We start from the raw sequence: 52,523 nt of genomic DNA on the forward strand, positions 1-52,523 counted from the left end.
CAAGTGGCTCTGGGGAACATGATCTTCCAGGCTGAAGCTGTAAAACAGCGCCTCCTGCATCACCGTCCAATCACCCATCATCAGCCTGTCTCCTAACAACAAAGCCAGTGAATCAGAACCGCGCCATCACTGCAAAGACCGGGTCCTCAACACAACCCACCTATCCCGGCCCTTCGGCGAGGGTTGAATCTGTCCACGCCGGCCTAGCGCCGCTTCCCCTTCCTCTCGATCAGCACCGCCTGTTGCCAGCGGCTCGGCGCCTTGTCGGTGCGGTGGATGCAGCCGGCCCAGCAGCAGGGCCGCTTCTTGCCCTCCTGCAATTCCTCGACAGTGCGCGCAATGCGCCGCGCGCGGGTCGCGGCCTGCTTGGCATCCTCGACCCAGCAGATGAACTCGTTGCGGCCAAGCGGCGTCAGCCCCTGCCACAGCGCGAAGATGCCGGCGTCGGCCCGGATCGCCGCCTGCATGTCATCGGCCGCCTCATGCACCATGCCCTGAAGGAAATCGTCCGTCACCCAGCCTCTCCGATCATTGCGATGCGCAGGCTAGGCGGAAAAGGCCGGCTCCGCCAGCGCCAGACCATGCGCCCGGATCGCGCCGGGCCAGCCTTCCGCCGCCGCCTCGAACGCCGCCCTGTCCCTGGCATAAAGCGCGCGGATCGCCGCTTCATAGCCGGCCCGGTCGCCCGCCATCGCGGTCAGGAAATGATATGCCGCGTCCATCGCCGCGCGGGGCGATGGCTTGTCCGCGCTCGCCTTCACCGCATCCTCGACCAGCTGGCGCAACGTGGCGGAGGCGCCGCGCGGCTGCGCCGCCAGCCAGTCCCAATGGCGCGGCAGCAGGGTGATCTCGCGCGCCTGCACCCCCATCTTGGGTCGCCCCCGCCCCCGCGGCACCGCATCGACCTGCAGGTCGATATCCACCTGCCGCCCGGTGCGATCGTCGAACAGCAGGATATTCTGCGCGTCGTCCCCCATGGCCCGCAGCGCCGCGCGCACCTCATCCTCGTCGCCGGTCGCGATCCAATAGTCGCCCGAAAAGGCCGTCAATGTGCGGTCCATACCGAATCTCCTTCGGCACGGTATTTATTACCCGGATATAATAGAGTCAATAATATCCGGATTAAATTCCGATATCGCGCAGCTCGACCCAGGTCGGCGCATGATCGCTCGCCTTTTCCCGGCCACGAAATGCCTTGTCGACCTGGGCATCGACCAGCCGGTCGGCCGCCGCCGGGCTCAGCAGCAGATGGTCGATGCGGAAGCCCGCGTCGCGCGGCCAGGCCCCGGCCTGATAGTCCCAATAGGTCCACACGCCCCCGGCCGGATGGCGGGTCAGGATCGAATCGGTCCAGCCGTCGCCCAGCAGCCGGCGATAGGCCTCCCGGCTTTCGGGCTGCATCAGCGCATCGTCGGCCATCGCCTTGGGCGAATAGATGTCCACGTCGCGCGGGATGACATTATAGTCGCCGGCCAGGATGGCGGGCACTTCCTCCGCCCAGATTTCCGCCGCCCGCTCCCGCAGCCGCTTCATCCAGCGCAGCTTGTAATCGAATTTCGGCCCCGGCTGGGGATTGCCGTTGGGCAGGTAGATGCTGGCCACCCGCACCCCCTTCACATCGGCTTCCAGATAACGGCTCTGCTCGTCCTCGGGCTCGCCCTCCAGGCCCCGGCGCACCTCCACCGGCTGGTCGCCGCGCGCCAGGATGGCCACGCCGTTGAAGCCCTTCTGCCCGTGCCAGATCACGCCATAGCCGGCATCCTCGATATCCTTGACCGGGAAGGTCTCGTCGGATGTCTTGATTTCCTGCAGGCAGGCGATGTCGGGCCGGGTCTCGTCCAGCCATTCCAGCAGGCGCGGCAGCCGCGCCTTGATGCCGTTGATGTTGAAGGTGGCGATACGCATAATGGACCTGTCCCTTTCGCTGTCCACCTCCCTTTAGAGAAGTGGGCTGCGTCTACAAGCCAATGCGCCGATCAGACCGAGAAGCTGGTGCCGCAACCGCAACCGGCGGTCGCGTTGGGATTGGTCACCTTGAACGCCGCGCCGCCCAGGTCCGACACGAAATCGACCGCGGAGCCGCGCACCAGATCCAGGCTGACATCGTCCACCACCAGCGTCACGCCATCGCGCTCCACCGCCAGATCCTCGGCCTCCACCTGCTCGGCCAGGCCAAAGCGATATTGGAAGCCCGAACAGCCGCCGCCTTCCACGGCCAGCCGCAATATGGCGGGCTTGCCCTGCTTGGCGGCGATCGCCGCGACGCGCGCGGCAGCGGAGGGGGTGAGGTCAATATCGGCCATGGCGCCTAGATAGGATCAAGCAAAAGCCCCGGCAACCCATGGGCGCCGGGGCTTTGGAAAAGTCGGGATCAAAAGCGGTCGATCAGTCGACGGCCTTTTCGTCCGCCTTGGTCGGGCCGCCCATGGCGACCGGCGGCTTGGTGTTCATCGCGATCAGATAGTCGGGACCGGCGACGAACGGGATCGGGTTGATCGCCGCGCCATCGACGCGGACTTCATAATGGAGGTGGCTGCCGGTCGAACGGCCGGTCGACCCCATCAGGCCGATCACTTGGCCGCGATGGACATAGGAGTTGGGCGCAACCAGCAGCTTCGACATATGGCCGTAGCGGGTTTCCATGCCATTGCCGTGCGAAATCTGGACCAGGTTGCCATAACCGCTGGCCCAGCCGGCGCGGCTGATGATGCCGTCGGCGGTCGCGTGGATCGGGGTGCCGATGGGCCCTGGAATATCGATGCCCTTGTGCATGCGGGCGCTGCGGTTGAACGGGTCGGAACGCACGCCGAAGTTCGAGGTCAGCGACAGCTTCTCGACCGGGCGGCCCGAGGGGATATAGGCCGCGGTCTTGGCGTTGCCGTCCATGCGCTGCAGGCTGGAAAAGATGTTGGAGAAGCCGACATCGGCCGGGCCGAGCGCGCTGGTGTTGATTTCCGAGGCGTCGCCATATGGATCATCTTCATCCTTGGCGTTGGCCGGGGCTGCGGCGCACATCACGCCTACCATGCCGACCATCCCGAAAATCTTGGCCGTCTTACTGGCCGATTGGAACCAACGCGCACCAAGCGCATTCACAGTACGAAGAATCAACATGCCGACCCCGACTTATGCCCGCGAAGGCTTTTGCCTCTCGTGGGTTCCCCATGTTCAATAAAATGGCGACCTAGATCGCCCCCGCTGGATGCAGACTGCAAATCGCCGCTCAGCTTGCAAGCGCGTCGTAGAAATCCCGCGTCAAACCGGCCTGCCGACGCGCCGAGTCGTTGAACGGTGGCTTAACGCTCCCCCGAAAATGGCGTTTCACAAGGATTTGGTAATGTTTGACGGGGTCTAGCCCCAATCGGTTCGTCGCCTGGTTGAACCATGTCGTCCCCGCCGACACATGGCGAATCTCATCCGTCATGATCCGCTGCAACATCTTTGCGGATATATGGTCGCCCACCCCCTCGAACCGCGCGATCGTCGATGGCGTGATGTCCAGTGCCCGCGCCTCCAGCACCATCGGCACCACGGCCAGCCGCGCCAGCGCATCAGCCGCCGTCTCGCTCGCCGCCTGCCACAGCCCGTCATGCGCGGGTAGCGCGCCATAATGGCTGCCCAGCTGCCGCAGCCGCCGGTCGAGCAGCGCGAAATGCATCGCCTCTTCCGCGCCGACCCGCATCCATTCGTCGGTGAAGCCTGTCGGAAATTCGCCGCCAAAGCGCCCGATCAGGTCGAACGCCAGGTCGATCGCGACGAACTCGATATGCGCCAGCGCGTGCAGCATCGCGATCCGCCCGCGATCCGTGCCCATCTTGCTGCGCTTGGGCATCTGCCCCGGCGGCAGCAGTTCGGGTGCATCGGGCCGGGCCGGCCGGTCGGGCATCACCGTGTCGAACCGATGCGCCAGCCGGCCCAGTCGCCAGGCCCGCGCCACCGCCCGCGCCGCCATCAGCTTGGCGGTCGGATCGGCAATGGTCAGCACATGGGCGCACCCTGCGCCCACGGAATCAATGGCAGGTGGCAGGGTCAAAGCGCCTTCGCCGCCTCCAGCACTTCGGCGGCATGGCCCTTGACCTTGACCTTGGGCCAGACCCGCACGACCTTGCCGTCGCCGTCCGCCAGGAAGGTCGCCCGCGCGATCCCCATATATTGGCGGCCATAGAGCGACTTTTCGACCCAGGTGCCGAACGCCTCGCAGGCCGTGCCCGGCTCGTCCGACGCCAGCGTCACCGCCAGCCCATATTTGTCGCCGAACTTCTGCAGCTTTGCCGGCTTGTCCTTCGACACGCCAACCACCGCGACGCCCAGCGCCGCGAACTCACCGGTCAGTTCGGTGAAATCCTTCGCCTCGCTGGTGCAGCCGGGCGTATCCGCCTTGGGATAGAAATAGACCACCACCGGCTTGCCGCGATAGCGCGCCAGGCTGAAATCCGCGCCATCCGCATCCTTCAGCGCCACGTCGGGCAGCATCGCCCCCTGTTCAAGCATCTTGATCCTCCTGATAGGGCGCGGCCAGCGCGCGCCATGCATCGCCGACGCTTTGCCGGGCCTTGGCATAGCTTTCAAGCAGCGCGTCCCAATCACCTGCGCCACAGGCCCGCGCCACCAGCGGCCGGGTCGCCTCCGGCGGCTCGGTCGACTTGGGCGATACCAGCCGCGACACGATCAGGAAGCGGGTGATCAGTTCCTGCGCCGGGATCAGCTCGGCGGGCAGATGACCGGCCGCCACCAGCTCGGCCAGCGCCTCGCCCAGATCCGGGTCAAACCCCAGGCGATAATGGAACTGGCTGATGTGGATCAGGAACTCGATGTCGACCAGCCCGCCGGGCACCAGCTTGACGTCCAGTTCGCTTGCCGGCGGCTTGTGCCGGGCAATATCGCCGCGCATCTTCACCGCCTGCCGCGCCAGTTCGTCGAAGTCGCGCGGCCGTTGCAACGTCTCGGTCAGGATCGCCTCCAGCGCGCTACGCGCCTGCGGCGATCCGAACACCGGCCGCGCCCGCGTCAGCGCCAGATGCTCCCAGGTCCAGGCTTCCTCGCGCTGATATTTGGCGAAACTGTCGAGGCTGACCGCCAGCAGCCCCTGCGCGCCCGACGGCCGCAGCCGCGTATCCACCTCATAAAGCGGCCCCGCCGCCGTCGACACCGACAGCGCATTGGTGATGCGCTGGCCAAGGCGGTTGAAATATTGGGTCGCGCCCAGCGACCGCGCCCCATCCGATTCCGTCAGGAAATCGCCGGTGAAGAGATAGACCAGGTCCAGGTCCGATGCGTGGGTCAGCACCCCGCCGCCCATCCGGCCGAGCGCCAGGATCACCATCTCGCCGCCCGGCACCTTGCCATGCGCGCTCTCGAACTCGGCCACGGTGGCGCCCGCCAGCGCCTCGATCGCCGCTTCCGCAACCCGGCCATAGCCGCGCCCGGCCTCCAGCGGATCGCCACCCCGCACGATCTGCACGCCCAGCGCGAAGCGGCGATCATTCACCCGCTGCCGCACCCGGTCGAGCAGCGCCTGATAATCCTCGCCCGCCTCCAGCGCGGAAAATTGCTGCGCCAGGACATCGACCGGCGGCACCGGGTCGAAGGCCGACGCATCGATCAGCCCTTCGAGCAGCTCGACCCGGCGGCTCAGCACATCGGCCAGCGCGGGCGCATGGCTCAATATCTCCGCCAGCAGTTCGACCAGCCCCGGCCGCGCGCCCAGCAGCTTGAAGAAGTTGATCGCGCTCGGCAGCCGGCCGATCATGTCGTCCAGCCGGTTGAGCGCCCGGCCCGGATCGGGCGCGGTGGCGAGCGCGGGCATCAGCACCGGCAACAGCCGCTCCAACGCCTCGCGCGACGCGCCGCTGCGCAGCGAGCGGATCGTGCCGTCGCGCCAATGGGCGACCCGCGCCGCCGCCCAGTCGGCATCGGCAAAGCCCATCTCCTTGAGCTGCGCCTTCAGCCTGTCCTCGTCATGCGACAGGCTGCCATCGTCGGGCGCGGCGGTCAGCCGGTCATAATTGGCGCCGACCCACTCGACATGCGACCGCAGCAGGTCGAGCAGCGCCGCCCCGTCTGCCAGACCATGCAAGCGTCCGACATTGTCCAGCGAGTCCGGGTTCTTGGGCAATTCATGGGTCTGGCGATCCTCGACCATCTGCAAGCGATGTTCGATCGTACGGAACAAGACATAGGCTTCGTCCAGCCGCGCAGCCACTTCCGCCTCGATCACCCCCGCCGCCGCCAGCGCCCGCAGCGCCGTGCGCGTATGGCCCGACCGCAATGACGGGTCGCGCCCACCATGGATCAACTGATGGACCTGCGCGAAAAACTCCACCTCGCGAATGCCGCCGCGCCCGCGCTTCAGGTCATAGCCCGGCCCGAATGCCTGCCCCTGCGCATAATGGTCGCGGATGCGCCGGCTGATGTCGGTGATCGCATCGATCGCTCCGAAGTCCAGGCTCCGCCGCCACACGAAGGGGCGGATCTGGCGCAGGAAATAGTCGCCCAGCGCCATGTCGCCCGCCGCCGGCCGGGCGCGGATGAAGGCGGCCTGTTCCCAGCCCATCGCGGTCGATTCATAATAGCCGATCGCCGCCTCCACCGGCAGCGCGATCGGCGTGGCTTCCGGGGACGGCCGCAGCCGCAGGTCGACGCGAAAGACATAGCCGTCGCCATCGCGCGCGTTCAGTATCTCGCTGACCCGCCGACCGATCCGCACCGCCGCGTCGGCCACATCCTCCCGCTCGCCATGCGGCAGGGTGGTGGGGTCATAGAGCAGGATCGGGTCGATATCGGATGAGTAGTTGAGCTCGCGGCTGCCATGCTTGCCCAGCGCCAGCACGACGAAGCCCTGCGGCACGGCATCGGGGTAACGTTCGGCAAAGGTCGCGGCCAGCGCCTCCGCCAGCGCCTGGTCGGCAAAGTCGGACAGGGTGCGCGTCACCCGGTCCATGTCCCAGGCGCCGGCCAGGTCGGCCGCCGCCGTCACCAGCGCGATCGCGCCGCGCCGCCGCCGCAGCGATTTGGCCACCCCATCCTCTGGCACGCCCTGCGCCTGTGCCGCTGCCATCGCCGCGTCGAAATCGCCCGTCGCCAGCAGCGCGACGACGGCCGGATAGCGGTCCATCTGCCGCGCCAGAAATGGCGAATGCGCGCGTATCCGCGCTTCCAGGTCGATCCAGTCCGTCACGCTTCCGTCTCCTTGTTGACGGCGATATCGCGTCCGAATGCGACGAAATCCAGAAACTTTTGGCTTACATGGCCGTTCTGTGTCTCATGGAAATGCAGCGCAAACCTCTTGGCCGATCGGCACCGGGACGGGACAACGGCGGCGCCCGCGTCGTCAATGTCGGCCTGCCCCTGCCCTATGAAGGCGTGGGCAAGGCGCTGCGGTCCAGCTTCTCCGCGCAGCGCGACACTCTGCCGGACGACATGCTGGCGCTGCTGGCAAAGCTTGATCAGCATTAACCAATAAAGCGCAGACATTTTTTCATGTCTTCCCGCTAAGGCCCGAATCTCTTTCCATTTTCAGGCGGGAATGCGGGTCAATCGATGATGTACAAGGTCTTTGCCGGCGGCACGCTGGTGGTCGCACCGATGATCGTCCTGGCGCTGCAGAATTTCGCGCCGCATCACCAGCCGGTTGTCCAGCCGGCAGCGGCGCCGGCTGCGATCGACATAGCCCCGGCAGCAGCGGCCGTTACACCACCGCCCGTCACCCCCAGCGCGCCGCAGAGCTTCGTCGCGCCGCCCGCTGGAGAACCGGTGGCAGACGCCGGCCAGCCCAGCATGGGCCTCGTCCACACATCCTCGGCTCACCCCGCCGTCTCGCCCGAACAGAGCGAGCCGGCGCCCGATTCTCTCTGACCGGCGTTATAGCGTCTCCTTGAACGTATCGCACTGGGCCGGATCGCCACTGTCCAGCCCCTTGCGCAGCCAGCTCATGCGCTGCTCGCTGGTGCCATGGGTAAAGCTTTCGGGCACGGGCCGCCGCCCGGCCGACTTCTGCAGCGTATCGTCGCCGATCGACTGCGCCGCCTTCATGCCCTCTTCCAGGTCGCCCGGCTCCATCAGGCCCGTGCGCTTGGCCCAGACGCCGGCATAACAATCCGCCTGCAGTTCCACCTTAACCTGCAAGGCATTGCCCTGCGCCTCGCTGGCGCGGCGCTGCTGCTGGTTCACCTGGCCCAGCGTGCCTTCCAGATCCTGGACATGATGGCCCACCTCATGCGCGATCACATAGGCCTGCGCAAAATCGCCCGACGCGCCGAAGCGGTCGCGCAATTCGGTGAAGAAATCGGTGTCGAGATAGACCTTCTGGTCGTTGGGGCAGTAAAATGGCCCCATCGCGCTCTGCGCCGCGCCACAGCCCGACGTGCCGCTCTGCGCATAGAAGGACAGGATGGTCGGCTGATAGGTCTGGCCCGCTTCCTTGAAGATCTGGCCCCAGACCCGCTCGGTCGATCCCAGCACCTTCAACGACCAATGCTGGATCTCGGTCAGCTTGCTCGCATCCTGGCTGCCCGCCGGCGCACTCTGCGGCGCCTGCTGCTGCACGCCGCCACCGCCGCCCAGCAGGCTGAGCGGATTGACGCCCATCACCGCCAGGATGATCAGCACCACGACGATGCCGCCACAGCCAAAGCGACTGCCGATCAGCGGCAGCAGCAATCCCAGGCCGCCCATCCCGCCGCCGCCGCCGAAACCGCCGCCGCGCCCGTCCTGCACCTCGAAATTGCTGCTTTCCTGTTCGTCGTCGAGCCGCACCCTGGCCTCCCTCGCATCCTGTTCCCGTGCCTACTGCATAACCGGCTGGCTGCAAACCATCGGCTGACGATGCACGTTCCATCGACGGGAAGGACTTTGTTACGAGACATTAAGTTGGAATGGCCGGACCAAAACCTATATTGCAGTGCGACATGGCCGACACCGAATCCCGACCGCGCCGCCGCGCCACCACGCCCCTCCCCCTCCCCCGCGAAGTCGCATTGCTGTTGCAGGGGGGTGGCGCGCTCGGCTCCTTCCAGGCTGGCGTCTATCAGCGGCTCGATGAACTGGGGGTCGATGTCAGCTGGGTCGCGGGCATTTCGATCGGCGCGGTCAATGCCGCGATCATCGCTGGCAACCCGCCGCACCGGCGCCTGAGCCAGCTCAAGAAATTCTGGCTGACCGTCTCGGGCGGCATGCCCAACATGATCCTGCCGGAAATCGACCATATCCGCGAAGCCGCCCATCTGATGGCCGCCGGCACGGTCGCGACGCTGGGCGTGCCGGGCATGTTCCGCCCGCGCCTGTGGCCCGCGCCGCTGATGCCGGAAGGATCGGCCGGCGCGATCAGCTTCTATGACAGCGCGCCCTTGAAGGAGACGCTCGACGCCTGCGTCGACTGGGATCTGCTCAATGACGGGCCGGTCCGGCTGTCGGTCGGCGCGGTCGATGTCGAGACCGGCAATTTCGCTTATTGGGACACGCGCGGACCGGGCGGCAACACCCGCATCGACGCGCGCCATATCATGGCCTCGGGCGCGCTGCCGCCGGGCCTGCCCCCGGTCGAGATCGATGGGCGCTGGTATTGGGATGGCGGCATCGTCTCCAACACCCCGCTCGCCCATGTCCTCAACCACCAGACCGACGACATGCTGGTGTTCCAGGTCGATCTCTTCCCGGCCGAAGGGCCGATGCCGCGGCAGATGACCGATGTCTATTCGCGCATGAAGGACATCCAGTATAGCAGCCGCACCCGGCAGGTGACCGACCAGTATCTGCGCCTGCGCCGCGAGCATGGCGCGATCAAGGCGCTGCTCGACAAGCTGCCGCCCGAATTGCAGGACGGGCCGGAGGCGCAGAAGCTGCGCGACATGCTCGATGGCGGATCGGTCAACATCGTCCACCTCATCTACCGCACCCGCGCCTGGGAAAGCGGCGCCAAGGATTTCGAATTTTCCCGCGCGACCATGCTCGACCATTGGAGCCAGGGTCGCGAGGCGGTGGAAGAAGTGATGCACAAGGGCGACCTCATCGCCCGCAACATTCTCGACGGAAAGAGCGCGACCTTCGATCTCGACGCGCCGGATCATCTCAAGGAGAAAATGGCATGAGCAAGTCCCTCGCTGGCAAGACCGCCCTGATCACCGGTTCCACCTCGGGCATCGGGCTTGCCTATGCCAAGGCGCTGGCCGGCGAAGGCGCCAATGTCGTGATCAACGGCTTCGGCGATGCGGACGGAATCGAGAAGGAACGGCTCGGCCTTGAAGCGCTCTCGGGCGCCAAGGCGCTCTACAGCGGCCATGACCTGACCAAGGTCGATCAGATCGAGGCGATGATGAAGGAAGCGGCCGATGCCTTCGGCGGCATCGACATCCTCATCAACAATGCCGGCATGCAGCATGTCGCCCCGGTCGAGGAATTCCCGCTCGACAAATGGGATCTCATCATCGCGCTCAACCTCAATGCCGCCTTCCACACCACGCGCCTTGCCATCCCGTACATGAAGGACAAGAAGTGGGGCCGGATCATCCAGACCGCCTCGGCCCACTCGCTGGTCGCCTCGCCCTTCAAGAGCGCCTATGTGACCGCCAAGCATGGCCTCAACGGCTTCACCAAGACGGTCGCGCTGGAAGTCGCCACCTTCGGCATCACCGCCAACTGCATCTCGCCCGGCTATGTCTGGACCCCGCTGGTCGAAAACCAGATTCCCGACACGATGAAGGCGCGGAACATGACCCGCGAGCAGGTGATGAACGACGTGCTGCTCGCCGGCCAGCCGACCAAGCAGTTCGTCACCGCCGAACAGGTCGCCGCCACCGCCCTCTATCTCTGCAGCGACGCCGCCGCCCAGATCACCGGCGCCAATCTCTCGATCGACGGCGGCTGGACCGCCCAATAAGCACCATCGCCCGGTCGATATGACCGGGCAGGCGATTGACTCCCCTTCCCCCTTGGCCGCGAACTGGCGGTCAAAAGGGGAAGAGGATCGCGCCATGGCGCCAGACCAGTGCCGCATCACCGATCAGGTCGCCATCGTCACCGGCGGCGGCGCGGGCATCGGCCGCGCCATCGCGCTCGCCCTGGCAGAAGCCGGCGCCGACATCGTCATTGCCGACATCATCCCCGAACGCGGCGCGGAAGTGGCGGCGCGCATCGCGGAGCATGGCCGCGCCTGCCTCGCCATCCCGACCGACATGGCCCAGCCCGATCAGGTCGCAGCGATGGTGGACGCGGCCCAGGCCCGCTTTGGCCGGATCGACATCCTCGTCAACAATGCCGGTGGCGTCAGTCGCAAACCCTTTCTCGACCAGAGCGCCAATAGCTGGCGCCGCCATATCGACCTCAACCTCGTCTCGATGCTCGCCGCCACCTCGGCCGCCGTGCCGCACATCATCACGGGCGGGCGCGGCGGCGCCATCATCAACGTCTCCAGCATCGAAGGATCGCGCGCTGCGCCGGGCTATGCCGTCTATGCCGCGTGCAAGGCGGGAATGAACAATTTCAACCGGACCATGGCGCTGGAGTTGGCCGATCATGGCATCCGCGTGAACGCGATCGCGCCCGATTTCACCACGACGCCGGGCACGCGCGGCAATCCCCCCGGCCCGGTGGACGAAGCGACCTGGTTCCCCGTGCCGCCCGCCATGGCCGATGCCACCGCCCGCCGCATCCCGCTGCGCCGCCCCGGCATCGACCACGAATGCGGCCAGGCCGCCCTGTTCCTCGCCTCGCCGATGAGCAGCTACATCACCGGCACCATATTGCCGGTCGACGGCGGCAGCTGGGCCTCGTCCGGCTGGGTCCGCAATGCCGCCCGCCAATGGGTGCTGGTCGAACCGCATGGAGTGTCCGACGCATGAAGATCAACGTTCCCCTGCCCTTCGACCATACCGATCTGCCGGACGAATTCGGCACGATGGCGGCGGTCGCGGAAATCGGCCGCACGGTGGAACAGGCCGGCTTCCACGCCGGCCTCGTCACCGACCATCCGGTGCCGACCGGTCGCTGGCTCGACGCCGGCGGCCATCATGCCCAATCGCCGTTCGTCATGCTGGCCCTGCTCGCGGCCCACACCACGACCCTGCGGCTGCAGACCGGCATCCTCGTCCTGCCCTATCGCAATCCCTTCATCGTCGCGCGCGACATCACCACGCTCGACGCCTTCGCCGGCGGCCGGGTGACGCTCAGCGTGGGTGCCGGCTATCTCAAGGGCGAATATCGCGCGCTCGGCGTGGACTTCGATCAGCGCAACGAATTGATGGACGAATATCTGCGCGCCATCCGCACCGCCACGTCGGGCGAAGAATTCGCCTTCGAGGGCAGTAGCTATCAGGCGTTCGGCAACCGCATCATTCCCGGATCGCCGCAAAAGCCCGGCCTACCCCTCTATGTCGGCGGCAATGCCAAGCGCGCGATCCGCCGCGTGGTCGATCTCGCCGATGGCTGGAACCCCTTCTTCACCGCCGGCGGCGGGGTCAACAGCGCCACCACCCGCACCGCCGCGATGGAGAATGAGGAAGATCTGAAAGCGGGCATCGCCTATATGCGCGACTATGCGGCGCAGGTCGGTCGCACCGCATTACCTGACGTGATCCTGGGCGGCGTCAACAAGCCGGGCGAGAATCTTTCCAACCAGCAGATCGTCGATCGCATCGGCACTTATGCGCAACTGGGCGTCACCGCCTGCGGCGTGACGGTCAAGGGCCGCACCCGTTCCGAATGGTGCGACAATGCTGCCCGCATCGGCGAAGAGGTGATCGCGAAAATCTAGGGAACGCCGATCACCGTTTCGGGCTGCTCGGGATAGGCACGCAGCAGCGCGTTGCACAGTGCCGTGGCGGCACTAGCCCGCTTGTCGGCCGGGCGGACCGTCACCGCGCTGCCGCTCCAGATCACCGCCGCGTCGCCGCGCCGATGCAGGCGCATCTCCAGCTCGGTGCGTTCCAGCGCGACATGGCGCGTCTTGCCGGATGGCACCGCCAGCGAGAGGCTCGATCCGACCGCGCCCGACACGCCGCCGGGCATCAGGTCGGAATTGCTCTTCTCGACCTTGCCGGTCCCGGTCCCGACCTCGGACGCGCGAATGACCAGTTCCATGACCAACGCGGCATGGCCGTCGTCGAGCAAGGTGAAGCCCTTGTCCGACAGGGCCAGGGTGGCCGCATCGACAAAGGCATCCGCCGCGCCCGCCTGTCCGCTCGCATCCTCTTGCATGGACACCGATATGGTGCCGCCGCTCGGCACATCCGCCGCCGATGCCATCGCCGGCAGCAGCAGCGCCGCCGCCATCAGCATGGATCGCGCCCATTTCCGCGCGCCAGGCAATCGCTTCTGATCCATCAAGGCTCGATCATCCATCCCAAGCCGAACAGGTCGGCGGCCAACACCCCCATGCCTAGCCCAGCGGCGGCCCGCCGACAATCGCGCGCCCTCACCGGTCCCGCCGCGCCAATCTCACACGATATTCATTTGCCTTCCCGCGCTCGGCATGACAGCGGCGGAGCATGACGAACCGATCGCCCCGCCATCCGCTCCTGATCGCGCTGCTGCGCTGCAAGCCGGTGCTCGACTTCATCGGCGACGATCCCGACGCGAAACCGCTCGCCCGCAATATCGGCCTGTTCCAGCTGACCATGTTGGGCGTGGGCGCGACCATCGGCACCGGCATATTCGTGGCGCTGACGACCGCCGTGCCCGAAGCGGGGCCGGCGGTCACCTTGTCCTTCGTCATCGCCGGCATCACCGCCGCGCTGACCGCGCTCTGCTATGCCGAAATGGCATCGGCCGTGCCGGCGTCGGGCTCCTCCTATTCCTATGCCTATGCGACCATGGGCGAACTCGCCGCCTTCCTGATCGGCAGTTGCCTGCTACTGGAATATGGTGTCTCCGCCTCCGCCATTGCCGTGGGATGGGGGCAATATCTCAATGAACTTCTCTCGATCAGCACCGGCTGGCGCCTGCCCGACATCATCGCCCGGCCACCCGGTGCGGGCGGTATCGTCAACCTGCCCGCCGTGCTGCTGGTGGGCCTCTGCCTCATCCTGCTGCTGCGCGGCACGCGGGAATCGACCACCGCCAACGCCATATTGGTGATCGCCAAGCTCGCCGTGCTGGCGCTGTTCGTGGTGGTCGCGCTCGCCCATTTCCAGCCGACCAACTTCCACCCCTTCGCGCCCAAGGGCATGGTCGGCATCGGCGCTGCGGCCTCCTCCATCTTCTTTTCCTATATCGGCATCGACGCGGTCTCGACCGCCGGCGAGGAAGTACGCAATCCGCGCCGCGACCTGCCGCTTGCCATCATCCTGTCGCTGCTGATCGTCACCGCCGCCTATATATTGGTCGCGGTCGCGGCGATCGGCGCCCAGCCCTGGACCGAGTTTGCCGGGCAGGAAGCGGGCCTGGCCGTCATCCTCCACAACCTCACCGGCGCGGGCTGGCCGGCGGTGATCCTGTCGCTGGGCGCCATCGCCTCGATCTTCAGCGTCACCCTGGTGGTGATCTACGGCCAGACCCGCATCCTCTATGCCATGGGTCGCGACGGGCTGCTGCCCGCCTTTTTCTGCCGGGTCGATCCGGTGCGCCATGTGCCGCGCCAGAATACGTGGATCGTCGCGATCGGCGTCGCCCTGCTCGCCGCCTTCGTGCCATTGGACGTGCTGGTCAACCTCACCAGCATGGGCACGCTGATCGCCTTTGCCACCGTGTCGATCGGCGTCATCATCCTGCGCCGCACCCGGCCGGACCTGCCGCGCGGCTACAAGGTGCCCTTCTATCCGGTCCTGCCGATCGCCAGCACGCTCTTCTGCGCCTATCTGATCTTCGGCCTGCCGGCCGACACCTATGCGCTGTTCGCGGTCTGGGTTGGTGCGGCGGCCCTGCTCTATTTCGGCTATTCGATGCGGCGTTCGGCACTGGCCCAGCGCTGACCGTTTACCTCCGCGATACCCTCGGCACGAAGATGATCGGGTCGATATCCAGCACCGGCTTTGCCGGGGCCGGCGCAGCGACCTTGGCCATGGAATCCGCCGCCGCCATCTGCTCGATCGGCAGCGAGGGATGCAGCCGATCCCTGGTCACCGTCACCAGCCCACCCAGGCTGGTCATGCCGAACAGCTTCTGGGCAAAGGCATAGGGCAGGCGGATGCAGCCATGGCTGGCCGGATAGCCCGGATTATGCCCGGCATGCAGCGCAATGCCGTCCCAGGTCAGCCGCTGCATGAAGGGCATGGGCGCATTGCTGTAGAGATTGGAGCGGTGCCACTGGTTCTTCTGCAGGATCGGATAGTCGCCGGTCGGCGTGCTGTGCCCGGCCATGCCAGTCGACACGCTCGCCATGCCGACCAGCCGGTCGCCGCTATAGACATGGGCCATCTGCCGATCGATGCTGATGACCAGATGGATCGGCCCGTCGAGCGGCCCGTCCTCCAGCCAGCGATAGCCACCCGGCGCCAGCGCACCAACCTTGGCCGCCGGCCGCGCGCGCTTGACCGGCGCAGCCGCCTGCACCGGCAGCGACAGCGCGCCGACAAGCAGGAACAGGCAGGAAAGGCCGGAACGGGCGAAGGACATGAATCCCTTCTTAAGCATGCGCCACACCCGCGCCAGCCCTCAAATCATCCCCATCCCGCCCCGCGACGGGACAGCATCGTCAGATCAGCAGCAGTTGCGCCACCGGCGAAAAACTGCGCCGGTGCAGCGGCGTCGGCCCATGCTCACGCAGCGCCGCCATATGCTTGGCGCTGCCATAGCCCTTGTTGCTCTCCCACCCATAATGCGGATGTTCGGCGGCGGCCGCGATCATGATCCGGTCGCGCTCTTCCTTGGCCAGGATCGACGCGGCGGCGATCGACAGGCATTTGGCGTCGCCCTCCACCACCGCGGTCGAGGGCCAGCGCCAGTTGGGACAGCGATTGCCATCGACCAGCACATGGCTGCACTCCTGCGAAAGCGCCTCGACCGCGCGGGTCATGGCCAGCATCGTCGCCCATAATATGTTGAGTTCGTCGATCTCGGCCACGCTGGCGATGCCCAGTCCCCAGCACAGCGCGCGGGCCTTGATCTCCCCCTCCAGCGCGGCCCGCTTCCTGGCGGTCAGCTTCTTGGAATCATTGAGCCCCTCGGGGCAATCCTCCTGTCGCAGGATGACGGCGGCCGCGACCACCGGCCCCGCCAGCGGCCCACGCCCGGCCTCGTCCACCCCGGCAACCAGGCCGGGATGATGGATCAGTTCATGCGCAAAATCAGGCATAAGCGTGGAAGCCGAAGGGGTTGCCCATCGGGCCATGGCCCGCGCCAAGCCCCGGCGCCAGCGCCAGCGCCTCGCGCACATATTTGCGGCCACGCTCGACCGCCTCGATCAGGTCCAGCCCCTGCCCCAGGCCGGTCGCGATCGCGCTCGCCAGGGTGCAGCCAGTGCCATGGCTGTGCCGCGTGTCGATCCGCGCATTGCTCCACGCCTTGCGCACGCCCTGCGGCCCGATCAGCCGGTCGGTCAGCATCGGCCCCTCGCCATGGCCGCCCTTGGCCAGCACATGGGTGGCGAAACGGATCGCGATCTCCTCGCCGCCCAGCGCCGCCAGCTCGGGGATATTGGGCGTCACCAGCGTTGCGATGGCCATCAGCCGCTCGAACGCTGCGATGGTCGCGTCGTCGGCCAACGGCGATCCGCTGGTCGCGACCATGACGGGATCGAAGACGATCGGCACATTATCGAGCTGCGCCAGCCGCTCGGCCACCGCTGCCGCCGTCTGCGCCGAACCGATCATGCCGATCTTGACCGCGTCGACGCCGATGTCGCTGATCACGCTTTCCATCTGCGCCAGCACCATCTCGGTCGGCACCGGGTGGACGCCCTGCACGCCCAGCGTGTTCTGCGCGGTGATCGCGGTGATCGCGGTCATGGCATGGCCGCCCAGCAGCGTGACCGTCTTGATATCCGCCTGGATACCGGCACCGCCGCCGCTGTCCGACCCGGCAATGATGAGAATGCGGGGCACGCTCATCCCTTGAACTTGCGCTCCGTGGAGGCGGGGTTGTTCGCCAGCGCCTTGCCCATCCGGGTCGGCCGGTCCATCAGTTCGCCGCCGCAATTGGGGCAGCAATCGTCCAGCGCCTCGGCACAGGGCGCGCAATAAGTGCATTCGAACGAACAGATGAACGCGCCGGGCTCATCGGCCGGCAGGTCGGTGCCGCAACGTTCGCAATCGGGGCGCATTTCTAGCATCACGCCGCCGCCTTCTCGACCGCGGCGCAGATGCGTTCGACCACATCCTTGACCTGATCCTCGCGGTCGCCTTCCGCCATGACGCGGATCACCGGTTCGGTGCCGGACGGACGGATGACCAGCCGGCCCGATCCGTTCAGTTCCGCCTCGGCCTGGGCGATCACCCGCTGCACCGCCTCATCCTCCAGCGGCTTGCCGCCGGCGAAGCGGACATTCTTGAGCAATTGAGGCACCGGATCGAACTGGTGCAGCGTCTCGCTCGCCGGCTTGCCCGAGCGGACCAAGGCGGCCAGCACCTGCAGCGCCGCGACCGTGCCGTCGCCGGTCGTCGCATAGTCGGTCAGGATCATGTGGCCGGACTGTTCGCCGCCGACATTGAAGCCGCCCTCACGCATCCGCTCCAGCACATAGCGATCGCCCACCTTGGTGCGTTCCAGGCCGATGCCCTGCCCGGTCAGGAAGCGTTCGAGGCCCAGGTTCGACATGATCGTCGCCACCAGCCCGCCACCGCGCAGCGTGCCGGCGCGGGCGAAATTGGATGCGATCAGCGCCATGATCTGGTCGCCGTCGACAATCTGGCCCTTTTCATCGACGACGATCAGCCGGTCGGCGTCGCCGTCCAGCGCAATGCCGATGTCGGCGCCGGAAGACACGACCGTTTCCTGGCACAGCAGCGGCGCGGTCGATCCGCAGCCGTCATTGATATTGGTGCCGTTGGGCGTGACGCCAACCGCGACCACTTCAGCGCCCAATTCCCAGAAGGCCGACGGCGCGACCTGATAGGCGGCGCCATTGGCGCAATCGACCACGATCTTGAGGCCGTCGAGCCGCAGGTCGGCGGGGAAGCTCGATTTGACCGCATGGATATAGCGGCCCCGCGCATCCTCGACCCGGCGGGCGCGGCCGATATCCTTGGACGCGGCCAGCGGCACATCCTGGTTCAGCAGCGCCTCGATCTTCAGCTCATCCTCGTCCGACAGCTTGTAGCCATCCGGGCCGAACAGCTTAATGCCATTGTCATAATAGGGATTGTGGCTGGCCGAAATCATGACGCCCAGGTCGGCGCGCATCGAATGGGCGAGCATGGCGACGGCCGGCGTCGGGATCGGCCCGAACTGGACCACGTCCATGCCGACCGCGGTGAAGCCCGCGACCAGCGCATTTTCGACCATATAGCCCGACAGGCGGGTATCCTTGCCGATCACCACCCGGTGGCGATGGCTGCCGCGCTGGAAATGGGTGCCCGCGGCCATGCCGACCTTCATGGCCAGTTGCGGCGTCATCGGCCACTGGTTGGTGCGACCACGAATACCGTCAGTGCCGAAATATTGTCTGCTCATGCGATCCTGCCCCAGGGCGGCTATGGGTAAAACTCACCTCCCCCATAGCAATCTTTGATCGACTTTCCACCGCTGTCCCGGCATCGCCGCCGCATGGAAAATTTCAATGCCGCCGTCGATGCGCTGTCCAGCGCAGTCTTCTTCAAGGTTCCCCTGTTCGGCGCGCAGATCGAGCTGATCGTGCTCTATCTGGCGCTCCCCATGCTGTTCTTCACCATCTGGCTGGGCTTCCCCAATGTCACCCAGGTCGGCCGGGCGATCCGTATCCTGCGCAGCCAGCCGCATGAGGGCGAGGCGAAGGGCGATGTCAGCCAGTGGGGCGCGCTGTCCACCGCCCTGTCCGGCACCATTGGCCTCGGCAATATCGCCGGCGTCGCGGTGGCACTGACCATGGGCGGGCCGGGCGCAATCCTGTGGATGTTCATCATCGGCTGGTTCGCGATGACGGTGAAGATGGCGGAGGTCACGCTGGGCCTCAAATATCGCGTCTTCGACGAACGCGGCCATGTCCATGGCGGGCCGATGTATGTACTCAAAGCCGTCGGCGCGGCGCGCGGCTGGCCCAAAGTCGGCCTGGTGCTGGGCGGCGCCTATGCCTTCTTCGCCCTGTTCGGCGCGATCCCGATGGTGCAGGTCAACCAGAGCTTCGCCCAGGTGAAGGTGGTCACCGGCATGACCAATGGCTGGGCCTATGGCGTGTTCATCGCGGCGGCCGTCGCGCTGGTGACGATGGGCGGCGCGGCCTGGCTGGGCGAGGTGTCGAAGCGCCTGACCCCGCTCAAGGTCACCGTCTATCTGGGCGGTGTCGCCGCGATCCTGATCCTGCATGCCGACGCCATTCCTGGCGCTTTGGCGCTGATCTGGCACGGCGCCTTTTCCAGCGATGCGGCCACCGGCGGGGCGATCGGCGCCTTTGTCGCGGGCATGCGCCGCGCGGTTTTCGCCAGCGAGGCCGGCGTCGGCTCCGCCGTCATGGCGCACAGCCTGGCCCGCGCCCGCCATCCGGTATCTGAAGGGCTTGTCGCGCTGCTGGAGCCGTTGCTCGGCACGATGATCGTCTGCGCGCTGGGCGGGCTGGCGCTGGTGGTCGCGGGCACCTGGAACAACGGCCTTGAGGGCATCGCCATCACCTCCGCCGCCTTTGCCAAGGTGTCGCCCTGGTTCCCCTGGCTGCTCGCCGTCGTCGTCTTCCTCTTCGCCTATTCGACGCTGGTCGCCTGGGGCTTCTATGGTCTTCAGGCCTGGGGCTATCTGTTCGGCAATGGCCCCCGCGCCCAATGGGTCTACAAGATCCTCTATGTCGTCGCCCTGCCGCCTGCCGCCGCGATCGACCTCGGCCGGGTGGTCGGCATCGTCGACAGCAGCTTCTTCCTGATGGCGATCCCCAATGTGATCGCCCTCTATCTGTGCGCCGGCGAGCTGCGCCGCGACGTGAAGGCCTATCTGGCGGAACAGGCTTAACTTCGCACATTTCCCGCACATTCTGACATAATCTTGCGGGGCCGCGATCCTATCGGAAAGCGGCCCCGTTCCTATAGCATGGCCTTAACCAGATAGGACAGAAACGAAAAAGGCCCCGCCTGTCGGCGGAGCCTCTTCGTTCGTGCAGACGGTGGGGCGTCAGATCTTGTCGCCGAGCGCACCCTTGACCGAGCCGGCCACATCCTGGGCCGTACCCTTAGCCTTCTGCAGCTTGCCTTCGGCTTCCAGGCGTTCATTATCCGTGGCCTTGCCGATCGCTTCCTTCGTGGCACCGGCGGCCTTGTTGCCCGCAGACTTCACCTTGTCGGTCAGTTCACCCATATGGTTTCTCCTTGGAAGTGGCTTTCCCCCTGTCAACCATCGGACAGGGGGAAAGGTTTCCATCGAAACGCGGGCGTCACGACAAAATCAGGGCTTGATCCCGTAGCGGGCATAGACGGCGTCGATGCGCGGATCGATGCGGCGGGCGACCGCGATTTCCGCGTCCCCCTCGCTCGCTCGGCCCAGCCGGTGCAGCACGATGCCGCGCATGTAGCGGCTCGGCTCCTTGCCCGGCTCCTGCGCGACAACGACATCCAGGTCGCGCAGCGCATCATCGAACCGGCCCATGCGGAACCACAGCATCGCCCGGCTGTCGAGCGCAGCCATGCTGCCCGAACTCAGTTCCACCGCCTTGGTGCAATCCTGCATCGCGCTGTCCAGTTCGACATTGCGCGATCCCTTGACCCAGCAGCGCTCGTTGAACAGCCCGGTCATGCCCGGCTTTTCCGCCAGTTGCGCATCGATGATCTCGATCGCCTTGGCCGGATCGCCATAGGTGCCGAGCAGCGTCGCCTTGAAGCTGCGATAGCCGTCCCGCGCCTCGCCACCGATCGCGATCTTGGCGTCGACCATGCCCAGCGCATCGTCCAGCTTGCCGCTTTCCGCCAGATAGGTCGCGACCGTGCCGACCGCCGCGCCCGACGCCGGGTCTAGCTGGCGCGCCATGCGGCCATCGGCCAGCGCGCCGGTCACGTCGCCGGTCTGGAACCGGCGATAGGCGCGCTGCAGATAGAGGTCGACGTCGGGCTTGATCCCGATCGCCTTGTCGAGATCGACCAGCGCATTCTTGTAATCGCCAATGCCCCAGCGGAAATTGCTGCGGCTGGAATAGCCGGTCGCGTCCTCCGCATCGGCGGCGATCGCCTTGGCAAAGGTCGCCTCGACCGCCTTGGACTGCGGCCAGGCGGCGATGGTCGCCGGGCTGTAATCCCACAAATAGGTCGGCTTGGCCGGGCCGATCACATGCGGCGACATGGCCTGCACCGTGGCCAGCGCATCGCGCTCGTCGGGCAGGCGATCGGCCGCAATCTCGACGCCGGTGGCGTCGGTCCGCTCCTCGACATCCAGCACGCCATCCTTCAGCTGAACGGTCCGGCGCAGGTCATAGCCGGCCACCGTCTTGCTGAGGCCCTGCTCGCCTTCGATCGCATAGCCCTTGCCGCCCTGGGGCAGGCGCAGGCGCAGATGATAGCGGATGCCGATCGGCGCGCTCGTCGCCACCGGGATCGCCAGCCAGGCGGGGCGTGCCCGGTCCGGCGCGAAGCTGATCTCGTCGATCAGCTTGCCGGCGTCGCGGCGATAGCGCCGGTCGCTGAGCTTCCAGGGCGAACTGGTGACGCCATGGGCGGTGAAGGTAACGGTGGCCGACGCCGCATCGGTGGTGACGCCGACCTGGCTATATTGGGCGGTGCCGACCTGCTCGCTGAAAAAGCCCTGCACCATCTCGTCGCGCCGCTTGGCATCCATCTGGCCAAGACCGGTGCTGATCATGGTCGCGATCTGCCCGCGCAGCACCGCCCTGGCATCGAACACGGTCGGCAGCTTCTCATGCCCGCTTTCGTCCGCCTCGACACTGACGTCGATCGTCGGCCGGGCATTGGCATGGGTCTGGATCGGCATCAGCTCCGCGCCGGCGGTGCGAACCGGCAGCACCGATCCGAAGCGCGGCGTATCGCCGATATCCTCCAGTCGCGATCCCAGGCCCGTGCCGTCCAGCCAGTATGACTGGCCATCGATCACCGCACGCACCAGCACATGGTCGAAGGCTGCGGCCGTGGGCAGCCGTTCCGGCACGGAATCGCCCAGGGTCGAACTGGCCAGCACCGGCTCCGCCTCTATCCCCAGTCCGCGCAGCAGCGAAAGCAGCAGCAGCGTCTTCGCCTTGCAGTCGCCATAGCGCAGCGTCCAGGTCTCGGCCGGCTTCTGCGGGACATAATTGCCGCCATTCATGCCGACCATCAGATAGCGGACATGGTCCTGCACCAGTTGCAGCGCAGCCGCCGCCTTTTCCTTGGGCGATCCCGGCAGCGCCTTGAGCTTGGCCAGTTCACCCGCCAGCGGCGATCCATCGGCGATCAGCCCATCGGTCGCATAGAGCGGCGCCATCGTCTTCGACACATCGGCCCAGCTGGCAAAGGTCGACAGTTCGAACAGCGGCGGATGGGTGAAGCGGGTCGGCGCGTCGGCCGGCATTTCCGGCTGCTTGGCCAGCGACACGGCAAAGCTCAGCTCGGTCAGGCCACCCTTCTTGACCGGCTTGGCATCGACGCCGCTCGCCAGCAGCTTCCAGCGCAGCGCATCCGCATCGTCCCACAACAGGCGGACCCGGCCATAGCCCAGCCGCAGCGGCGCGGCCGGCAGGGCCGAGACATTCTGGACATGGCCGCCCAGCGCATCATCCTTGCTGGTGGTCGAATAACGCAGCCGCACCACATCGCCCACCTGCACCCCCTCGACCGCCATGGTCGCGGTCAGGATACCGCTGATCTGCAACGCTTCCAGCCCCTGCTCGCGGCGCAACACGGTGAACTTCTTGCCGCTGGCCAGCGCATCGATCACCTGATCGCCGCGCAGGATCGACAGTTCATGGATGATGAGGTCGCCCTTGTCCGGCGCCCAGGGCAGCGTCAGCGACGACAATTAGGTCAGCGCCTCGGCCGAACCGGCGCGGGTGGCGATGTCTGCATAGCTCCACAGCTGGCCCTTCTCGACCCGCTGCTGGCTGTCGAGGATCATCATCGAAGGCGGATCGCCATCGGCCGCCAGCTTGGGCATCGCCGCCTTGTCGATCCAGCCGGGGGCAGGCTGATACAGCGGCACCTCTCCGGCAAAGGCAGGCGCCACAACCGTCATGGCCGCCGAAGCCGCCAACCACCCAAAATGTCTCATTTCCCCCCGAACATCCTTTTGCACTAAGCCCCGTTTGACCGAAGGCTATGGCATCGCGGCGAAGCGCTCAAGGGGAAGCATCACGCGCAAAGAAAAAGGGGCCGGAAAACCGGCCCCTTCTCGAAATTCGCGGCAGTCGCGAAGCGGATTAGCGCTTCGAGAACTGGAAGCTGCGGCGGGCCTTGGCCTTGCCGTACTTCTTACGCTCGACGACGCGGCTGTCGCGGGTCAGGAAGCCTTCGGCCTTGACCGCGCTGCGCAGCGCCGGCTCATACTTCGACAGAGCCTGGGCGATGCCGTGCTTGACCGCACCGGCCTGGCCCGACAGACCGCCGCCCTTGACGGTGGCGATCACGTCATACTGACCTTCACGGTCGGTGACGCCGAAGGGCTGGTTGATGACCAGACGCAGGGTCGGGCGAGCGAAATAGACTTCCTGGTCACGGCCGTTGACCGTGATCTTGCCGGTGCCGGGCTTCACCCACACGCGGGCCACGGCGTCCTTGCGGCGGCCGGTGGCATAGGCGCGGCCGAGGCCGTCGATTTCCTGGGCGCGCAGCGGAGCCGAGGGCTGGACCGGCGCGGCAGCGACGGGCGCTTCGCCTTCGACGGCAGCCGGGGCAGCGGCAGGAGCGGCAGTGGCCAGCGACGCGAGGTCGGACAGGGACTGACGGTTATCGGACATTATGCACCCACCTTGTTCTTGCGGTTGCGCGACGCGAAGTCGAGCACTTCGGGGTTCTGGGCTTCATGCGGATGCTCGGTGCCGGCGAAGATGCGCAGGTTGCGCATCTGCTGGCGGCCCAGCGGACCACGGGGGATCATACGCTCGACGGCCTTTTCCAGGACGCGCTCGGGGAAACGACCTTCCAGGATCTTCTGGGGGGTGGTTTCCTTGATGCCGCCGGCATAACCGGTGTGCTTGTAGTAAACCTTGTCGGTCAGCTTGCGGCCGGTGAACTTGACCTTGCCCGCGTTGATGATGATGACATTGTCACCGCAATCGACATGGGGGGTGAAGCTCGGCTTGTGCTTGCCGCGCAGGATATTCGCCACAGTCGAAGCGAGACGACCCACGACCAGCCCTTCGGCGTCGATCAGGATCCACTTCTTTTCGACCGTTGCCGGGGTTGCCGGCTTGGTGGTCTTCATCAGCGCCTTCATGGTGCCAATTCTCCAAGAATGAACAGTGAACCAGCTACCCTAGGGTCGCCGGAAGATGGGCGCTAATGACGTTTGGGGGCCGACAAGTCAAGAGATTCGGCGGCTTTCACGACGGGTAAAATAATACCACTCACTTGCCGGCGACGGTCAGGCTCCGCTTTTCGGTCAGCGTCTGGGCGCCCAGGGTCAGGGTGCGCTCCTGCGCATCGACCAGTCCCGTCTGTGCCGACACGATATAGCGCATCGCGACATGGGCGCCCTCCCCCTGCAGATCCTACTGCAAGGTCAGGCGGTTGCCGTCATGGGCGGCAACGGTGGACTCGCCCTCCACCGCGACGGCGCGGCCCAGCGGCGGGCCGGCCATGGTGCGCACGCCACGCGGCCTGGCATCGTTAACTTCGCTGTCAACGAACAGCAGCAACGGCTGCACCTCGCCCGACAGCAGTGCCAGCCCCCCTTCGGGCGTCAGCCCGTCGAGCAGGGTCAGGACATTCTTCGCCGTGCGCTGCCCCGCACTGCCCTCCGGCGCCTTTGCCACCATGGCGTTGAGCGCCTTTTCCATCGTCGCCCGGACATCGTCGACATTGTCGAGGCCGACGATCTTGCCACGGCTATCAAGGCGGAAGCGATGCTCCACCCCGATCAGCGGCGAGAGGGCCGCGCGATAGGCATCGGCACCCGCACCGGGCGCATCGCTGTCCAGGCTGCGTAGCGTGACGTGCAGGATATAGCCATCCCCTGCCTTCTCGAAACGCAATATCCGGTCGGCCCGGAACAGGCTGTCACGGCCGTCGACCGGCCGATGCTGTTCGATGCGATAGAGCAGATCCTGCCCGGTCGGCGGCGCGAAGCCGATCGCGACCGGGGCGGCCAGCGCCGACGATGCGAACGCCAGCGACAGGAAGGCGATCGCCCGCTTCATGCCAGTTGCTCCGCGACCCAGGCGGCGAAGGGCGGATGGGCGGCATCGACCGGCAGCGCCAGGATCGCCGGCACATCATAATCGTGCAACTGCGCGATCCGCGCCATCAGCGCGGCGCGCCGGTCGGCGCTGGCCTTGAACAGGACCGGGACTTCGGTGCCTTCCTCCACCTTCCCCTGCCATTCATAGATGGAGGTGCAGGGACCAAGGATATTGGCGCAGGCGACCAGCCTCTCCTCGACCAGCGTGCGGGCGACGGCGCGCGCCTGCTCGGCCGATCCGAACAGGCTGTAGACCAGCACCAGCTCGTTCCGCTCAGGGCTCATGCTCGGCGCGATCCCACGGCATGGGCGCCCCAGGCAGCGGAAGCCACCACCAGCGCGCCGACCGCCTGGTGCAGCACGGCCAGCGGCAGGGCGATGCCGCTGATGACAGTGGCGATGCCCAGCAGCACCTGCGTGCCGACCGCCGCATTGATCGCGATCGACGCGCCGCGATGGCCCGCCGCCTTGGCCTTGCGCGCCAGGATGATCAGCATCGCCGCCGCAACCCAGGCCCACCAGCGGTGGATGAAATGGACCAGATAGGGATCGCTGGAGACGGTCGCCCAGAGCGAGCCGAGCCATTGGATGCCTTCGGGCACCAGATGGTCGTTCATCAGCGGCCAGGTGCTGGAGACATAGCCCGCATCGAGGCCGGCGGTGAAGGCGCCGAACATCAGTTGGACCAGCAGCACCAACAGGGTCGCCAGCGCAAAGGGCTGCAGCGCGGCGGGCCGGGCATAGGGATTGCGCGCCAGCGCCAGCAGGTCGAGCGCAGTCCAGATCAGCCCGCCGATGATGAACAGCGCGGTCAGCAGATGCACCGCCAGCCGATAATGGCTGACATCGGTGCGCACCGACAGACCCGACTTCACCATCCACCAGCCGATCGCGCCCTGCAGCCCGCCCAGCGCCAGCAGCGCGACCAGGCGCCAGCCATAGCCGGCCGGGATCGCCCGCCGCGCCGCGAACCAGATCAACGGCAAGGCAAAGGCCACCCCGATCAGGCGGCCGAGCAGCCGGTGCAGCCATTCCCAGAAGAAGATGAACTGGAAGGCGGCCAGGCTCATGCCCTTGTTGATCTCCTTATATTCGGGGATCTGCTGATAGTCGCGAAACGCCTCCATCCACTGGTCGTCGGTCAAGGGCGGGATCGCGCCGGTGATCGGCTTCCACTGGGTGATCGACAGGCCGGATTCGGTAAGGCGCGTGATGCCGCCCACCACCACCATGCAGAAGACCAGCGCCGCCACGATGAGCAGCCAGCGGGCAATGGCAACGGGACGCGGAGCCGCGCTGAACGCGGTCGGGGAAGAACGTGTCATGCCCGGTCCATGCGCCCATGCCGCCCCCTATTCAAGAGGCACGGACTGGGACAAAAGGTCATGGGGCTGCCATCGCCGGGGGATACAAATCGGCGCACGGGCGTCTCCCACCAACGCATTGCAACGACAGGGTTATGATGAGCCAGCAGAGGGACATTGCCGACATGATCGCCGAACAGGGGCCGATGGGCGCCCTGACCGCGACGATCGACGCATCCTCGCCTCTGGGGCCCGCCTCGGCCTGGTCGCCATCGCTCGTCTCGACGGTGCGGCTGATGCTGTCGTCGCGCGCGGAGATCGTGCTGTTCTGGGGGCCGGATTATTGCGCCCTCTACAATGAAGCCTATGCCCCCACGATCGGCGACAAGCACCCCCGCGTGCTTGGCCGCCCGGCCCGCGAAGGCTGGGCCGAGCTGTGGGATGATCTTGGCCCGCTGCTGCAATCGGTGCGGGACACGGGCGAAACCTTCCATGCCAAGGACCGCCCCTTCTATATCGAACGCGACGGCGGACGCGGCGAGGAGGTCTTCTTCGACATTTCCTATTCGCCGGTGTTCGAACTGGATGGGTCGATCGGCGGCGTGCTGTGCATCGTCAGCGAAACCACGGTGCGCGTGCTCGCCGAGCGCGAGGCACGCGCTGACCGCAACCGCCTCTGGGCGCTGGCGCGCGACCCCTTCCTGATCGCCGACAGCGAGGGGATCTGGCTGTCCGCCAGCCCCGCCTGGACCGACATATTGGGCTGGTCGCAGGAGGAATTGATCGGCCGCACATCGGAATGGATGGAGCATCCCGACGATGTGAAGCGGACGCGCGGCGAGGTGCAGGATCTGGCCGACGGCCATCCGACCATCCGGTTCGAAAACCGGTTCCGCACCAAGCGGGGCGATTATCGCATCTTCAGCTGGACCGCCGTGCCCGAGGGCGACCTCATCTATTGTGTCGCCCGCGACGTGACCCGGCACCGCGCCGACGCCCAGGCCCTGGCCGAAACCGAAGCCGCGCTGCGCCAGGCGCAGAAGATGGAGACGCTGGGCCAGCTCACCGGCGGCGTCGCGCATGATTTCAACAATCTGCTGCAGATCGTCACCGGCAATCTGGACCTGCTGCAACGCGCCCTGCCCGACGATCAGCCGCGCCTGCGCCGCGCCGCCGACAATGCCATGACTGGGGCCGAGCGGGCGGCGATACTGACCCAGCGGCTGCTCGCCTTTTCCCGTCGCCAGCCCCTGGCCCCCGACCGGGTCGATCCCAACCGGCTGATCGCCGGCATGTCGGACCTGCTGCACCGGACGCTGGGCGAGATGATCGAGGTGGAGACGGTGCAGAGCCCGCGGGTCTGGCCGGTCGAGATCGACGTCAACCAGATGGAAAATGCACTGCTCAACCTGGCGGTCAATGCGCGCGACGCGATGCCGCAGGGCGGCAAGCTGACGATCGAGGTCGCCAACACCCATCTCGACAGCCATTATGCCGCGACCGAGCAGGAAATCACGCCCGGCCAATATGTGCTGATCTGCGTGTCGGACACCGGCATGGGAATGGACGCCGACACGCTGTCCCACGCGATCGAACCCTTCTTCACCACCAAGGATGTCGGACGCGGCACCGGCCTTGGCCTGTCGATGGTCTATGGCTTCGTCAAGCAGTCGGGCGGCCATGTCAGGGTCTATTCGGAGGCAGGCCATGGCACGACGGTGAAAATCTACCTGCCGCGCTATCATGGCCTGCTGCCGGTGGCGACCGAAGAGACGGTGCAGGCCCCGCCCCCGCCCTGCCCGCAGGCCGGGCAGGAGGTGATCCTGGTGTGCGAGGATGACGAGAATGTCCGCGCCTATTCGGTCGAGGTACTGCGCGACCTGGGCTATCGCGTGATCGAGGCGGGCGATGGCCCGACCGCCCTTGCGGCGCTGGATGCCGCGGCCGAGCCGATCGACCTGCTGTTCACCGACGTGGTGCTGCCCGGCGGCATGACCGGGGCGGACATTGCCCGCGCCGCCAAGGCGAAGCAGCCGGGCCTGCGCGTGCTGTTCACCACCGGCTATGCCCGCAACGCGATCATCCATCATGGCCGGCTCGATCCGGGGGTCGAGCTGCTGACCAAGCCCTTCACCTACAGGGCGTTGGGCGAGAAGATCCGCGACATGCTGGACCGGGTGGAAAGCCCGGTCCAGTAAAAGGGTCAGCCCTTGGCGCGCTGCCAGGCGGCAACCAGATCGACCACCCGTTCGCGCACGGTGAGCGCATCGTCGCCCGGACGATAGAGCGCGCCACCCACGCCGATCCCTTCGCAGCCACCGGCGAGCCAGTCGCCGATCGTGTCCGCGCTGGTGCCGCCCACGGCCCAGACGCCGACATGCTTGGGCAGCACGTCCTTGACCGCCTTGACATAGGCCGGGCCGAGCTGGGCGGCGGGGAACAGCTTCACCCGGCGCGCACCGGCCTCGACCGCGCGGAACGCCTCGCTCGGCGTCATGAAGCCGGGCAGCAGTTCAAGGCCGAGTTCGGCACCGCGTGCGATGACGTCGGGGACGGTATTGGGCGTCACCATGATGCGCCCGCCCGCGCCCGCCAGCGCCTCGACCGCCTGGATCGTCAGCACCGTGCCGCCGCCGATCAGCGCGCGATCACCGAAGGCCTGCTGCATCGCCGCGATGCTGACCAAGGGATCGGGCGAATTGAACGGCACCTCGATCACGCGGATGCCGGCTTCCACCAGGGCGGCGGCGATGTCGAGCGCCTCTTCAGGCTTCACGCCACGCAGAATGGCGGCGATCGGCGGCGCGCCGTCGGCCAGCAGGTCGTCGAGGATCATCGGTCAGTTCTCCAGAAAGCCAAGGCCAGCCCGCGCACAGGCGTCGCCGTCGAGCGATTGCGAAGCGATGCCCTGCGCATCGAGGGCACGGGCATAGCGATCCGAAAGCCGCGCGTCACCAATCAAGACGACGCCGGTGTCGCCCGCCAGCGCGGCCCGCGCCTCGGCAATCTCGCAGCCGATGACGAGGCCCGACAGATAGCCCAGCGCCCAGTCGGCCGAACGCCCGGCGCGCAACCGCATCGCCCGCGCCGCGAACAGGGATGCGAGCAGCCGGCCCGCGCCGGCCCGCTCCAGCCCCTCGGCAAAACCGGCCGCTTCCTCCGCCGGATCGGCATCGGCGGCGGCGATATTGGGGCTGAGCGTCGAACGATCGCGCAGCAGCGCAAAGAGTTCGCCGGTCGGCACGGTGCGAAAGCGGATCACCCGGCCATCCTCCACCAGCGTCCATTTGCTGTGGGTGCCGGGCAGCACGATCAGGTGACGGCCAGTGGCGAGCCGGGGATCGAGCGCCATCGCGCCGAAAATCTGCGCCTCCTCGCCGCGCATCACATCGGCGATGCCGTCGGCGTCAGTGCAGGCCAGGCCTGCCATGATCGCCAGCGGCGCGCCGCGCCAGTCGAAGCGCACGGCGACCTGCGCCCAGCTATCGGCATCGGCGGGACAATCGGCATAGGGCGCCTCGACCCAGCCGTCGCGCGCGCCGACCATGCCGCACAGGCGGATCGATGTCGGCAGGCCGTCCTCCAGCCAGGGGGCGATCGTCTCGGCAAAGGCGGCTTCCGCCTCGCGGCCGACCACACCGATGCCCGGCCCGTCGCGGCGCGCCACGATCCGCCCCGCTTCCACCCGGAACAGCCGCAGATTGCTGGTGCCCCAGTCGCCGATCACTGCATAGTCGCTCATCGATGATCCGCCCGATTTTTCGCGTTCAACCGCACTTTCCCTCTCTTTGTATCCTTGAAAAGTTATTTGTCTGAGTATATCGGAGAGGCAAGCGCGTCAACGTGCCAAGCCTTTTCAAAGTGTCAGGATGCCCACATGAGCGATTCGTCCAAGCCTACTCCCAAGCTGCGTAGCCGCGCCTGGTTCGACAACCCAGACAATATCGACATGACCTCGCTCTATCTGGAGCGCTACCTGAACTTCGGCCTCAGCCTTGAGGAATTGCGCAGCGGCAAGCCGATCATCGGCATCGCCCAGACCGGCAGCGACCTGTCGCCCTGCAACCGCCACCACCTCGTGCTGGCCGAGCGCATGCGCGAAGGCATCCGCGAAATGGGCGGCATCGCGCTCGAATTCCCGGTCCACCCGATCCAGGAAACCGGTAAGCGCCCGACCGCCGGCCTTGACCGCAACCTCGCCTATCTGGGCCTGGTCGAAGCCATGTATGGCTATCCGCTCGACGGCGTGATCCTGACCAGCGGCTGCGACAAGACCACCCCGGCGCTGCTGATGGCCGCCGCCACCGTCAACATCCCGGCGATTGCCCTGTCGGTCGGCCCGATGCTCAATGGCTGGCACAAGGGCGAGCGCACCGGTTCGGGCACGATCGTGTGGCATGGCCGTCAGCTGCTGGCCGCCGGCAAGATCGACGATGAAGGCTTCATCAAGCTGGTCGCCTCGTCGGCTCCCTCGACCGGCTTCTGCAACACCATGGGCACCGCCAGCACCATGAACGCGCTCGCCGAAGCGCTGGGCATGATGCTGCCGGGCAGCGCGGCGATCCCCGCCCCCTATCGCGACCGTCAGGAAGCCGCCTACCGCACCGGCAAGCGCATCGTCGAAATGGTGCATGAGGATCTCAAGCCCTCCGACATCATGACGCTCGACGCCTTCCACAACGCCATCGTCGCCAACTCGGCGATCGGCGGTTCGACCAACGCGCCGATCCACCTGGCCGCCATCGCCCGCCACATGGGCGTCGACCTGCCGCTCAAGGATTGGGAAACCGTCGGTCACAAGGTGCCGCTGCTGGTCAACATGCAGCCGGCCGGCGAATATCTGGGCGAGGATTATTACCGCGCCGGCGGCCTGCCCGCCGTCATCAGCCAGCTGATCGACCAGGGCCTGATCAAGGAAGGCGCGATGACCGTCAATGGCAAGACCATGGGCGAAAATTGCAAGGGCGTGGAGATCGAGGATGAAAAGGTCATCCGTCCCTTCGGCCAGCCGCTCAAGCAGGAAGCCGGCTTCCTGGTGCTGACCGGCAACCTGTTCGACGAAGCGGTCATGAAGACCAGCGTCATCAGCGAAGAATTCCGCATGCGCTACCTGTCGAACCCCGACGATCCGGAAGCCTTTGAAGGCCCGGCGGTCGTGTTCGACGGTCCGGAAGATTATCACCACCGCATCGACGATCCGTCGGTCGGCATCACCGCCGACACGCTGCTGTTCATGCGTGGCGCCGGCCCGATCGGCTATCCCGGCGCGGCCGAGGTCGTGAACATGCGTCCGCCGGCCTATCTGATCACCGAAGGCGTGTCGGCCCTGCCCTGCATCGGCGATGGCCGCCAGTCGGGTACCTCGGGCAGCCCGTCGATCCTCAACGCCTCGCCCGAAGCGGCGGCGATGGGTGGTCTGGCGCTGCTGGAAACCGGCGACCGCGTCCGCATGGACCTGAAGGCCGGCGTGGTGAACGTGCTGATTTCCGACGAGGAACTGGAAGCCCGCCGCGCCAAGCTGATCGCCGAAGGCGGTTACAAATATCCCGCTTCGCAGACCCCCTGGCAGGAAATCCAGCGTTCGGTCGTCGGTCAGATGAACACAGGCGCCATTCTGGAAGGCGCGGAGAAATATCAGCGCATCGCCCAGACCATGGGCCTGCCGCGCGACAACCACTGATTTGGCATTGATCCGGTAAACGGCGCGTCATTCAAAGGAGGCAACAGGACGTAATTTCCGTGCAGCGATGCTCGAAATTGCGTCCCCTCGTCCCCATCTGATGGGCGCGCCGTTCCGGCAAATATTACCCCCTTTCCACGACATTTCGGGAGATATCCATGTTCAACGGAGCCATTCTGGTCGGTGCTGCCGAGCGCACCGGTGGTGAGCCCTTCTTCGCGGTCGATCCGTCGACCGGCGCCAAGGGCGACGTCGCCTTCCACAACGCCTCGACCGCCGATGTCGCCGACGCCTGCGCGCTGGCCGACGCCGCGTTCGAAGGCTTCTCGACCCTGTCTCCCGAAACCCGCGCTTCCTTCCTGGAAGCCGTGGCCGACCAGATCATGGAAATCGGCGATCTGCTGATCACCACCGCCATGAGCGAAACCGGCCTGCCGCGTGGCCGCCTGGAGGGCGAGCGTGGCCGCACCGTCGGCCAGTTGCGCCTGTTCGCTTCCTATGTCCGCCAGGGCGACTGGCTCGACGTCACCATCGACAAGGCGCTGCCGGAACGCACCCCGCTGCCGCGCAGCGACCTGCGCCGCGTCAACCAGGCCGTCGGCCCGGTCGCCGTGTTCGGCGCGTCCAACTTCCCGCTCGCCTTCTCGGTCGCGGGCGGTGACACCGCATCGGCCTTCGCCGCCGGTTGCCCGGTCGTCGTGAAGGGCCACCCGGCCCACCCCGGCACCGGCGAACTGGTCGCCCGCGCCATCGCCGCTGCGGTCAAGGCCAGCGGCCTGCATGAAGGCGTCTTCTCCTACCTGCCCGGCACCACCAATGATCTGGGCGGCGCGCTGGTCGCCGATCCCCGCATCAAGGCGGTTGGCTTCACCGGTTCGCGCGGCGGCGGCATTGCGCTGATGAAGATCGCCGCCAACCGCGAAGAGCCGATCCCGGTCTATTCGGAAATGTCGTCGATCAACCCGGTCGTGCTGCTGCCGGGCGCGCTCGCGGCCCGCGCCGAAGCGCTGGGCACCGCCTTCGTCGGTTCGCTCAGCCTGTTCGCTGGCCAGTTCTGCACCAACCCCGGCATGGTGATCGCGCTCGACAGCCCCGATCTCGACCGTTTCGTCGCTTCGGCGGCAACGGCCCTGTCGGCCAATCAGCCCCATGTCATGCTGACGCCGGGCATCCACGCCGCCTATGAAAAGGGCGTCGCGGCGCTGGCCGGCGCAGAAGGCGTCACCACCGTCGCACGCGGCGCCGAAGCCGAAGGCGTGAACCTGGCCCAGTCGGCCCTGTTCGCCACCAGCGGCGAGCAGTTCCGCACCAACCCGGCGCTGTCGCATGAAGTGTTCGGTTCCTCGTCGATCCTGGTGAAGTGCGCCACGATCGAGGAAGTGATCGCCACCATCGCCCAGATGGAAGGTCAGCTGACCGCCACGCTGCAGATGGACGAAAGCGACAATGACAATGCCGCCAAGCTGCTGCCGACGCTGTCCCGCAAGGTCGGCCGCGTGCTCGCCAATGGCTGGCCGACCGGCGTCGAAGTGACCCATGCCATGGTCCATGGTGGTCCCTTCCCGTCGACCTCGGACGGCCGCACCACCTCGGTCGGCACGCTGGCCATGATGCGCTTCCTGCGTCCGGTCTGCTATCAGGACGTCGTCGACGCCGTGCTGCCGCCGGCGCTGCAGGCGGCCAACCCCTGGAAGCTCAACCGCCGCATGGAAGGCAAGCTGGAGCTGGCGCAGTGACCGTCATTTCGCTGGTTCAGTTCAAGGATGGCGACGCACGGGGCGTTGCCGCCATTGACGAAAGCGGCGCGGCGAAGCGGGTGACGGGCGCAAGCTCCACCCGCCAGCTGGCGCTGGACGCGATCGCGGCGGGCCAGGGCCTGGCCGCCTTTGCGGCAGGCAAGCTGGGCGATGCGGTGGACCTGTCCACCGTCGCCCTGCTGTCGCCGATCGACCATGAGGATGCGGCGCATCTGCTGGTCGCCGGCACCGGGCTGACCCATCTTGGCTCGGCCGAAGGCCGCGACAAGATGCACAAGGCCGCCACCTCGGGCGACCTGACCGATAGCATGCGCATGTTCCTGATGGGCGTCGAGGGCGGCAAGCCCGCCGATGACGGCATCGGCGCGCAGCCTGAATGGTTCTACAAGGGCGACGGCCAGATCCTGGTCGATCCGGGCCAGGACTTCACCATGCCGGCCTTTGCCGAGGATGGTGGCGAGGAACCCGAAGTCGCCGGCATCTACCTGATCGACGCCGACGGCACGCCGGTGCGTCTGGGCTTTGCGATCGGCAATGAATTTTCCGATCATATCACCGAACGCGGCAATTATCTGTGGCTCGCCCACTCCAAGCTGCGCCAGGCCTCGCTCGGCCCGGAACTGCTGCTGGGCGACCTGCCGCAGGATCTGCGCGGCACCAGCCGCATCGTCCGCAATGGCGAGACCGTCTGGGAAAAGCCGTTCCTGTCGGGTGAGACCAACATGTCGCACACGATCGCGAACCTGGAACATCATCATTTCAAATATGGTCTGTTCCGCCGCCCCGGCGACATTCACGTCCATTTCTTCGGCACCGCCACCCTCTCCTTCTCCGATGGCTTCGCCACCCAGGAAGGCGATGTGTTCGAGGTCGAGGCCAAGCCCTTCACCCTGCCGGTCCGCAATGGCCTCACGCGCGCAGCGGACGAGGGCAAGACCAAGGTAAAGGCGCTATGAGCATCAAGGCCGGCCTCGTAGGCCTGGGCAAGATCGCCCGCGACCAGCATCTGCCCGCGATCGCCAAGATCGACGGCATCGATCTGGTCGCCGTCGCCAGCCGCAACGCGCAGGGCGAAGGGGTGAACAATTATCCCGATCTCGGCGCGATGCTGGCGGGTGAGCCCGACATGGACGCCGTCATCCTGTGCCAGCCGCCGCAGGTCCGCTATCAGGCGGCCCGTCAGGCGATCCTGGCCGGCAAGCATGTCTTCCTGGAAAAGCCGCCGGGCGCGACCGTGTCGGAAGTGGATGCGCTGATCGCGCTGGCCAAGGCCAATGGCGTCACTCTCTATGCCAGCTGGCACAGCCGCTATGCCGCCGCCGTGGCCCAGGCCAAGGACTGGATGGCGTCGCGCACGGTCGAGCGCATCTCGATCCAGTGGCGCGAGGATGTCCGTCACTGGCATCCGGGCCAGCCCTGGATCTGGGAAGCGGGCGGCTTTGGCGTGTTCGATCCGGGCATCAACGCCCTGTCGATCCTGACCGAAATCGTTGCCGAACCGATCACCCTGCTGTCGGCCGAACTGGAAGTGCCGTCGAACAAGCAGGCGCCGATCGGCGCGACGCTGGCGATGGCGACCGCTTCGGGCGCTCCGATCGACACCGTATTCGACTGGCGCCAGACCGGTCCCCAGACCTGGGACATCGCGGTCGAAACCAGCAATGGCAAGCTGCTCCTGTCCGAAGGCGGCAATACGCTGACCCTGGACGGCGAAGTCCAGTTGAAGGCGCCGGACGAGGAATATCCGACCATGTATCGGCGCTTCGTCGGGCTGGTGGCGGATAAGGCGATCGACGCCGACACCGCGCCGCTGCGCCTGGTGGCCGATGCCTTCCTTTGTGGCCGGCATTGCCCTACGGCTGATTTTGAGGACTAAATTCAACGGAGGTAGAATGGGGAGCGAGCGCAAGGACGGACCGGAACGCAAGTTCGCGTCGGACGAAGGCTCGCTCCGCATTCACCAGGCGATCGCCCGCGACATGGGCACCGCCATCCTGACCGGCAAGCACAAGCCCGGCGACCTGTTCGAGGGTGAGATCGAGGCATCCGAACGCCTTGGCGTATCGCGCACCGCCTATCGCGAGGCGATCCGCATCCTGATCGCCAAGGGCATGCTGGAAAGCCGCCCCAAGGCCGGCACCCGCGTCCTGCCGCGCGCGCGCTGGAACGTGCTCGACCCCGAAATGCTCGCCTGGATGTTCGCCGGCGAACCCGACCGCGCCTTCATCCGCGACCTGTTCGAGCTGCGCGGCGTGATCGAGCCGGCGGCGGCCGAATTTGCCGCGCGCCGCCGCACCGACGATCAACTGGCGATCATGGACGCGGCGCTGGCCGAGATGGAACGCTATGGCCTGTCCACGCCGGAAGGGCGCGCCGCCGACCAGCGTTTCCACAATGCGATCCTCGCCTCCACCCATAATGACGCGCTGGAGGCGCTGGCCAGTTCGGTCGGCGCGGCGGTCAGTTGGACCACCACCTTCAAGCATCGCAAGAAGCTGTTGCCGCGCGATCCCTTGCCCGATCATCAGGCGGTGCATCGCGCCATCGCCGCGCGCGACACGGCGGCCGCGCGCAACGCCATGGCCGAACTGCTGCGCCTGGCCTTCGCCGACATGGATATTGCCCTCAACGAACCGGGCGCCTGATCAACCTACCTCTGCGCGGGCGCCGGCCGGCATCCACCGGGCAAGCCCCGCCCGCCCCTGCCGCGCGATCAGGCCGGTCATGTTGGCGACAGCGAAACTGACACCATGGAGGTTGCGACGCTGGGGCACGCCGGGGATCGGCCGGGGATGCCCCGACGCGAAGGCCAGCCCCGCCCGCAGCCGAAAATCGTCGCGCGGACACTCCCAGTCGAGGCCGACGCCCAAGACCATATCCAGACTGCCGGGATAGCAGGGCGTGCCCTCATTATCGCGCGCTGCGACGATCAGGATGCCGGCCGCCAGCGCACGATCCGCCGCTGCCGCGAACGCCTCGCCATGGGCCGGATTGACCGTGCCGAGGCTGAGGTTGATGAGGTCCACCCGTGCCGCCACCGCCCGGTCGATCGCCGCGACCAGCGCCCGTGCCGTGGTGCTGAGCGCATCATGAAAGACCCGGATCGGCAGGCAGAGCGCATCGGGCGCCTGATCCTGGATCGCGGCGGTCACGGCGGTGCCATGGCCAAGCCGGTCGCCTGTGTCAGCTTCGCTGTCACGCCCATCCTTGGCAATGGCAAAGCCGGGCAATAGCCGGGCGGCAGCGATATGGGGATGATCGGGATGGACGCCGCTGTCGATCACGGCGATGCGCAACGGATCAGGCATGAACCAGCTCGAACTGCTGCACCATATGCGCCTGCCCGTCGGTGACCGTCACGATCCGGTCGGCGATCCGCGCCAGCGCCGGCTTATGGGTGATGAGGATGATAGTCGCATCGGGCAGCGCGCCGCGCAGCCGCTGCGCCACCAGCGCCTCGGCCTCGCCATCCAGCGCCGATGTCGGTTCGTCCAGGATCAGCACCGATGGCCGGCGCAGCAGCGCGCGGACGATGACGATACGCTGCCGCTCGCCCGCCGACAGCGCCAGCCCGCGCTCGCCGGTGCGGGTGTCCAGCCCCTCGGGCAGACGCGCCAGAAAAGTGTCCAGCCCGGCGGCATGGGCCGCCGCCTCGATATCCTCGATGCGCACGTCCGGCAGGGCAAAGCCGATATTGGCAGCGATACTGTCATTGAACAGCCAGGGCGACTGGTCGACCAGCATCACCTCGCGCCGCAGATCGTCGAGCCGCAGGTCGCGCAGATCATGCCCGTCGAGCAGGATGCACCCCCCGGTCGGATCGGCATGGCGCACCATCAGGTCAGCCATGGTCGACTTGCCGACGCCGCTCGGCCCCAGGATCGCGCAGATGCTGCCGGCGGGGATGGTCAGGTCCATGTCGCGCAACACCGGATCGCGATCATAGCGCATCGCCACCTGTTCGAAGCGCAGCTCGCCCCGCACCCGGCCGATCGGCGCGGCATCGGCGCGCTCCTCGACATCGGGCCGGGTGTCGAACAGTTCGAAAATCCGCCCCAGCGACACCCGCGCCGACGCCAGCCCGGACGTCAGCCCCATCAGCGTCTGGATCGGCGACAGGAGCCGCATATGATAGGTCATGAAGGCGACGAGCGTGCCGATGCTCATGTCGCCCTCGATGATCCGCCAGCCGCCATAAAGGATCACGGCGGAGGTCGCCCCGGTCATCAGCGTGCCGGGCAGCGCCCCGGTCATGTAGGAGGCGACCTGCATCCGCAGCATCGCGCCGACAAAGGCGTCATTCTTCGCCTTGAAGCGCCCGACCTCATGCTCGCCCGCCCGCAACGCGGTGACGACGCGCATGCCCATCACCGTATCGACCAGCAGGCTGCCCAGATCCGCGCCCCGCTCGCGCATGTCGCGGGTCAGCGCGGTCAGCCGCCGCTGATAATGAGTGAAGGCCGCCAGACTGGCCGGCACCAGCAGTATGCCGACCAGGAACAGCCGCCAGTCGAGCCAGAGCATCATCGCGACGCAGCCGATGAAGAAGAGCAGGTTGCTGACCACCGAGAGCAGGGTATCGGACGCGATCCGCTGCACATCGCTCACATCGCTGTTCATCCGCGAGACGAGATCGCCCAGCCGGAAGCTGGCATAGAAGCGCGGCGACAGCGTCTGGAGATGACGCAGCAGCGCGGCGCGCATGTCATAGAGCATCGCCGCCGACAGCCGGACATAGCGATAGCTTGCGAGGATGTTGACGCCAAAGCCCAGCACTGTGACCGCGATCATGATGCCAGCAATCCGCCACAGCGCGCCCATGTCCCGCCGCAGCAGCGCCTGATCGATCATCAGTTTGGACAGATAGGGTTGGGCGAGACCGAGCGCGGTCGACAGCACACTGATCGCCAGCACCAGCAGCAGCCCACGCCGATAGGGCCGGATATAAGGCAGCAGCCGGCTATAGCTGCGCCATTCAGCGACAGGCGTGCTCATGCCGCCACCCGCCGTGGCACCAGCCGCAAGCCATGCAGCGCATATTGCGGCTCGGGCAGCGTCGCCAGCAGCCCGGTACACCAGTGATGCCCCTGCATCAGCGCCTCATGTTGGGTGCGCCACCAGTCACCCCGGCCGCCATCGGCATAAAATTGGGCGCAGAGCAGCAGGTGCCGCCGCATCGCCGCGATCAGCATCGCCTGATAATGACCGAGCAGCGCGGCCCGGTCGCCGCCTTCCGCGATGCCCGTCAGCACCGCACTCGCCAATATGGCCTCGCGCACCGACTGGGCGGTGCCATCGCCACAGATCGGATCGAAGCCGATCGCCGCCGTGCCGCAGGCCAGCCAGTCGTCGCCGACCAGCGGCAGATGCAGCCGCGGCGCGGCGAGAAAGGGGCGCGTCGATCCGCCGATCGGATCGACCACCGGTGCGATCAGCCGGCTCTGCGCCAGCAGCGCGTCGATTTCGCCACCGACGCCCAGCAGCCAACCCTCGTCCCCGTCCGCCGGGACCAGGAACAGCCAGCCGCTCTCGACCGCCTCGACCCGGCCTTCCTCGCGGCAGGCCGGGTCGCGCAGCCACACGCGAGCGGCGACGGCATGGCGCTCGCCAAAGACATGAAGCTCACCCATCGGCAGCGGCGTCGCGGCATATAGGGTGAAATCGGGCGCGGCCATTGGCGCGTCGCCCGGCACGGCCAGCGCCGCCTGCACCGTCGCCTCCGATGCCAGCACCGCCTCATGCGGCACCGTCACCGGCGCCCCGCCCCAGGCGACCAGCCGGCGCCGCACGCGCGGCGCGTCCGCGAGCAGGTCCGGCCGCGCGAACAGCTCCCGCATCAACGCCAGCGCCGCATCGCTGAGCAACAGGCTGGGCACCGGCGGGCGATGGGCGGGCTCCTGTCCGACGCGGAGCCCCGCCCCTTTCAGCAGATGCGCGCAGGCATTGGCGGCCATCCCGCTGCCCCGGATGGCCACGGCCATCGGAGTGTCGGGACGGCCGGAACGGGTCACGGCACCGCCACCATGCCGGCGCCGGTCGCGTCATTGCCCAGATCCCAGGTGGCTTCCAGCTTCAGCGTCTTCGCGTCATAAACCTCGATGTCGAAGCTGGCGCCGTAGATATAGAGCTTCGCCCCATCCATCGACATGCCGAAGCGGAAGCGCGATCGGCAGGGGAATTCCGCCTTGTCCACCACCGCGTTGGTGGAAAGGTCCATGTGCCAGAATTCGCACCGCTTCGATCCCAGCGTGCCGTTGGTGACGACGGTATAGGCCTGCTTGCCATCGGGCGTGATTTCCAGCCCCGCCATGGCGGCCGGCGCCGGGCCGATCGGGGTGAAGTCGAACTGGCGGCTGTTGAGGTCGAACCGGGCAAGGCCGAACATCTTGCTGTGGATATAGGGGTCGGCCGCGTTGAACAGCGAGACATATTGGCCGGGCGTCCGCAGCGTTTCGAGCGATCCGCCAAAGCCGACATTCTCCAGCCCCGTGCCTTCGGGCCGGGCGAGGTCGATGCGGTCGGTGGCCTTCAGCGTCGCGGTGTCGATGACGATCACCTTCTCGCCAAAGGCGTAGAGATATTTGCCATCGGCCGACACCTTGAAGGCGACACGATAGCCGCCGATCGCCTTTTCATCATCCTTCTCGATCTCGGCGGTGCGCACCAGCTTGCCGAGCTTCAGGTCGACCACGCCATAGAGGGGCTTGCTGACCTTGTAGCGATCCATTTCCTTGTCGATCCTGGTGACGATCGTGTAGAAATAGCGTCCCGCCGGGTCCGCCACACCGCCATAGAAGCGCACCCGGTTGGGGCCGTCATTCAGGCTGAACTTGCTCACCACCTGCCGGCTGGCGGCGTCGATCACCTCGATCCCGCTCGTCGTGATGGTCGACACATAGATGCGCTTGCCATCGTCCGACAGGCTCATCGCGGTTGGCAGGCCGGTATCCAGCTTGATCTTCTGCGTCACCGCGCCCTTGCCCTCGTCAAAGACCAGCAGGACATCGGGATAGGCGCCCATGAACAGGGTCGCGGCATGGATGGGGATGGTCGCCAGCGCGGTGAGGCCCGCCGCCAGGACGAAGCGGATTTTCTGCATCGCGCGCCTCATGGGAATACCAGGTCGAGATTGCGCCAGTCCTTGGTCGCGGTGGCGCAGTTGCTGGCCCAGTCGGGCGAATAATTCACATGGTCGGGCACCTGCACCGGCCAGAAGCAGGTGACGTAGCAGTCATAGATGTCGCGCTCGACCGGCTGGCACAGCCCCGCCGTGCCGCCGCCCGCATCCACTTCCCAGCCGGGCGAGAAGGACAGGGTGCAGCCCATCGGCACATGCGGACGCGGCGCCTGTTGCAGGGCGACGACATCCTCCTCCATGTCGGACGGCGTGGTGCCCGACGCAGCGGCGGCCTCGATCGCCGCCTCCATCTGCATCACGGCGTCGTCGATCCGCCGCGCCTTTTTGTTGATGGCACGAAGATGCTTCATGACAGCCCCTTTCGTTCAGCGAAATGCTCCAGAAAGCCGGGGTTCTTCACCGCCAGCTCGCCATAGATATGCAGGCAGGTGTCGGTCCATTGCCGGATCCAGTCGCAATAATGGAGATTGGCATGGCCGGTGTCGCCATAGCGGACGAACGCCTCATGGTGGCACCCCCCGGCGCAGAGCGGCCGCGCCCAGCAGCTCTGGCAATCATATTTGGCGCCGACATGACCGCGGCTCAGGAAATCACCCTGCTTGGCCCGGTCGATGCCGCTCGACACATGGCCCATCACATGGGTGTCGGCGTCGGTGAAGCGGTGGCAGGGCGACAGGTCGCCCGACGGGCTGACCCCCATCAGCCCCATGCCTGCGCCGCAGGGATGCGATTTGTTGACGCCCGAAATCAGCTCGCTGATGGTCTCGCTGACATTGGTGAAGCCATGGACCTGCCCTCGCAGCGCATATTCCAGCCATTCGCGCGCCAGCAGGTTGAACTGCGCCAGCACGTAGTCCATGCCGTCTGCATCGATCGAATAGGCCCGCGTCTCCCCCGTGGTCACCGGCGCGAAGCCAACCTCGTGAAAACCCAGATCATCCTTCAGATGGCGGAAGATGCGCACGACATCGGTCACGCCTTCGGTCAGGGTGACGCGCGCGGTGACGGCACGGGTGCGATGATGCGCGATCAGCGTGCGCAGCCGCGGCTCGATCACCGCATAGCTGCCCTTGCCATTCTTGTAGACGCGATGCTTGTCCTGCAGTTCGGGCGGGCCGTCCATCGACACGGTGACGCCGACCCGATTGTCCGACAGGAAGGTGACGATCTCCGGCGTCAGCAAGGTCGCATTGGTGGTCAGGCTGTAGGTGATCCCCTTGCCCGCCGCCGCCATCGCGCCATTGGCATAATCGACCACATCGCGCAGAAGCTTGAAATTCATCAAGGTTTCGCCGCCGAAGAAGGTGATGTGGACCGACGGACGGTTCGCCGCCTCCGCGATCAGCAGGTCGACCGACGCCCTGGCCGTCTCCAGCGTCATATATTTGGGTTTGCCGGCCGGGGTCGCGATCTTGTCCGCGCCGAATTCATAGCAATAGGTGCAGGCAAGGTTGCACTGGTTGGTGATGTTCAGCACCAGCGCCTGCAACGGGAAATCGGCCGGCGGCGCCTCCGGCACGGACACCGGCGCCGCGCCCAGATGGATGAGCTGCACCGCGCGCAATTCGCGCACCAGCGCCTCCGCCTCGGCCAGGTCGCCTTCCTCGCCCGCCAGTTCGCGGACCAGCGCGGCATGGCTCAGCTCCTGTCCATCAAGCCGGTCCAGCACCGCCTGCACCTGCGCATCAATCTCGAAGATTGCGCCGGCACTCACCAGATAGACGAAGTCGCTGCCGCCGGCGGCAAAGCCATGATATTCGGCGCGGCGATAGGCGGGGGCCTGCATGACGGTCATCGCGACACCTCCGGCTGGTCGAAGCGCTGATACATGGGCACGGTCACGACCAGATAGGACCGCGCGCTCAGGGGCTTGCCGAACTTGTCCTTTTCCGCCTTCGCCGTCGCGACGACCCAGACCTCGCCATAATTGTTGCGGCTGAACCGGCGTTCGGGATTGGGGCCTTCCAGCCCCGGCGTGAAGAAGGCGGTGGGGCTCAGCGCCCCCACATATTTCATGTCGTCATCATAATAGACCGACATGAATTCCTGCATCGACCAGGTCGCGTCGATCGGGCCAATCGTGACGTCGTCGCTGGTGTTCGGCTTGCCATCCAGGCCATTGTCATAACCGATCGCCTCGAACTGCTGATAGCCCTTGGCGAACTTGATGCCGCCCAGTCGGGCCAGGCTCGTTTCCGGCGTGACCTTGAGATAATCGACCTTGCGATAGACCGGGAACGCCTTTTCCAGCACCGCGCCGCCGATGCCGACATCGCGCTGGCCGGCAGGGGCGCTGGCCGCGACATCGACGCTCAGCACCGCCTTGCCCGGCGTCGCCGACACGACCTTGCTGACGGTCACACCCGCGCCCAGATCGACGTCACCCGCCGTCAGGGATGCGGGCAGATTATGGCCCCAGATGGTAACATCGACGCCCTTCGTCCCGGCCTTCACCGCACCCGGCGTCACCGCCAATATGGCCGGCGCGGCGGTCGCGCGGACCAGCTTCACGTCATAGCCGAATTCCTGATATTCCCCCCAGAACCAGCGCCCCTCCGCGCTCTGCTGGTCGGGCGCGAACCACATCGTCTCGCGCGCCGGGCTGCCAAGGTCATCGGGCTTGCCCGGCGCCGCGCCGCCCTTGGACGAGCCGCGCCAGCTATAGCCGGAATAGACAAGGCCGGTGCCGCTGCGGCTGATGGTCGCGCCGTTAGTGAGCGAGGTGAGCGACGCGTTGGTCTTGAACTCGTCGGCGGCCGCGCCCGGCGCCACCGTCATCGTGCCGACGAAGCGGCCCTGCCCCGGCACCGACGCCACCACCAGCCAGTCGCCCGCCAGCCGCGGCGCGCGCAGGCGCGAACTCCAGGCGGCCCATTCGGGCGTATGCAGCCCCGCCACCTTGGGCAGATAGGTCAGCGCATATTCGCCGCGCGTCATCTTGTCCTTGGGGTCGCGGCCGGTGGGCTGCTCGCTATCCTCGGCCGGCCGGCGATATTGCGCGTCCGCCTGTGAATAGAGGGCGACATGCAGATCCTGCAGCGTCTTCCATTCCAGCTTAGACCGGCGCCAGGACAAGGGCTGGGCAAAGGCATGGCAGCTGGCACAGGCGCCGCGCATCGTCTCATTGGGCAGCACTTCGTCGATGATCCGCTTTTCGGGCAGATACATGACCGGCCGCGCCTCCTCCGGCGCCAGCCCGTGCGAGGCGGACAGCGACTTGATGACCGCGCGCGATTCCTGCGGCGTGATATCCAGGCCATTCAGTCGCACCATCCGCTTGATCGCCTGTGCCCAGCCCTCCGGCGTGGTGCGCACCCAGCTGATGCGGGACAGGTTGCCCTTAGCATCGGGCGCGTGACAGCTGCCGCATTTTTCCTGGACCAGCGGATCGGTGACGGGGATGCCCTCCTCCGTCTCCTTCATCGTCGCGCCGTCGGGACCGCCATCGGCCTGCGCGAGCACGACCGATGCGGAGAACAACCCCAACAGACCGAACTTCACCGGAAGCTGCTTCACCCTGATGTCCCCCTTTGGCGTCCGGTCTTTTGCCCTGGACGCGGCCCAATCTCAGGCGGGGGCTTTTTTGCCCCTCTGACCGGCATGACGGATGACGCCATGTCGATCCGCCATCAGATTCTTGACGATCATCAAGATTTTTCTGGCCAAGTAAAGAGGGGTTGGAAAACAGGGTTCAGGCGAACATCTCCGGCACGATCGGCAGGGTGCGGATACGCTTGCCGGTGGCCGCGTGCAGCGCATTGACCAGCGCCGGGATCACCGGCGGCAGCGCCGGCTCGCCCATGCCGGTCGGCGGATAATCGGTCTTCACGAACTCGACGATGATCTGCGGCGTATCGGGGATGCGCTGCAACGGATGGGTGTCGAAATTGGCCTGCTCCACCGCGCCGGCAACCTGCGTGATCTTCTGCCCGGCCAGCGCCTGGCCCAGCCCCTCGATCACCGATCCCTGCGCCTGGTGCAGCGCATTCATCGGGTTGATGATCTGGCTGCCGACATCGCCCGCGACCCACACGGTCGCGACCTTGGGCATGCCATCGACCAGCGCCACCTCCAGCACCTCGGCGAAATAGCCCATATGGCTGTAATAAAAGGCAAAGCCCTTGCCCCGTCCCTTGGGCAATTTGCCACGATCGGCCCAGCCGCTCATCGCCACCACCTTCTCGATCACGCCCCTGGCGCGGCCGGTGACGAAGGGCGGCGCATTGGGGCCGCGCGGCAATTCGCGCGGGTCGCCCAGCAATTCCAGCATCAAAGTCGGCAGATCCTTGCCCGCCGCCTGCGCCACTTCGTCCAGGAACGCCTGGGTGACGAAGGCCAGCGCGTTGGAGCCGGGCGCGCGCAGCCAGCCGGTCGGCATGTTGGTGGCGAGGAAACTCTGTTCCAGCAGCAACGTGTCGATCAGGCCGGCGGGGATTTCGCTCGCCGGCATCTCGGCCGACCGCACCGGCTTGCCGTCCTTGCCGAAGGTCACGAAATGATCGTGGAAGGCGGTCATTTTCCCGCCCTTGTCCAGCGCCGCACGGAAGCCGTGCCAGCCGGCCGGGCGGTAGAAGTCGCGCTGGATATCCTGCTGCCGGTTATAGAGCAGCTTCACCGGCACGCCGGGCAATTGCGCCGCGATCGCCGCCGCCTGCACCATATAGTCGTTCATCAGCCGCCGGCCGAAACCGCCGCCGATGCGGGTGAAGTTGATGCGGATCTTGTCCGGCGGCAGGTTCAGCGCCTTGGCCACCAGCCCGCGCCCGCTTTCCGGATTCTGCGTCGGCGCCCAGATCTCGATCGCGCCATCCTTGAACAGGGCGGTGCAATTCTGCGGCTCGAGCGTCCCATGCGCCAGGAAGGGATAATCATATTGCGCGCTGACCGTCTTCGCCGCCCCGGCAAAGGCCCCATCCACATCACCCGCGCGGACGATGTCGCCATCGGCCTTGCCCTTCAGCCGTTCGGCAGCCTGCGCGGCATAGCCCTCGGTCGAAAAGCCGCTCACCGCGCCCATGTCCCATTCGACCTTCAACGCCTCGCGCGCCTGGTTGGCGCTCCACCAGCTTGTCGACAGGATGGCGACGCCATCGAACAGCGATTCCGGCGTCCCGTCCCCCTTGATCGTCAGCACATGGGCCACACCGGGCAGCGCCTTCACTTCGTCCAGATTGGCCGATTGGAACGTCCCGCCAAAGGCCGGGCAGGTCTCCAGCACGGCATAAAGCATGCCGGACAGCTTGAAATCGATTCCGAACAGCGGCTTGCCAGCCACGATAGCCGGCGTATCCACCCCGCCGATTGACTGGCCGATGATGCGAAAATCCCTGGGATCCTTCAGCGTCAATGTCGCCGGATCGGGCGGGGACTGCTGTGCCGCGGCGGCGGCCAGCGCGGCATAGCTGATGCTCCTGCCCGACGTCGGATCGCTCACCTTGCCGCTGCCGGTCTTCAATGTCGCGGGCGCCACGCCCCATTGTTGCGCCGCCGCCGCGACCAGCATCGCGCGGCCCGCCGCCCCGGCCTTGCGCGTCGGCAGCCATTCGCGCGGCGTCGTGCGACTGCCGCCAGCCGTCTGCCCGCCGAATATCTTCTGGTCGGCATGGGTCTGCTCGATCGTCACCTGCGCCCAGTCGACGTCCAGTTCCTCGGCGATCAGCATCGGCAGCATGGTCTTGGCGCCCTGCCCGATCTCGGCATTTTTCGCGCCGATGATGACGCGATTGTCGGGCAGGATGCGCACGAAGGCGGTCAATATCTGCGGCGCGCCCTCCGCCGCCTCCGCCAGCGGGATGTTGAGGTCGAACAGCAAGCCACCGCCCGCGACCAGCGAGGCGCTCAGGAAGCGGCGGCGCGACAGGATCGGCGCGTTCATGCCTTCGCTCCCGCCCTGGCCGCATCCTTGATCGCAGCGCGGATGCGGACATAGGTGGAGCAGCGGCACAGATTGCCCATCATCGCCGCGTCAATATCCTCGTCACTGGGGTCGGGTGTGGTCGCCAGCAGCGCACTCGCGCTCATGATCTGCCCGGCCTGGCAATAGCCGCATTGCGGCACGTCCAGCTTCACCCAAGCATCGGATATCCGCTTGCCCGCATCGCTCTGCGCCACCGCCTCGATCGTGGTGATCGCCATGCCCTGCGCCTCGCCGATCGGCGTCTGGCAGGCCCGCGCCGGGCTGCCGTCGATATGGACGGTGCAGGCGCCGCACAGCCCCGCGCCACAACCGAACTTGGTGCCGACCATGTCCAGATCCTCGCGCAGTGCCCACAGCAACGGCTTGGCCGGATCGGCCTCCACCGATCGTGTCTGTCCATTGACCTTGAGACTGATCGCCATCGCCCTACCCCCGCTCAACCTTTGATTGTCGCGCGCAAAATAGATGGCAGAAAGGCACGGCCTGTCCAGAGGCTTCGAGGACGGCCACCCAAGCCCCGGAAAAGCGATCGCTTTCGCAAGGCCCGGCTTGACTTGGCGCCCGCGCGCCTGTCTCTCCCTGTCCATCCCTATTCGCGACAGGAATTGCCATGACCGTCCGTATCTCGCTCGCGCTGCTCCTTGCCCTCGGCGCCTCCGCCCCGATCCTGGCCCAAGCCCCAACCACGTCCCCAACCACGGCGCCCGCATCGGCGACCGCTCAGGAAGACAAGGCACTGCTCGCCTTCCTCGACCAGGCGTTCGACCAGCAACTGGCGCTCAGCCCGGAATCGATGACCAGCCTTGGCCTCAAGACCGACTATGGCAAGCTGGACGATTATAGCGAACGGGCCGACGCCCGCAGCCTGGCGCTGCAGGAACAGCAGCTTGCGCAGCTGCATCGCCGCTTCTCGCCCGAACGCCTCGGCCCCTCGGCGCGGCTCAGCTATCGTCTGTTCGAAGCGCAGGTGGCGACATCGAAGCAGCAGGCGCCCTTTGCCAAATATGCCTTCCCCGTGTCCACCAATGGCAGCCCGGCGGGCAATATCCCGGTCTTCCTGATCAACGAACATCGCGTCGACAGCGTCGCCGATGCCCAGGCCTATATTGCCCGCCTGCGCGACAGCGAGCGGGTGATGAACGAGGTCGCGACCAAGATGCGCGACCAGGCGGCACAGGGCATCGTCCCGCCGAAAATGGTGTTCGCCCCCGCCCGCGCCGACGCAAAGAAGGTGATCAGCGGCGCCCCCTTCGATCAGGGGCCGGACTCCACCCTGTTCGCCGATTTCAAGAAGAAGGTCGGCGCGCTCAACGCATCGGATACGGAAAAGGCCAAGCTGATTGCCGACGCACAGGCCGCGCTCACCGGCCCCTTCGCCAAGGGGTTCCAGACCCTGTTCGCCGCGCTCGATGCGATCGAGCCCAAGGCCAAGGGCAATGACGGCGCCTGGAGCCTGCCGGGTGGCGAGGCCTATTATAACGCCCGCCTCGCCTTCTACACCACCACCAGCCTCAACGCCGATCAGATCCACCAGATCGGCCTCGATCAGGTGAAGGCGATCCGGACGGAAATGGAAGCGGTGAAGGCGCGGATCGGCTTTGCCGGTTCACTGACCGATTTCTTCCAGGCACTGCGCACCGACCCCAAGTTCAAATATCCCAATGATGCCGCCGGCCGCGAAGCCTATCTGGCGGACGCCCGCGCCGCCATCGCCCAGACCATGGATGCCGCGCCGCGCTTCTTCCGCGTCCTGCCCAAGGCGAAGCTGGAGGTGCGCGCGGTCGAGGCCTGGCGCCAGGAAACCGCCTCGGTCGCCTTCTACAACCAGCCCGCGCCCGACGGATCGCGCCCCGGCATCTTCTACGTCAACCTCGCCGACATGAATCAGGTGCAGAAGCCGCAGGTCGCGGCGATCGCCCATCATGAAGGCGCGCCGGGCCATCATTTCCAGATCGCCCGCGCGCAGGAACTGCCCGACCTGCCCAAATTCCGCCGCTTCGGCTATTATGGCTCCTATACCGAGGGCTGGGGCCTCTATAGCGAGCGCCTGGCCAAGGAAATGGGCGCCTATCAGGATCCCTATTCGGAATTCGGCATGCTCTCGCTGCAGATGTGGCGCGCAATCCGGCTGGTCACCGACACCGGCCTGCATGCCAAGCGCTGGACGCGCGAACAGGCGATCCAGTATTTCCGCGACAATGCCCCCCTGTCGGAACGCGACATCGTCAAGGAAGTCGATCGCTACATCAACAATCCGGGCCAGGCGACCAGCTACATGGTCGGCCAGATCCGCATCGCCCAGTTGCGCAAGGAAGCCGAGCAGGCGCTGGGCCCCAAGTTCGACATTCGCGACTTCCATGAAGTGGTGCTGGCCAATGGCGCCCTGCCGCTCGACGTGCTGGGCGAACAGGTCCAGGCCTATATCGCAGCGACCAAGGCCAAGGGCTGAACCAGCCTACATGCCCGGCTTGTCCCGCCAGCAGGGGACAAGCCGGGTGAAGGCGGCACTCCCTGCCCCTTACAGCGTGCCGCGCAGAGTGAACTTCACCGCGCGGGGTTCGCCGTAGCGGGCGCTGCCGAGATAGAGGCCGGAATAATAGGTCTTGTCGAAGATATTCTCGACATGGACCGACAGCGAGAGATGGTCGGTGAAGCGATAATTGGCGAGCAGGTCGACCACCGCCAGGCTGCCCTGGCTGTAGGTTTCGCCATTCGGCCCTTCGCCATCGGCCGTGGTCTTGCCCTGCCACTCGACATTGCCGCCGATCGTCAACGCGCTGAACTGGCCGGGCAGCGTATAGGCGCTGAACATCTTGAAGCTGTTCTTGGCGATCTGCGGCATCTGGCGCACGCCGTCGCGATCTTCCGCACGAGCATTGGCAAAGCCGCCGGCGATCCGCCAGCCGGGCAGGATTTCGCCCTTCACCTCCAGTTCGAAGCCCGACGACTTCATGCCCGACACCGCATGATAGGCCGAACTGCCATCGGGCGCGAAAATGCCGGGGCCGTCGGCCAGGGCATAATTATCCTGCTGCATCTTAAACACGGCGGCGGTGGCGCTGAGGCGGCCATCAAGGAAGTCGGCCTTGAGCCCGGCTTCATAGGTATTGCCTTCGAGCGGGGCGATGACATCGCCATCGACGGTGCGTGATGTTTGCGGCGTGAACACGCTGGCATAGCTGACATAGGCCGAGAGGGTCTTGGTAAAGTCCAGCACCAGGCCGGCATAGGGGGTGAAGACCGCCTTTTCATCGACCACCGGGGTCCAGACCTTGGGGCCGGTCACGTCCTGCGCATAGCTGTCCTGCTTCCACCAGGTGAGGCGGCCGCCGGCGATGATCGAGAGCGGGCCGATCGGCTTCAGCCGGGCGACACCGGCGATCGAACTGGTCTCGATCCGGTTGCCCGCGGTGCTGCCCGATGGCGTCAGGTCGGGCTTGGCCACGTCGCCGGTCGGGAAATAGCTATAGGCATTGATCGGATACATATAGTCGCTGCCACCCCACCAGCCGGGATAGGGCGTCTGGTCATCGTCGAAACGGGTGTGGCTCACGGTCAGGGCCACATGCTGTTCCTGGCCCAGCGCCTCGAACGCGCCGCGCAGATTGGCATAGACCGCGTCGAGCGTCAGGTCGGATGCCCAGCGGGTGGCGTAGAAGGTGCCGCCATCGCCCGTTTCCTTGTCGATCGCGGTGCCAAAATAATAGCCGATCGTCTCGTCATAGGAACCCGACTTATGCTCGGCATCGACCTGCAGATGCCAGTTGGCGTCGAAATCATGGGCAATCGAGGCGAAGATGTTGACGCTCTTGCGGCGGAAGTCGGACCAGTCGGCACCGCCATTGGTGGAGCGGGCGAAATCGGTCTTCGTGCCGTCGGTGAAGAAGAGCGGCACGCCGCCGCGCGAGGCGCCTTCGTTGCGGAAATTCTGATATTCGATGCCGGCGGTCAGCAGGGTGCTGGGGCCAAGATCGGCCTCGATCACGCCATAGAGCGCCTGGCGCTTGGCATGTTCGCGGTCGATGAAAGTATCATTATCCTGCCAGGCGCCGGCGACGCGGGCGCGGATATGGCCGCTGGCGGTCAGCGCGCCGCCGATATCGCCTTCCAGCCGGTACTTGTCCCAGGAGCCGATGGTCGCCGCGATCGTGGCGCTCAGGTCCGCGCCGGGCCGCTTGCGGATCATGTTGATCGCCGCCGACGGCTCGCCGGTGCCGGTCATCATGCCGGCCGAACCGCGGATCACCTCTATCCGGTCATAGGCGATCATGTCGGCGGTATCTTCGGTGAAGCCATAGATGTTGGACGGTCGGGCGACGCCGTCGACCAGATAATTCTGCACCGCAAAGCCGCGCGCGGTATAGTTGGTGCCGTCGGTGCCGAGCGCGCTGGAGCGGTTGGTCTGGATGCCGACGATCTGCGCCATCACTTCGGAAATGTCGGTCAGGCCCTGTTCCTGCATGCGCAGGCTGTCGAGACTGGTGACCGACTGGGGCGTTTCGCGGGTGGTGAGGTTGAGGCCGTTGGTCTCATTCTGGCCGGTAACGACGATCGAGTCCGGGGCGGGCGCGTTTGCATCCGGCTCGTCCGCAGGCGCCTGGGCCTGGGCGCTGGTGGTAGCCAGCAGCATGCAGGCGGCGATCGACGCCGCGCCGTAGCGGACGAAATTCTTCTTCGATGCAAAGGACATAAGGCACTTCCCCCATATTTCGCCATGCCCTGAACATGGCGCCCTGGATGTTGGGGCGGCGCTTTAATGCGATTGATTTGCAAATGCAACGATTCGGAAACGAACTGATGCAAAATGTGCATCGGGGCGCAATATGGCGCTATCGATCAGTCATGATGGCTGCCGGGATGAGTGGGCGATTGATGCCGGGACAGCTCCGGCCGTTGCTTTCGTCTGCCTCTTCGCATCGCTGCACGGGTTCGTTGCGCCCGGAGCCGCAGACAAGAATAGTGAGGGTGTGGAAAGGCAAGGCCCGCTTCTGGTCGCTTTCAGACCATCCCCCGCTATACCGGCAGCACGAACTCCACCGGCGCAGTGAATTCGATGCGGTCGCCGGATATGTCGGACGGGGCCTTGGGATAGGGCGAGGCGCGGTGCAGCATGGCGGCGGCCTCCTCGTCGAGCGAGGCGCGGCCGGAACTGCTGATCACCCGCCCTTCGATCAGCATGCCGGCGCGGTCGATCACGAAGCGGACCTTCACCACCCCTTCCTCATGCCGCATCTTGGCGCGGCGGGGATAAATTTTGTGGGCATAGAGCCAGGAACGCACCCGCGCGGCATAGGCGCGGCTGTTGCCGGCCGGGGCATTGGCGTCCAGCCCGTCGGCAATGCCGCGCCGGGCCGGCGGCGCGCCGGCGCTG

Annotated in this window: 51 protein-coding genes; 15 read left to right on the forward strand and 36 right to left on the reverse strand. The window is 66.3% G+C overall.

The features are described from left to right. Positions 1 to 203: 203 nt before the first annotated feature. The 8 genes from A0U87_RS14290 to A0U87_RS14325 all read right to left on the reverse strand — a co-directional run bounded on the left by A0U87_RS14290 (position 204) and on the right by A0U87_RS14325 (position 7,177). On the reverse strand, positions 204 to 515 hold the full coding sequence (locus tag A0U87_RS14290; RefSeq protein ID WP_048939016.1) for a YdeI/OmpD-associated family protein: 312 nt from the start codon (positions 513 to 515) through the stop codon (positions 204 to 206). 30 nt (positions 516 to 545) lie between these two features. Continuing rightward, entirely contained in the window at positions 546 to 1,061 is a 516-nt protein-coding gene (locus A0U87_RS14295; RefSeq protein WP_048939015.1) for a DUF2239 family protein, read from the reverse strand. Between the two features lie 61 nt (positions 1,062 to 1,122). Next, positions 1,123 to 1,905 carry an exodeoxyribonuclease III gene (gene xth / locus A0U87_RS14300; RefSeq protein ID WP_048939014.1) on the reverse strand — a complete coding sequence of 261 codons (783 nt, stop codon included), beginning with the start codon at positions 1,903 to 1,905 and terminating at the stop codon, positions 1,123 to 1,125. Positions 1,906 to 1,976: 71 nt separating this feature from the next. Further along, the gene (gene erpA / locus A0U87_RS14305; protein WP_004211010.1) at positions 1,977 to 2,303 is read right to left on the reverse strand and encodes an iron-sulfur cluster insertion protein ErpA; all 327 of its coding nucleotides are present in this window, start codon (positions 2,301 to 2,303) and stop codon (positions 1,977 to 1,979) included. An 82-nt stretch (positions 2,304 to 2,385) separates the two neighbouring features. Next, positions 2,386 to 3,114 carry a M23 family metallopeptidase gene (locus A0U87_RS14310; protein ID WP_004211009.1) on the reverse strand — a complete coding sequence of 243 codons (729 nt, stop codon included), beginning with the start codon at positions 3,112 to 3,114 and terminating at the stop codon, positions 2,386 to 2,388. Between the two features lie 109 nt (positions 3,115 to 3,223). Then, positions 3,224 to 4,033 (reverse strand): ferritin-like domain-containing protein, encoded by an 810-nt coding sequence (locus tag A0U87_RS14315; protein WP_137405649.1) that lies wholly within the window; start codon positions 4,031 to 4,033, stop codon positions 3,224 to 3,226. After that, on the reverse strand, positions 4,030 to 4,491 hold the full coding sequence (bcp, locus tag A0U87_RS14320; RefSeq protein WP_048939012.1) for a thioredoxin-dependent thiol peroxidase: 462 nt from the start codon (positions 4,489 to 4,491) through the stop codon (positions 4,030 to 4,032). Before bcp ends, A0U87_RS14315 begins: the two co-directional genes overlap by 4 nt. Next, a complete protein-coding gene (locus A0U87_RS14325; RefSeq protein ID WP_137405650.1) occupies positions 4,484 to 7,177 on the reverse strand; it encodes a bifunctional [glutamine synthetase] adenylyltransferase/[glutamine synthetase]-adenylyl-L-tyrosine phosphorylase in 2,694 nt (897 codons plus the stop codon). Before A0U87_RS14325 ends, bcp begins: the two co-directional genes overlap by 8 nt. A gap of 86 nt (positions 7,178 to 7,263) precedes the next feature. Between A0U87_RS14325 and A0U87_RS14330 the strand changes: the two genes are divergently transcribed. Both A0U87_RS14330 and A0U87_RS14335 read left to right on the forward strand, forming a co-directional pair. Continuing rightward, positions 7,264 to 7,455: a hypothetical protein gene (locus tag A0U87_RS14330; RefSeq protein WP_048939010.1), complete on the forward strand. Its 192-nt coding sequence runs from the start codon at positions 7,264 to 7,266 to the stop codon at positions 7,453 to 7,455. A gap of 84 nt (positions 7,456 to 7,539) precedes the next feature. Next, positions 7,540 to 7,854 (forward strand): hypothetical protein, encoded by a 315-nt coding sequence (locus tag A0U87_RS14335; RefSeq protein ID WP_107917654.1) that lies wholly within the window; start codon positions 7,540 to 7,542, stop codon positions 7,852 to 7,854. A gap of 6 nt (positions 7,855 to 7,860) precedes the next feature. On the opposite strand, the gene A0U87_RS14340 is transcribed toward A0U87_RS14335, so the two are convergent. After that, positions 7,861 to 8,754 carry a neutral zinc metallopeptidase gene (locus tag A0U87_RS14340; protein WP_137405651.1) on the reverse strand — a complete coding sequence of 298 codons (894 nt, stop codon included), beginning with the start codon at positions 8,752 to 8,754 and terminating at the stop codon, positions 7,861 to 7,863. 152 nt (positions 8,755 to 8,906) lie between these two features. Between A0U87_RS14340 and A0U87_RS14345 the strand changes: the two genes are divergently transcribed. The 4 genes from A0U87_RS14345 to A0U87_RS14360 all read left to right on the forward strand — a co-directional run bounded on the left by A0U87_RS14345 (position 8,907) and on the right by A0U87_RS14360 (position 12,745). Next, positions 8,907 to 10,085, forward strand: coding sequence for a DUF3734 domain-containing protein (locus A0U87_RS14345; protein WP_048939007.1), 1,179 nt, complete (start codon positions 8,907 to 8,909; stop codon positions 10,083 to 10,085). Then, entirely contained in the window at positions 10,082 to 10,873 is a 792-nt protein-coding gene (locus tag A0U87_RS14350; RefSeq protein WP_004210994.1) for a 3-hydroxybutyrate dehydrogenase, read from the forward strand. The genes A0U87_RS14345 and A0U87_RS14350 overlap by 4 nt, the downstream gene beginning before the upstream one ends. 94 nt (positions 10,874 to 10,967) lie before the next feature. Continuing rightward, on the forward strand, positions 10,968 to 11,834 hold the full coding sequence (locus A0U87_RS14355) for an SDR family oxidoreductase (RefSeq protein WP_048939006.1): 867 nt from the start codon (positions 10,968 to 10,970) through the stop codon (positions 11,832 to 11,834). Continuing rightward, positions 11,831 to 12,745 (forward strand): TIGR03619 family F420-dependent LLM class oxidoreductase, encoded by a 915-nt coding sequence (locus A0U87_RS14360; protein ID WP_048939005.1) that lies wholly within the window; start codon positions 11,831 to 11,833, stop codon positions 12,743 to 12,745. The genes A0U87_RS14355 and A0U87_RS14360 overlap by 4 nt, the downstream gene beginning before the upstream one ends. Here A0U87_RS14360 and A0U87_RS14365 read toward each other — a convergent pair. Further along, positions 12,742 to 13,314 carry a hypothetical protein gene (locus A0U87_RS14365; RefSeq protein ID WP_048939018.1) on the reverse strand — a complete coding sequence of 191 codons (573 nt, stop codon included), beginning with the start codon at positions 13,312 to 13,314 and terminating at the stop codon, positions 12,742 to 12,744. The genes A0U87_RS14360 and A0U87_RS14365 overlap by 4 nt on opposite strands. Positions 13,315 to 13,478: 164 nt before the next feature. Between A0U87_RS14365 and A0U87_RS14370 the strand changes: the two genes are divergently transcribed. Further along, a complete protein-coding gene (locus tag A0U87_RS14370) occupies positions 13,479 to 14,900 on the forward strand; it encodes an amino acid permease (protein ID WP_048939004.1) in 1,422 nt (473 codons plus the stop codon). 4 nt (positions 14,901 to 14,904) lie between these two features. Here the strand turns inward: A0U87_RS14370 and A0U87_RS14375 are convergent, their stop codons facing one another. The 5 genes from A0U87_RS14375 to glmM form a co-directional block, all read right to left on the reverse strand. Further along, a complete protein-coding gene (locus tag A0U87_RS14375; protein WP_048939017.1) occupies positions 14,905 to 15,543 on the reverse strand; it encodes a L,D-transpeptidase family protein in 639 nt (212 codons plus the stop codon). Positions 15,544 to 15,622: 79 nt separating this feature from the next. Beyond that, positions 15,623 to 16,222, reverse strand: a complete 600-nt coding sequence (locus A0U87_RS14380) for a ribonuclease HII (RefSeq protein WP_048939003.1) — start codon at positions 16,220 to 16,222, stop codon at positions 15,623 to 15,625. Beyond that, positions 16,215 to 16,976 (reverse strand): bifunctional hydroxymethylpyrimidine kinase/phosphomethylpyrimidine kinase, encoded by a 762-nt coding sequence (gene thiD, locus A0U87_RS14385; RefSeq protein ID WP_048939002.1) that lies wholly within the window; start codon positions 16,974 to 16,976, stop codon positions 16,215 to 16,217. The genes A0U87_RS14380 and thiD overlap by 8 nt, the downstream gene beginning before the upstream one ends. Continuing rightward, on the reverse strand, positions 16,973 to 17,197 hold the full coding sequence (locus A0U87_RS14390; protein WP_048939001.1) for a DUF1272 domain-containing protein: 225 nt from the start codon (positions 17,195 to 17,197) through the stop codon (positions 16,973 to 16,975). Before A0U87_RS14390 ends, thiD begins: the two co-directional genes overlap by 4 nt. Continuing rightward, positions 17,197 to 18,537, reverse strand: coding sequence for a phosphoglucosamine mutase (glmM, locus tag A0U87_RS14395; protein ID WP_048939000.1), 1,341 nt, complete (start codon positions 18,535 to 18,537; stop codon positions 17,197 to 17,199). The genes A0U87_RS14390 and glmM overlap by 1 nt, the downstream gene beginning before the upstream one ends. A 93-nt stretch (positions 18,538 to 18,630) precedes the next feature. Between glmM and A0U87_RS14400 the strand changes: the two genes are divergently transcribed. Beyond that, the gene (locus tag A0U87_RS14400) at positions 18,631 to 19,998 is read left to right on the forward strand and encodes an amino acid carrier protein (RefSeq protein ID WP_004210978.1); all 1,368 of its coding nucleotides are present in this window, start codon (positions 18,631 to 18,633) and stop codon (positions 19,996 to 19,998) included. Between the two features lie 159 nt (positions 19,999 to 20,157). On the opposite strand, the gene A0U87_RS14405 is transcribed toward A0U87_RS14400, so the two are convergent. The 8 genes from A0U87_RS14405 to A0U87_RS14435 all read right to left on the reverse strand — a co-directional run bounded on the left by A0U87_RS14405 (position 20,158) and on the right by A0U87_RS14435 (position 26,681). Beyond that, on the reverse strand, positions 20,158 to 20,340 hold the full coding sequence (locus A0U87_RS14405; protein WP_048938998.1) for a CsbD family protein: 183 nt from the start codon (positions 20,338 to 20,340) through the stop codon (positions 20,158 to 20,160). A gap of 87 nt (positions 20,341 to 20,427) precedes the next feature. After that, on the reverse strand, positions 20,428 to 22,980 hold the full coding sequence (locus A0U87_RS14410; RefSeq protein WP_240700566.1) for a DUF3857 domain-containing protein: 2,553 nt from the start codon (positions 22,978 to 22,980) through the stop codon (positions 20,428 to 20,430). Beyond that, positions 22,981 to 23,193, reverse strand: coding sequence for a hypothetical protein (locus tag A0U87_RS26760; RefSeq protein WP_234415636.1), 213 nt, complete (start codon positions 23,191 to 23,193; stop codon positions 22,981 to 22,983). It abuts the gene before it with no gap. Between the two features lie 184 nt (positions 23,194 to 23,377). Beyond that, positions 23,378 to 23,914 carry a 30S ribosomal protein S9 gene (gene rpsI, locus A0U87_RS14415; RefSeq protein ID WP_004210975.1) on the reverse strand — a complete coding sequence of 179 codons (537 nt, stop codon included), beginning with the start codon at positions 23,912 to 23,914 and terminating at the stop codon, positions 23,378 to 23,380. Continuing rightward, complete coding sequence (rplM, locus tag A0U87_RS14420) at positions 23,914 to 24,393, reverse strand: 50S ribosomal protein L13 (RefSeq protein ID WP_004210974.1); 480 nt, start codon at positions 24,391 to 24,393, stop codon at positions 23,914 to 23,916. Before rplM ends, rpsI begins: the two co-directional genes overlap by 1 nt. Before the next feature lie 274 nt (positions 24,394 to 24,667). Next, positions 24,668 to 25,315, reverse strand: a complete 648-nt coding sequence (locus tag A0U87_RS14425) for a hypothetical protein (RefSeq protein ID WP_240700567.1) — start codon at positions 25,313 to 25,315, stop codon at positions 24,668 to 24,670. Then, positions 25,312 to 25,641: a divalent-cation tolerance protein CutA gene (cutA, locus tag A0U87_RS14430; protein ID WP_048938996.1), complete on the reverse strand. Its 330-nt coding sequence runs from the start codon at positions 25,639 to 25,641 to the stop codon at positions 25,312 to 25,314. Before cutA ends, A0U87_RS14425 begins: the two co-directional genes overlap by 4 nt. Beyond that, the gene (locus A0U87_RS14435) at positions 25,638 to 26,681 is read right to left on the reverse strand and encodes a COX15/CtaA family protein (RefSeq protein ID WP_048938995.1); all 1,044 of its coding nucleotides are present in this window, start codon (positions 26,679 to 26,681) and stop codon (positions 25,638 to 25,640) included. Before A0U87_RS14435 ends, cutA begins: the two co-directional genes overlap by 4 nt. Before the next feature lie 137 nt (positions 26,682 to 26,818). Between A0U87_RS14435 and A0U87_RS14440 the strand changes: the two genes are divergently transcribed. Then, the gene (locus A0U87_RS14440; RefSeq protein WP_240700568.1) at positions 26,819 to 28,858 is read left to right on the forward strand and encodes a PAS domain-containing sensor histidine kinase; all 2,040 of its coding nucleotides are present in this window, start codon (positions 26,819 to 26,821) and stop codon (positions 28,856 to 28,858) included. Between the two features lie 5 nt (positions 28,859 to 28,863). Here the strand turns inward: A0U87_RS14440 and A0U87_RS14445 are convergent, their stop codons facing one another. Together A0U87_RS14445 and A0U87_RS14450 are read right to left on the reverse strand one after the other, a co-directional pair. Continuing rightward, positions 28,864 to 29,496: a 2-dehydro-3-deoxy-6-phosphogalactonate aldolase gene (locus A0U87_RS14445; protein ID WP_048938993.1), complete on the reverse strand. Its 633-nt coding sequence runs from the start codon at positions 29,494 to 29,496 to the stop codon at positions 28,864 to 28,866. 3 nt (positions 29,497 to 29,499) lie between these two features. Then, positions 29,500 to 30,402 carry a 2-dehydro-3-deoxygalactonokinase gene (locus A0U87_RS14450; RefSeq protein WP_048938992.1) on the reverse strand — a complete coding sequence of 301 codons (903 nt, stop codon included), beginning with the start codon at positions 30,400 to 30,402 and terminating at the stop codon, positions 29,500 to 29,502. Positions 30,403 to 30,537: 135 nt separating this feature from the next. On the opposite strand from A0U87_RS14450, the gene A0U87_RS14455 reads away from it, so the two are divergent. The 5 genes from A0U87_RS14455 (at position 30,538) to A0U87_RS14475 (ending at position 36,742) form a co-directional block, all read left to right on the forward strand. Further along, entirely contained in the window at positions 30,538 to 32,340 is a 1,803-nt protein-coding gene (locus A0U87_RS14455) for an IlvD/Edd family dehydratase (RefSeq protein WP_010337622.1), read from the forward strand. Positions 32,341 to 32,498: 158 nt separating this feature from the next. Next, positions 32,499 to 34,076, forward strand: a complete 1,578-nt coding sequence (locus A0U87_RS14460; protein ID WP_048938991.1) for an aldehyde dehydrogenase (NADP(+)) — start codon at positions 32,499 to 32,501, stop codon at positions 34,074 to 34,076. Then, entirely contained in the window at positions 34,073 to 35,053 is a 981-nt protein-coding gene (gene araD1, locus A0U87_RS14465) for an AraD1 family protein (protein WP_048938990.1), read from the forward strand. Before A0U87_RS14460 ends, araD1 begins: the two co-directional genes overlap by 4 nt. After that, positions 35,050 to 35,973, forward strand: a complete 924-nt coding sequence (locus A0U87_RS14470; RefSeq protein WP_048938989.1) for a Gfo/Idh/MocA family oxidoreductase — start codon at positions 35,050 to 35,052, stop codon at positions 35,971 to 35,973. Before araD1 ends, A0U87_RS14470 begins: the two co-directional genes overlap by 4 nt. 16 nt (positions 35,974 to 35,989) lie before the next feature. Beyond that, positions 35,990 to 36,742: an FCD domain-containing protein gene (locus A0U87_RS14475; RefSeq protein WP_048938988.1), complete on the forward strand. Its 753-nt coding sequence runs from the start codon at positions 35,990 to 35,992 to the stop codon at positions 36,740 to 36,742. Here A0U87_RS14475 and A0U87_RS14480 read toward each other — a convergent pair whose 3' ends face one another. From A0U87_RS14480 to A0U87_RS14520, 9 genes are all read right to left on the reverse strand, one after another. Then, positions 36,743 to 37,405 (reverse strand): S8 family serine peptidase, encoded by a 663-nt coding sequence (locus A0U87_RS14480; RefSeq protein ID WP_048938987.1) that lies wholly within the window; start codon positions 37,403 to 37,405, stop codon positions 36,743 to 36,745. Beyond that, the gene (locus A0U87_RS14485; protein WP_137405653.1) at positions 37,398 to 39,092 is read right to left on the reverse strand and encodes an ABC transporter ATP-binding protein; all 1,695 of its coding nucleotides are present in this window, start codon (positions 39,090 to 39,092) and stop codon (positions 37,398 to 37,400) included. Before A0U87_RS14485 ends, A0U87_RS14480 begins: the two co-directional genes overlap by 8 nt. Further along, a complete protein-coding gene (locus A0U87_RS14490; RefSeq protein ID WP_234415637.1) occupies positions 39,089 to 40,108 on the reverse strand; it encodes a hypothetical protein in 1,020 nt (339 codons plus the stop codon). Before A0U87_RS14490 ends, A0U87_RS14485 begins: the two co-directional genes overlap by 4 nt. After that, the gene (locus A0U87_RS14495) at positions 40,105 to 41,196 is read right to left on the reverse strand and encodes a hypothetical protein (RefSeq protein ID WP_048938984.1); all 1,092 of its coding nucleotides are present in this window, start codon (positions 41,194 to 41,196) and stop codon (positions 40,105 to 40,107) included. The genes A0U87_RS14490 and A0U87_RS14495 overlap by 4 nt, the downstream gene beginning before the upstream one ends. Positions 41,197 to 41,204: 8 nt before the next feature. Further along, entirely contained in the window at positions 41,205 to 41,585 is a 381-nt protein-coding gene (gene qhpC, locus A0U87_RS14500; protein WP_048938983.1) for a quinohemoprotein amine dehydrogenase subunit gamma, read from the reverse strand. Beyond that, a complete protein-coding gene (gene peaB / locus A0U87_RS14505; RefSeq protein WP_122927862.1) occupies positions 41,582 to 43,030 on the reverse strand; it encodes a quinohemoprotein amine dehydrogenase maturation protein in 1,449 nt (482 codons plus the stop codon). The genes qhpC and peaB overlap by 4 nt, the downstream gene beginning before the upstream one ends. Continuing rightward, entirely contained in the window at positions 43,027 to 44,751 is a 1,725-nt protein-coding gene (gene peaA, locus A0U87_RS14510; RefSeq protein ID WP_048938981.1) for a quinohemoprotein amine dehydrogenase subunit alpha, read from the reverse strand. Before peaA ends, peaB begins: the two co-directional genes overlap by 4 nt. Before the next feature lie 175 nt (positions 44,752 to 44,926). Then, positions 44,927 to 47,110, reverse strand: coding sequence for a molybdopterin cofactor-binding domain-containing protein (locus A0U87_RS14515; RefSeq protein ID WP_137405654.1), 2,184 nt, complete (start codon positions 47,108 to 47,110; stop codon positions 44,927 to 44,929). Beyond that, a complete protein-coding gene (locus tag A0U87_RS14520) occupies positions 47,107 to 47,574 on the reverse strand; it encodes a (2Fe-2S)-binding protein (protein ID WP_048938979.1) in 468 nt (155 codons plus the stop codon). Before A0U87_RS14520 ends, A0U87_RS14515 begins: the two co-directional genes overlap by 4 nt. Before the next feature lie 188 nt (positions 47,575 to 47,762). Here A0U87_RS14520 and A0U87_RS14525 point away from each other — a divergent pair, with 188 nt between their 5' ends. Continuing rightward, a complete protein-coding gene (locus A0U87_RS14525) occupies positions 47,763 to 49,601 on the forward strand; it encodes a DUF885 domain-containing protein (protein WP_137405655.1) in 1,839 nt (612 codons plus the stop codon). 69 nt (positions 49,602 to 49,670) lie between these two features. Here A0U87_RS14525 and A0U87_RS14530 read toward each other — a convergent pair whose 3' ends face one another. Further along, positions 49,671 to 51,842, reverse strand: a complete 2,172-nt coding sequence (locus A0U87_RS14530) for a TonB-dependent siderophore receptor (protein WP_048938977.1) — start codon at positions 51,840 to 51,842, stop codon at positions 49,671 to 49,673. A gap of 323 nt (positions 51,843 to 52,165) precedes the next feature. Further along, the coding region (locus tag A0U87_RS14535; protein WP_137405656.1) for an energy transducer TonB at positions 52,166 to 52,523 on the reverse strand (358 nt) is incomplete at its 5' end.

This window comes from Sphingobium sp. MP9-4 (assembly GCF_005281675.1).
GTDB classification, from domain to species: Bacteria; Pseudomonadota; Alphaproteobacteria; order Sphingomonadales; family Sphingomonadaceae; genus Sphingobium; species Sphingobium yanoikuyae.

Coding starts and splice junctions, on each gene's coding strand:
- A0U87_RS14295 (WP_048939015.1), bottom strand. CDS start 1,061: ATGGACCGCACATTGACGGCCTTTTCGGGCGACTATTGGATCGCGACC.
- xth (WP_048939014.1), bottom strand. CDS start 1,905: ATGCGTATCGCCACCTTCAACATCAACGGCATCAAGGCGCGGCTGCCG.
- erpA (WP_004211010.1), bottom strand. CDS start 2,303: ATGGCCGATATTGACCTCACCCCCTCCGCTGCCGCGCGCGTCGCGGCG.
- A0U87_RS14310 (WP_004211009.1), bottom strand. CDS start 3,114: ATGTTGATTCTTCGTACTGTGAATGCGCTTGGTGCGCGTTGGTTCCAA.
- bcp (WP_048939012.1), bottom strand. CDS start 4,491: ATGCTTGAACAGGGGGCGATGCTGCCCGACGTGGCGCTGAAGGATGCG.
- A0U87_RS14330 (WP_048939010.1), top strand. CDS start 7,264: ATGGAAATGCAGCGCAAACCTCTTGGCCGATCGGCACCGGGACGGGAC.
- A0U87_RS14335 (WP_107917654.1), top strand. CDS start 7,540: ATGATGTACAAGGTCTTTGCCGGCGGCACGCTGGTGGTCGCACCGATG.
- A0U87_RS14345 (WP_048939007.1), top strand. CDS start 8,907: ATGGCCGACACCGAATCCCGACCGCGCCGCCGCGCCACCACGCCCCTC.
- A0U87_RS14350 (WP_004210994.1), top strand. CDS start 10,082: ATGAGCAAGTCCCTCGCTGGCAAGACCGCCCTGATCACCGGTTCCACC.
- A0U87_RS14355 (WP_048939006.1), top strand. CDS start 10,968: ATGGCGCCAGACCAGTGCCGCATCACCGATCAGGTCGCCATCGTCACC.
- A0U87_RS14360 (WP_048939005.1), top strand. CDS start 11,831: ATGAAGATCAACGTTCCCCTGCCCTTCGACCATACCGATCTGCCGGAC.
- A0U87_RS14365 (WP_048939018.1), bottom strand. CDS start 13,314: ATGGATCAGAAGCGATTGCCTGGCGCGCGGAAATGGGCGCGATCCATG.
- A0U87_RS14370 (WP_048939004.1), top strand. CDS start 13,479: ATGACGAACCGATCGCCCCGCCATCCGCTCCTGATCGCGCTGCTGCGC.
- A0U87_RS14375 (WP_048939017.1), bottom strand. CDS start 15,543: ATGTCCTTCGCCCGTTCCGGCCTTTCCTGCCTGTTCCTGCTTGTCGGC.
- A0U87_RS14380 (WP_048939003.1), bottom strand. CDS start 16,222: ATGCCTGATTTTGCGCATGAACTGATCCATCATCCCGGCCTGGTTGCC.
- thiD (WP_048939002.1), bottom strand. CDS start 16,976: ATGAGCGTGCCCCGCATTCTCATCATTGCCGGGTCGGACAGCGGCGGC.
- A0U87_RS14390 (WP_048939001.1), bottom strand. CDS start 17,197: ATGCTAGAAATGCGCCCCGATTGCGAACGTTGCGGCACCGACCTGCCG.
- glmM (WP_048939000.1), bottom strand. CDS start 18,537: ATGAGCAGACAATATTTCGGCACTGACGGTATTCGTGGTCGCACCAAC.
- A0U87_RS14400 (WP_004210978.1), top strand. CDS start 18,631: ATGGAAAATTTCAATGCCGCCGTCGATGCGCTGTCCAGCGCAGTCTTC.
- A0U87_RS14405 (WP_048938998.1), bottom strand. CDS start 20,340: ATGGGTGAACTGACCGACAAGGTGAAGTCTGCGGGCAACAAGGCCGCC.
- A0U87_RS26760 (WP_234415636.1), bottom strand. CDS start 23,193: ATGACGGTTGTGGCGCCTGCCTTTGCCGGAGAGGTGCCGCTGTATCAG.
- rpsI (WP_004210975.1), bottom strand. CDS start 23,914: ATGTCCGATAACCGTCAGTCCCTGTCCGACCTCGCGTCGCTGGCCACT.
- rplM (WP_004210974.1), bottom strand. CDS start 24,393: ATGAAGGCGCTGATGAAGACCACCAAGCCGGCAACCCCGGCAACGGTC.
- A0U87_RS14425 (WP_240700567.1), bottom strand. CDS start 25,315: ATGAAGCGGGCGATCGCCTTCCTGTCGCTGGCGTTCGCATCGTCGGCG.
- cutA (WP_048938996.1), bottom strand. CDS start 25,641: ATGAGCCCTGAGCGGAACGAGCTGGTGCTGGTCTACAGCCTGTTCGGA.
- A0U87_RS14435 (WP_048938995.1), bottom strand. CDS start 26,681: ATGACACGTTCTTCCCCGACCGCGTTCAGCGCGGCTCCGCGTCCCGTT.
- A0U87_RS14440 (WP_240700568.1), top strand. CDS start 26,819: ATGAGCCAGCAGAGGGACATTGCCGACATGATCGCCGAACAGGGGCCG.
- A0U87_RS14445 (WP_048938993.1), bottom strand. CDS start 29,496: ATGATCCTCGACGACCTGCTGGCCGACGGCGCGCCGCCGATCGCCGCC.
- A0U87_RS14450 (WP_048938992.1), bottom strand. CDS start 30,402: ATGAGCGACTATGCAGTGATCGGCGACTGGGGCACCAGCAATCTGCGG.
- A0U87_RS14455 (WP_010337622.1), top strand. CDS start 30,538: ATGAGCGATTCGTCCAAGCCTACTCCCAAGCTGCGTAGCCGCGCCTGG.
- A0U87_RS14460 (WP_048938991.1), top strand. CDS start 32,499: ATGTTCAACGGAGCCATTCTGGTCGGTGCTGCCGAGCGCACCGGTGGT.
- A0U87_RS14470 (WP_048938989.1), top strand. CDS start 35,050: ATGAGCATCAAGGCCGGCCTCGTAGGCCTGGGCAAGATCGCCCGCGAC.
- A0U87_RS14475 (WP_048938988.1), top strand. CDS start 35,990: ATGGGGAGCGAGCGCAAGGACGGACCGGAACGCAAGTTCGCGTCGGAC.
- A0U87_RS14480 (WP_048938987.1), bottom strand. CDS start 37,405: ATGCCTGATCCGTTGCGCATCGCCGTGATCGACAGCGGCGTCCATCCC.
- A0U87_RS14485 (WP_137405653.1), bottom strand. CDS start 39,092: ATGAGCACGCCTGTCGCTGAATGGCGCAGCTATAGCCGGCTGCTGCCT.
- A0U87_RS14495 (WP_048938984.1), bottom strand. CDS start 41,196: ATGCAGAAAATCCGCTTCGTCCTGGCGGCGGGCCTCACCGCGCTGGCG.
- qhpC (WP_048938983.1), bottom strand. CDS start 41,585: ATGAAGCATCTTCGTGCCATCAACAAAAAGGCGCGGCGGATCGACGAC.
- peaB (WP_122927862.1), bottom strand. CDS start 43,030: ATGACCGTCATGCAGGCCCCCGCCTATCGCCGCGCCGAATATCATGGC.
- A0U87_RS14515 (WP_137405654.1), bottom strand. CDS start 47,110: ATGAACGCGCCGATCCTGTCGCGCCGCCGCTTCCTGAGCGCCTCGCTG.
- A0U87_RS14520 (WP_048938979.1), bottom strand. CDS start 47,574: ATGGCGATCAGTCTCAAGGTCAATGGACAGACACGATCGGTGGAGGCC.
- A0U87_RS14525 (WP_137405655.1), top strand. CDS start 47,763: ATGACCGTCCGTATCTCGCTCGCGCTGCTCCTTGCCCTCGGCGCCTCC.
- A0U87_RS14530 (WP_048938977.1), bottom strand. CDS start 51,842: ATGTCCTTTGCATCGAAGAAGAATTTCGTCCGCTACGGCGCGGCGTCG.